General features: G+C 54.6%; 47 protein-coding genes and 1 CRISPR repeat array (1 of these 48 running past the window's edge). Of the genes, 31 read left to right on the top strand and 16 right to left on the bottom strand.

From position 1 onward, the window contains the following. From ACMHXI_RS01325 to cas2e, 13 genes are all read left to right on the top strand, one after another. Positions 1 to 1,441 carry the 3' portion of a TonB-dependent receptor plug domain-containing protein gene (locus tag ACMHXI_RS01325; RefSeq protein ID WP_144131752.1) on the top strand. Its footprint begins 1,022 nt before the window's first position, so the window shows 1,441 of its 2,463 coding nt (coding positions 1,023-2,463); the start codon falls outside the window, past its left edge; its stop codon occupies positions 1,439 to 1,441. Between the two features lie 58 nt (positions 1,442 to 1,499). Further along, on the top strand, positions 1,500 to 3,266 hold the full coding sequence (locus ACMHXI_RS01320) for an ABC transporter ATP-binding protein/permease (protein ID WP_345874325.1): 1,767 nt from the start codon (positions 1,500 to 1,502) through the stop codon (positions 3,264 to 3,266). A gap of 1 nt (position 3,267) precedes the next feature. Then, on the top strand, positions 3,268 to 5,124 hold the full coding sequence (locus ACMHXI_RS01315; protein ID WP_413733810.1) for a M16 family metallopeptidase: 1,857 nt from the start codon (positions 3,268 to 3,270) through the stop codon (positions 5,122 to 5,124). A gap of 26 nt (positions 5,125 to 5,150) precedes the next feature. Next, positions 5,151 to 6,035: an insulinase family protein gene (locus ACMHXI_RS01310; protein ID WP_413733809.1), complete on the top strand. Its 885-nt coding sequence runs from the start codon at positions 5,151 to 5,153 to the stop codon at positions 6,033 to 6,035. A gap of 214 nt (positions 6,036 to 6,249) precedes the next feature. Beyond that, a complete protein-coding gene (locus tag ACMHXI_RS01305) occupies positions 6,250 to 7,086 on the top strand; it encodes a WYL domain-containing protein (RefSeq protein WP_208125181.1) in 837 nt (278 codons plus the stop codon). A gap of 116 nt (positions 7,087 to 7,202) precedes the next feature. Further along, a complete protein-coding gene (cas3, locus tag ACMHXI_RS01300) occupies positions 7,203 to 9,902 on the top strand; it encodes a CRISPR-associated helicase Cas3' (RefSeq protein WP_208143209.1) in 2,700 nt (899 codons plus the stop codon). After that, complete coding sequence (casA, locus tag ACMHXI_RS01295) at positions 9,899 to 11,485, top strand: type I-E CRISPR-associated protein Cse1/CasA (RefSeq protein ID WP_109247147.1); 1,587 nt, start codon at positions 9,899 to 9,901, stop codon at positions 11,483 to 11,485. Before cas3 ends, casA begins: the two co-directional genes overlap by 4 nt. Further along, positions 11,485 to 12,012, top strand: a complete 528-nt coding sequence (gene casB, locus ACMHXI_RS01290) for a type I-E CRISPR-associated protein Cse2/CasB (RefSeq protein WP_037467993.1) — start codon at positions 11,485 to 11,487, stop codon at positions 12,010 to 12,012. The genes casA and casB overlap by 1 nt, the downstream gene beginning before the upstream one ends. A gap of 35 nt (positions 12,013 to 12,047) precedes the next feature. Beyond that, positions 12,048 to 13,127, top strand: coding sequence for a type I-E CRISPR-associated protein Cas7/Cse4/CasC (gene cas7e, locus ACMHXI_RS01285; RefSeq protein ID WP_187575259.1), 1,080 nt, complete (start codon positions 12,048 to 12,050; stop codon positions 13,125 to 13,127). Between the two features lie 10 nt (positions 13,128 to 13,137). After that, positions 13,138 to 13,869, top strand: coding sequence for a type I-E CRISPR-associated protein Cas5/CasD (cas5e, locus tag ACMHXI_RS01280; protein WP_101054633.1), 732 nt, complete (start codon positions 13,138 to 13,140; stop codon positions 13,867 to 13,869). Next, positions 13,869 to 14,750: a type I-E CRISPR-associated protein Cas6/Cse3/CasE gene (cas6e, locus tag ACMHXI_RS01275; RefSeq protein ID WP_413733805.1), complete on the top strand. Its 882-nt coding sequence runs from the start codon at positions 13,869 to 13,871 to the stop codon at positions 14,748 to 14,750. Before cas5e ends, cas6e begins: the two co-directional genes overlap by 1 nt. A 19-nt stretch (positions 14,751 to 14,769) precedes the next feature. Beyond that, complete coding sequence (gene cas1e, locus ACMHXI_RS01270; protein ID WP_101054639.1) at positions 14,770 to 15,687, top strand: type I-E CRISPR-associated endonuclease Cas1e; 918 nt, start codon at positions 14,770 to 14,772, stop codon at positions 15,685 to 15,687. 2 nt (positions 15,688 to 15,689) lie between these two features. Next, positions 15,690 to 15,980 carry a type I-E CRISPR-associated endoribonuclease Cas2e gene (gene cas2e, locus ACMHXI_RS01265; RefSeq protein WP_039034047.1) on the top strand — a complete coding sequence of 97 codons (291 nt, stop codon included), beginning with the start codon at positions 15,690 to 15,692 and terminating at the stop codon, positions 15,978 to 15,980. 96 nt (positions 15,981 to 16,076) lie between these two features. Beyond that, positions 16,077 to 18,425: direct repeats of the CRISPR family, unit length 29 nt; unit sequence GTGTTCCCCGCACCCACGGGGATAAACCG. 95 nt (positions 18,426 to 18,520) lie between these two features. Here the strand turns inward: cas2e and pbpC are convergent. The 5 genes from pbpC to prmA all read right to left on the bottom strand — a co-directional run bounded on the left by pbpC (position 18,521) and on the right by prmA (position 29,070). Beyond that, positions 18,521 to 20,806 (bottom strand): penicillin-binding protein 1C, encoded by a 2,286-nt coding sequence (pbpC, locus tag ACMHXI_RS01260; RefSeq protein ID WP_144164051.1) that lies wholly within the window; start codon positions 20,804 to 20,806, stop codon positions 18,521 to 18,523. After that, complete coding sequence (locus ACMHXI_RS01255; protein ID WP_413733801.1) at positions 20,803 to 26,457, bottom strand: MG2 domain-containing protein; 5,655 nt, start codon at positions 26,455 to 26,457, stop codon at positions 20,803 to 20,805. Before ACMHXI_RS01255 ends, pbpC begins: the two co-directional genes overlap by 4 nt. Positions 26,458 to 26,744: 287 nt before the next feature. After that, positions 26,745 to 27,050 (bottom strand): DNA-binding transcriptional regulator Fis, encoded by a 306-nt coding sequence (gene fis, locus ACMHXI_RS01250; protein WP_025011339.1) that lies wholly within the window; start codon positions 27,048 to 27,050, stop codon positions 26,745 to 26,747. Between the two features lie 14 nt (positions 27,051 to 27,064). Continuing rightward, positions 27,065 to 28,036 carry a tRNA dihydrouridine synthase DusB gene (gene dusB, locus ACMHXI_RS01245; RefSeq protein WP_025011338.1) on the bottom strand — a complete coding sequence of 324 codons (972 nt, stop codon included), beginning with the start codon at positions 28,034 to 28,036 and terminating at the stop codon, positions 27,065 to 27,067. Positions 28,037 to 28,188: 152 nt separating this feature from the next. Further along, positions 28,189 to 29,070, bottom strand: coding sequence for a 50S ribosomal protein L11 methyltransferase (gene prmA, locus ACMHXI_RS01240; RefSeq protein ID WP_025011337.1), 882 nt, complete (start codon positions 29,068 to 29,070; stop codon positions 28,189 to 28,191). Between the two features lie 351 nt (positions 29,071 to 29,421). On the opposite strand from prmA, the gene ACMHXI_RS01235 reads away from it, so the two are divergent. From ACMHXI_RS01235 to ACMHXI_RS01220, 4 genes are all read left to right on the top strand, one after another. Continuing rightward, positions 29,422 to 30,147 (top strand): fumarate reductase cytochrome b subunit, encoded by a 726-nt coding sequence (locus ACMHXI_RS01235; protein WP_025011336.1) that lies wholly within the window; start codon positions 29,422 to 29,424, stop codon positions 30,145 to 30,147. A gap of 130 nt (positions 30,148 to 30,277) precedes the next feature. Beyond that, entirely contained in the window at positions 30,278 to 30,943 is a 666-nt protein-coding gene (locus ACMHXI_RS01230; RefSeq protein ID WP_145839096.1) for a fumarate reductase cytochrome b subunit, read from the top strand. A 65-nt stretch (positions 30,944 to 31,008) separates the two neighbouring features. Next, complete coding sequence (locus ACMHXI_RS01225; RefSeq protein WP_413733799.1) at positions 31,009 to 33,036, top strand: fumarate reductase flavoprotein subunit; 2,028 nt, start codon at positions 31,009 to 31,011, stop codon at positions 33,034 to 33,036. Then, entirely contained in the window at positions 33,033 to 33,761 is a 729-nt protein-coding gene (locus ACMHXI_RS01220) for a fumarate reductase iron-sulfur subunit (protein ID WP_413733797.1), read from the top strand. Before ACMHXI_RS01225 ends, ACMHXI_RS01220 begins: the two co-directional genes overlap by 4 nt. Before the next feature lie 137 nt (positions 33,762 to 33,898). On the opposite strand, the gene purD is transcribed toward ACMHXI_RS01220, so the two are convergent. Next, complete coding sequence (purD, locus tag ACMHXI_RS01215) at positions 33,899 to 35,194, bottom strand: phosphoribosylamine--glycine ligase (protein ID WP_208224503.1); 1,296 nt, start codon at positions 35,192 to 35,194, stop codon at positions 33,899 to 33,901. Positions 35,195 to 35,328: 134 nt separating this feature from the next. Next, positions 35,329 to 36,918, bottom strand: a complete 1,590-nt coding sequence (gene purH, locus ACMHXI_RS01210) for a bifunctional phosphoribosylaminoimidazolecarboxamide formyltransferase/IMP cyclohydrolase (RefSeq protein WP_028781381.1) — start codon at positions 36,916 to 36,918, stop codon at positions 35,329 to 35,331. A gap of 276 nt (positions 36,919 to 37,194) precedes the next feature. Here purH and zntR point away from each other — a divergent pair, with 276 nt between their 5' ends. Both zntR and ACMHXI_RS01200 read left to right on the top strand, forming a co-directional pair. Continuing rightward, positions 37,195 to 37,686, top strand: coding sequence for a Zn(2+)-responsive transcriptional regulator (gene zntR, locus ACMHXI_RS01205; RefSeq protein ID WP_413733795.1), 492 nt, complete (start codon positions 37,195 to 37,197; stop codon positions 37,684 to 37,686). Then, entirely contained in the window at positions 37,680 to 39,014 is a 1,335-nt protein-coding gene (locus ACMHXI_RS01200) for an SO_0444 family Cu/Zn efflux transporter (RefSeq protein ID WP_413733793.1), read from the top strand. Before zntR ends, ACMHXI_RS01200 begins: the two co-directional genes overlap by 7 nt. Positions 39,015 to 39,097: 83 nt before the next feature. Here ACMHXI_RS01200 and ACMHXI_RS01195 read toward each other — a convergent pair whose 3' ends face one another. Together ACMHXI_RS01195 and ACMHXI_RS01190 are read right to left on the bottom strand one after the other, a co-directional pair. Beyond that, positions 39,098 to 39,229, bottom strand: a complete 132-nt coding sequence (locus ACMHXI_RS01195; protein WP_256873029.1) for a hypothetical protein — start codon at positions 39,227 to 39,229, stop codon at positions 39,098 to 39,100. Positions 39,230 to 39,657: 428 nt separating this feature from the next. Beyond that, a complete protein-coding gene (locus ACMHXI_RS01190) occupies positions 39,658 to 40,545 on the bottom strand; it encodes a DMT family transporter (RefSeq protein ID WP_243756802.1) in 888 nt (295 codons plus the stop codon). A gap of 137 nt (positions 40,546 to 40,682) precedes the next feature. Here ACMHXI_RS01190 and ACMHXI_RS01185 point away from each other — a divergent pair, with 137 nt between their 5' ends. Next, positions 40,683 to 41,486, top strand: a complete 804-nt coding sequence (locus ACMHXI_RS01185; RefSeq protein ID WP_208143191.1) for an AraC family transcriptional regulator — start codon at positions 40,683 to 40,685, stop codon at positions 41,484 to 41,486. 632 nt (positions 41,487 to 42,118) lie between these two features. Here ACMHXI_RS01185 and ACMHXI_RS01180 read toward each other — a convergent pair. Continuing rightward, the gene (locus ACMHXI_RS01180) at positions 42,119 to 42,496 is read right to left on the bottom strand and encodes a GreA/GreB family elongation factor (RefSeq protein ID WP_028781376.1); all 378 of its coding nucleotides are present in this window, start codon (positions 42,494 to 42,496) and stop codon (positions 42,119 to 42,121) included. Between the two features lie 243 nt (positions 42,497 to 42,739). Then, complete coding sequence (locus ACMHXI_RS01175) at positions 42,740 to 43,714, bottom strand: LysR family transcriptional regulator (protein ID WP_208128944.1); 975 nt, start codon at positions 43,712 to 43,714, stop codon at positions 42,740 to 42,742. A 100-nt stretch (positions 43,715 to 43,814) separates the two neighbouring features. On the opposite strand from ACMHXI_RS01175, the gene ACMHXI_RS01170 reads away from it, so the two are divergent. The 4 genes from ACMHXI_RS01170 (at position 43,815) to ACMHXI_RS01155 (ending at position 47,354) form a co-directional block, all read left to right on the top strand. Beyond that, complete coding sequence (locus ACMHXI_RS01170; RefSeq protein ID WP_109247134.1) at positions 43,815 to 44,864, top strand: HlyD family secretion protein; 1,050 nt, start codon at positions 43,815 to 43,817, stop codon at positions 44,862 to 44,864. A gap of 13 nt (positions 44,865 to 44,877) precedes the next feature. Then, positions 44,878 to 46,458: a DHA2 family efflux MFS transporter permease subunit gene (locus tag ACMHXI_RS01165; protein ID WP_101058368.1), complete on the top strand. Its 1,581-nt coding sequence runs from the start codon at positions 44,878 to 44,880 to the stop codon at positions 46,456 to 46,458. A 110-nt stretch (positions 46,459 to 46,568) separates the two neighbouring features. Further along, complete coding sequence (locus tag ACMHXI_RS01160) at positions 46,569 to 47,036, top strand: GNAT family N-acetyltransferase (RefSeq protein ID WP_025011548.1); 468 nt, start codon at positions 46,569 to 46,571, stop codon at positions 47,034 to 47,036. Then, positions 47,037 to 47,354 (top strand): putative quinol monooxygenase, encoded by a 318-nt coding sequence (locus ACMHXI_RS01155; protein WP_025889955.1) that lies wholly within the window; start codon positions 47,037 to 47,039, stop codon positions 47,352 to 47,354. It abuts the gene before it with no gap. Positions 47,355 to 47,412: 58 nt separating this feature from the next. Here the strand turns inward: ACMHXI_RS01155 and ACMHXI_RS01150 are convergent, their stop codons facing one another. Continuing rightward, positions 47,413 to 47,664 (bottom strand): hypothetical protein, encoded by a 252-nt coding sequence (locus ACMHXI_RS01150; protein WP_025888228.1) that lies wholly within the window; start codon positions 47,662 to 47,664, stop codon positions 47,413 to 47,415. A gap of 206 nt (positions 47,665 to 47,870) precedes the next feature. Between ACMHXI_RS01150 and ACMHXI_RS01145 the strand changes: the two genes are divergently transcribed. Continuing rightward, positions 47,871 to 48,749 (top strand): radical SAM protein, encoded by an 879-nt coding sequence (locus ACMHXI_RS01145; protein ID WP_144224417.1) that lies wholly within the window; start codon positions 47,871 to 47,873, stop codon positions 48,747 to 48,749. Here the strand turns inward: ACMHXI_RS01145 and ACMHXI_RS01140 are convergent, their stop codons facing one another. Beyond that, entirely contained in the window at positions 48,750 to 49,595 is an 846-nt protein-coding gene (locus ACMHXI_RS01140; RefSeq protein WP_096141147.1) for a mechanosensitive ion channel family protein, read from the bottom strand. 123 nt (positions 49,596 to 49,718) lie between these two features. Here ACMHXI_RS01140 and ACMHXI_RS01135 point away from each other — a divergent pair, with 123 nt between their 5' ends. Continuing rightward, on the top strand, positions 49,719 to 50,210 hold the full coding sequence (locus tag ACMHXI_RS01135) for a hypothetical protein (RefSeq protein ID WP_144224415.1): 492 nt from the start codon (positions 49,719 to 49,721) through the stop codon (positions 50,208 to 50,210). Between the two features lie 19 nt (positions 50,211 to 50,229). Here ACMHXI_RS01135 and ygiD read toward each other — a convergent pair whose 3' ends face one another. Next, on the bottom strand, positions 50,230 to 51,009 hold the full coding sequence (gene ygiD, locus ACMHXI_RS01130) for a 4,5-DOPA dioxygenase extradiol (protein WP_413733786.1): 780 nt from the start codon (positions 51,007 to 51,009) through the stop codon (positions 50,230 to 50,232). Positions 51,010 to 51,437: 428 nt separating this feature from the next. On the opposite strand from ygiD, the gene ACMHXI_RS01125 reads away from it, so the two are divergent. Further along, on the top strand, positions 51,438 to 52,613 hold the full coding sequence (locus tag ACMHXI_RS01125) for a type III PLP-dependent enzyme (RefSeq protein WP_025888233.1): 1,176 nt from the start codon (positions 51,438 to 51,440) through the stop codon (positions 52,611 to 52,613). 73 nt (positions 52,614 to 52,686) lie between these two features. Here ACMHXI_RS01125 and ACMHXI_RS01120 read toward each other — a convergent pair whose 3' ends face one another. After that, positions 52,687 to 52,899, bottom strand: coding sequence for a YdcH family protein (locus ACMHXI_RS01120; protein WP_044735317.1), 213 nt, complete (start codon positions 52,897 to 52,899; stop codon positions 52,687 to 52,689). Positions 52,900 to 53,206: 307 nt separating this feature from the next. Here ACMHXI_RS01120 and udp point away from each other — a divergent pair, with 307 nt between their 5' ends. Continuing rightward, positions 53,207 to 53,965 carry a uridine phosphorylase gene (gene udp, locus ACMHXI_RS01115; RefSeq protein WP_025011557.1) on the top strand — a complete coding sequence of 253 codons (759 nt, stop codon included), beginning with the start codon at positions 53,207 to 53,209 and terminating at the stop codon, positions 53,963 to 53,965. Between the two features lie 59 nt (positions 53,966 to 54,024). On the opposite strand, the gene ACMHXI_RS01110 is transcribed toward udp, so the two are convergent. After that, the gene (locus ACMHXI_RS01110) at positions 54,025 to 54,777 is read right to left on the bottom strand and encodes an outer membrane protein OmpK (protein WP_144224413.1); all 753 of its coding nucleotides are present in this window, start codon (positions 54,775 to 54,777) and stop codon (positions 54,025 to 54,027) included. Positions 54,778 to 55,188: 411 nt separating this feature from the next. On the opposite strand from ACMHXI_RS01110, the gene ACMHXI_RS01105 reads away from it, so the two are divergent. The 3 genes from ACMHXI_RS01105 to ACMHXI_RS01095 are packed head-to-tail and all read left to right on the top strand — an operon-like array spanning position 55,189 to position 57,543. Beyond that, a complete protein-coding gene (locus tag ACMHXI_RS01105) occupies positions 55,189 to 55,650 on the top strand; it encodes an NfeD family protein (RefSeq protein ID WP_093981954.1) in 462 nt (153 codons plus the stop codon). Between the two features lie 22 nt (positions 55,651 to 55,672). After that, positions 55,673 to 56,599 carry an SPFH domain-containing protein gene (locus tag ACMHXI_RS01100; protein WP_025011560.1) on the top strand — a complete coding sequence of 309 codons (927 nt, stop codon included), beginning with the start codon at positions 55,673 to 55,675 and terminating at the stop codon, positions 56,597 to 56,599. Then, a complete protein-coding gene (locus tag ACMHXI_RS01095; protein WP_044735315.1) occupies positions 56,596 to 57,543 on the top strand; it encodes an SPFH domain-containing protein in 948 nt (315 codons plus the stop codon). The genes ACMHXI_RS01100 and ACMHXI_RS01095 overlap by 4 nt, the downstream gene beginning before the upstream one ends. Positions 57,544 to 57,671 lie beyond the last annotated feature (128 nt).

The raw sequence follows: 57,671 nt of genomic DNA, 5'->3' as shown, positions 1-57,671 counted from the left end.
GGAGTTGTCGCTCAACTATAACCGCATGACAGACAAGCGTGCCGGCGAGCAGACTTACTGGGTGCAATTGATGGACTGGCAGAGCAATCGTTCCTACTCCTCCGGAGGCCCGGGCGATCTGGACTCGACCCAGGAAACCAGTACCGCCAAGTTGAAGTGGAAATGGGATCCCCTCAAATGGGCCGGTATGAGCCACACCTTTACCCTGGGGGGCGAAGCCAGTTACACCGACGCTGCATTCAACCGGGACAAGACTTACTACCGCAACAACTACGACGGCAGCCTGGAGATGATGGGCTGGTCACAACTGCGTCTCGATGCCTTCCTTGAAGGCCGATACAAGAGCACTCACAGCCAGTACGCCCTCTATGTTGAAGATGTGATCAACTGGGGCGATTTCAGCTTCAGGCCTGGTCTGCGGCTGGATCACGACGGCTTTGTCAATCGCAATAATCTGGCTCCGAGACTCAGCAGCAGCTGGAACCTGTTTGGCGACGGCAACACCCTGCTGACCGCCGGGGCCAACCGTTACTATGGTCGCTCCATGTTGACTTATGCTCTCTACAGCGGCCAAAACGGTGGCCTGGTGCATTGCTACTTTGACTGTAAACCCAACTCTGCCGACAACGACTGGATGCCGACCCGGGATTATGAGGGGATGGAAGACCTGCAAACGCCCTATAACGACGAGTTTACTGCCGGTGTTCAACAGATTTGGGGCAACAGCATCTGGAAGCTGAACTATGTGCACCGCAACGGCCGTGATGAAGTGCGCAGTCGTTACAAGTATCCCGGCACTGATGACTATGAGCAGCGCGCCATTCGAACCTTCGATAACAGCGGCAGCACCAGCCATGACAGCGTGATCTTCACTCTGATGAATCGGGAAACCCTTCAATTCTTGGGCGCAAACCACCAGGCCAAATTCTCGGTCGCCTGGCAGGAAACCAAGAGCAACACCCCAAAAGATCAGGGTTACAGCTATTTCGAATCCGGTCTCAATGTGGATGCCGACAAGGTTTGGTATGACGGCAAGGTCATTGCTGCGGCCGATTTACCGGCCACTGACTTCAATGCGCCCTGGAAGATAGATCTGGAGCTGACCCACGAGTTCGATGACTACGGCCTTACCTGGTATAACCTGCTGCATTGGACCTCCAGCCGTGAGCAGGCCAGTCGCGATCAGAACGGTTATTTCCGCGATCCCGAGACCGGCAAGGATCTGGTTAAGTATGCCAAAGTAGACTACGCCTCGACCTTCCGTTGGGATACCAAGTTGCAATGGCAGCCCGAGTTTGCCAAGGGCGCTTCTGTGTCGGTGGAGATCTACAACCTGCTCAACCGCAAAAATGCCAACGACTCCTTTGTTTACCAGGATCAGCTCTATTTCAACTATGAGCCGGGACGTCAGTTCTGGTTGCAGTTGAACTACGAATACTAAGCTGACTCTTCGGCGGGCGGCCCAGCGGCCGCCCGTTGCTATTGATGGATTTTCCGATATGAAACATCTGGCCATGTTCTGGCATTTGATAAAACCCTTTTGGTGTAATCGGCAACGGCTGCCGGCGTTGGCATTGCTGCTGGTGGTGTTGACCTTAAGCCTCTCTTCGGTCTGGTTCAGCGTGCAGCTCAACCAGTGGAACGGCGACTTCTTCAACGCGCTGCAGCAGTTGGATGGCAGCCTGATTTATCCCCTGTTGCAGCAGTTTATGCTGATCATAGTCGCCTTGGTGCTGGTGTTGGTGTACGCCGACTACCTAAAGAAAAAGCTCATCATACAGTGGCGTGAATGGATGACCCGGGATCTCTGTAGCCGCTGGCTGTCGCCGGACAGTCGCCATTACCGAATCCAGCTTGGGCAGCAGGAGCCTGACAACCCGGATCAACGTATTGCCGAGGACGTTTTCCTGCTGGTGGACACTTCGCTGGATCTGCTGTTGTCCTTCTTGCGTTCTGTACTCACCATAGGTTCTTTTGTGGTGATCCTCTGGACGCTGTCCGGCGAGATCAGCATTCCCTTGGGCGATGCCGAGTTGACGATACCCGGCTACATGGTGTGGGTCTGCCTGCTCTACACCCTGATAGGCACCCTGATCACCCACAAGGTGGGTAAGCCATTGCATCGGCTTAACTTTCAGCAGCAAAAGCGTGAGGCGGATTTCCGTATCGCCCTGGTGCAGCGCCGTAACCACAGTGAAGCCATTGCCGGTCAGCGAGGTGAGGACTGCGAGCAGCAGGCTCTGGCACAAAGCTTCTCCCGGGTAGCCGGTAACTGGTACGCCTTGATGTCCAAGGAGCGTAATCTGGCCTTCTTCACAACAGGTTACAGCCAGGTCACCATGCTGGCGCCGATATTCTTTGCTCTGCCCAAGTTTCTTGCCGGGGCAATTCAGCTCGGCGGTTTGATGCAGATAAAGATGGCCTTCACCCAGGTGGCCAGTGCCCTCAGCTGGTTTATCTACGCCTATAAAGACCTGGCGCGCTGGAGCGCTACGGTCGAGCGTCTGAGTCATTTTGAAGCCAGTCTGTTTGCCGATACGCCGCGGCCCGAGGCGGCAGTCGCCGCCAAGCCCTCAGCTGCAACCGATAGTGTCCCAGATAAAAGTGTCAATGTGCTTGAACCTCAGGCAGTGCCGCTGTTGCAGGCCAGTCTGGATCTCTTGTTGCCGGATGGTCGGCCGCTGCTGCAAAGACTGCGCCTTTCACTCACACCGGGAAAGCTGCTGGTACTGCACGGCCGCTCCGGTATCGGTAAAACCAGTTTACTGCGAACCCTGGCAGGCTTCTGGGATGGCTATTGCGGGGAGCTGGCGACTCGGGTCAGCCCCTGCTGGATATCCCAGCGCCTTTATCTGCCGGAGGGTTCACTCAAGTCGCTCATCTGTTATCCGGCTGCCACCCAGAGGTTTAGTGATGAGCGTTGCTGCCAAGTGTTGCAGCAGGTGGGGTTAGGGGAGCTGCAGAGCATGCTCGAACACACAGACAACTGGCTGCAGCGGCTATCGGGCGGCGAGCAGCAAAGAGTGATGTTTGCCCGGTTGCTGCTCAACGCCCCTGAGCTGATCCTGCTGGATGAAACCACCTCGGCACTGGACATAGCCGCCGCCACTTCGCTGCTGCAACTCTTGCGCGCCGAGTTGCCCAAGGCCTGCATAGTGTTGGTCAGCCATCAATTGCCACTGCATCAGCTGGCCGATGAGATTATTTCCCTGGAGCAGGATGAACAATGTCAACCTGCCAACATCACCCGCCTTATGGAGGCCTGAAATGAAACCCTTGATAGTATGTTTGCTGGCCGGGTTGCTGCTGGCTTGCCAAAGCACTACTGAGCCGAAACCAGAGTCACAACAACATTCAACGTCACAGCAACCACTCGCCGAGGGCAGCTTGCCACTGAGGCCGGATCTGCAAACTTATACCTTGGAAAACGGTTTGCAGGTGATGCTGCTGCCCAGGAAAGATCCGCGGCAAAATGTGGAACTCAGGCTGCTGGTCAAAGCCGGCTCGCTGCAGGAAACCGACGCCCAGCAGGGCTTGGCCCATTTCGTTGAACACATGGCGTTCAAGGGCACAGAGGCGTTTGCGGATCAGCAAAGCTTTAAACAATTGGAGCAGCAGGGGATCAGCCTTGGCAGCCATGTCAATGCGGTCACCAGCTTTGCTTCCACCGTCTATAAGTTGTCTTTACCCGCCGCCGATGAGCAGCAAGTGGCATTGGGGCTGAAAATCTTATCCCAGTGGGGTCATAAGCTGACATTCGATCCCCAGGCGTTTGAGCGCGAGCGGGAAGTGATCATCGAAGAGTGGCGTCTGTGTCAGGGGCTAGGGCAGAGGATCAACAGCGCCCTGGAGCAACTGCGTTATCAAGGCAGCGAACTGGCCGAGCGTAATCCCATAGGTCTGCCAGAGGTGATCCGCAATGCGCCTGTGACCCTGGCCAAGCAGTATTATCAGGACTGGTATCAACCGCAGAATATGGTGCTGATGATGGCCGGTGAGTTCGATGTCGAAGACGCTCGGCAGCATATCGAGCACTTCTTCGGGCCTATGGCGAAGGGCGACAGCAAAGTCTCCGCCGACTGGGGCCGTTTCGATTCCTCTGCTGCCGAGGTGCAACTGCAAACTGTGTTGGATCCCGAGCAATCGCAGCGTTTTATCCAACTCATGCTGCAACAGCCCTTGCCCGCGCCGCTCAATAGTGTCAACGGTCAATGGCGGGATCTGCTCGACAGGCTCTGGCAGGCGGTACTGAACCGTCGGCTTGGCCTGATGGTGGATGAACAGCTGTTTGCCAAGGCGCAGCTCGGCGATCAGAGTGCGGTGTTGTCGCCCTCGCGAATTCAGCATCTGGCGATTCTGCACCCGCTCGATGCCGACTATGGCACAGCGTTGCAGCGCTTTGCCACCGAGCTTAAACGTTTGGCGAGCCAAGGGGTGAGCCAAGCCGAGCTGGATGCCGTCAAGGCGCCCTTGCTGGCGCGCTTGCAACAGCAGGCGCTGAGCGAGTCGCGCTATGACAGCGGTTATCTGCTCGAGCAATTGACCAATGCCGTCAGTTTTCAAATGCCTATGCTGAACAAACAGCAAGAGTGGCAGATGACCCAGACCTTCCTCGCCGAGGTCACGCCCGAGCATCTGCAGGCGGCGGTACAGTCTTTGCTGCAACAGGCCGAGGTCAAAATTGCCCTCATAGGGCCGGACACAGACGCCGAAAAGCTCAATAAAAATAGCCTGCTGACCGCCTGGCAACAGGGGCTGGCGAGCACGCCTGGCGCCTTTGCGCTCAAACCCAGGCAACTGATACTGGACTTAACGCCGCCTGCGATGAATAAGGTCGTGGATAGAGCATCACTGCCGGCGCTTGGCGCCTTGCCCAAGGTTCGCAGCGAGCGCTGGCAACTGGCCAATGGCCTGACCTTGCTGCTGCACAGCGATCCTATGCTGACCGATAACATTCAGCTGGATCTACGCCTTCCCGGTGGCCGCTCTCTGGAGAACCACAACACCAAGGGCTATGTCAGCCAAGCGCTTTACCTGCCATCCTCCTGCTGCATCATGGCCTGCGTGGTCAAGCATCCGCCGATACCCTGGCGCCGCTGCTCAAGCTATTTGCCCTGCGTTTGACTCAGCCAAAGTATTGCCAGGAGGCCTTGAGCAGGCAGCTTGAGGCCATTCAGCAACAGCGGAATCATATGCCCGCCGAGCGGCGCTTTATGGACGCCATCACACAAGCCGCATTCGAGAACGGAGAGCTGCTCTTGATGCAGGGCAGTGAACCTGCATCAGAGCTGGCAAGGCTTGAGCAATTAGATAGGCAACTGCTGGGTGATCCGGGCGCCATGGTGCTGAGCATCAGCGGCAATCTGCCGCTCAAGCAATTGGGCGAGCAGGCCAACCTCTGGCTCGGTCATCTTGCCAAACAGGATGGCAAAATGGCGCAGAGCTGGGCTGATCGCAACATTCGCCCCAAGGCCGAGTCCATGGAGCGCCGTTACCCCTGGAGCCGCAGCCCGAAAACCATGGTGCAGATCCAATACAGCCAGGATGCGAAGTGGAGTGCGGCAAACAGTATGGCGATGCAACTGATAGAACAGGTGCTGAACCAAAGGCTGCGGCAGAAACTGCGCATCGAGGCTTCCGGTGTCTATGTGATCCAGATGTCGCAGCTATTGGCGCGTGACCCGGCAGCTTATTATCTGGGACGGCTCAACTTCACCGCGGCACCTGAGCGGGCCGAGGCGCTGGCCGCAGACGCCGATGCCGTAGTGCAGCATCTGGTGCGCGAAGGCATGAGTGTGGCCGAGTTCAAACAGGCCAAACAAACCCTGGCCGTGTTGCAGCGTCAACAGCGCCAAAGCGCCGCCTTTTGGAGCGCCGCTCTGGCACAGACCATGGCCGATGAAGGGCGACTTCAGGAGCTGGCCGAGACTGATAACACGCTGAATAAGCTGACGCTGGAACAGACCAATCAGTTGCTGCAACAACTCTTGGGACAGCATAAGAAGATCTTTATGTTGGAGCCGGCAGAGGTTTAATACCCAAGAGCCGAGGTATCTAACAAGACGGCCAGTCGGCCGTCTTGTTTTTACTAAACAATATCTTGTGGCTATTTGTCATGGCTACCTGTTGTCGAATTATATGTATGAGGTGTGTCGAATATTTCGCCATCAGGTCTACTCGTTGACATGGGGCTATGGCAGACTGAATTTATGTTCAGGTGACGACAGCTAAATGTCCATGGAGGGGAAGGTGAGCAATTGTAAGTTGCCGATAGAGCGATTTGCTTTTCTCGAGATGTTGGCCTTTTGGAAAGGGAGAGTCCGCAATAAAGATATAGAACACCAATTTACCATTACCCGTCAGCAAGCCCACAAAGATTTGGCCAAATATCGGGAACTGCACCCCGGCGCCCTGATAAAGCTTGATAAGGCCTGCTTCGGGTTTGCGGAGCACGCCAGTCTCAGCTACTCATCTGCTTCCCTAGATGATTTTTTCCTCTGGTACGAGACAGGTTACTTTGCTCAGCCCCGCCCCTTGAATGGCTCCTGTGCCACCCGAATGGCATTGCCGGAACGCAACATTTGCCGCCATGTCCTCGCCGGTTTGATTAATGCCATCGAGCAAAACCTCAGGCTTGAGGTGGAATATGTCTCTCTGTCCAATCCCGAAGATGAAGGCCGAATTTTTACCCCTCACACCTTAGTCAAAGCCGGCAGCCGCTACCATGTTCGGGGCTACTGCGAAAAGTCAGCGGCTTTCCGCGATCTTGTTCTGAGCCGCTTTCGGGGAATTCCTGTTGTGGAGGGCATCGCCCATCAAACTGTAAAAGAAGACTCTGCCTGGCAGACCATGCTGGCGGTAATTCTGGCTCCGGATCCCCGCCTGACAGCACAGCAACAACAAGTGCTGGCCAAGGATTATCAGATGGAAGGGGGACAACTCATTATTCAGTGCCGGGCAGCCTTGGTGGATTACCTGCTCAGGGAGATGCAGGTCAATACCAAGTATCTGGATGGCACTCCTGAGGCTCAGCAGTTGGTGCTGGTAAACCGAAATGACATCAAGCAGTGGTTATTCAATAGCTAGGACCGGCATGGTTTGAGCCAAGGTAAACTCAGTTAACCTGTAAGAATTTACAGGATTGTCAGTGTGTTGGGTTTAGTCAAAGCTAAGCCCAAGAGTAGGGAACGGACACGAATGGCATGACAGAATACTATTACCGTTATTGGGGCAAGGCACAAAAAGGTGTCGATCGCTCCGGAGATGAGTACCATTTGTTGGCTTATCACGCCTTGGATGTAGCCGCTTGTGGTTGGTGCCTGATGTCTGAAAAATATGACTTTGGCAAACGCCTCGCAAAGCAGTTGCAAATATCTCAGCAACAGTTACAACGCTTGTTTGCTTTTTTACTTAGTATTCATGATCTCGGTAAATTCGCCCGGGCTTTTCAAAACCTGGTTCCCCATCTGTCTGAACAGTTAACCGAGTCGCTATTCGATTATCAGTATACAGAGCGGCATGATTCCTTGGGCTTTTGGTTGGTAAGAGGCGCTGATGACATTATTGAGGCATTTGCCAATCAAGCCGAACTCCCGGCGCGAAAAGTAGCTATTAGCACTACATTCAGCTGTTGGTTGCAGATAGTGATGGGTCACCATGGACAGCCACCGAAAGCGCGGCCTAAATCACTGCCGCAGTTTTTTAGCACAGATGATATTGCCGCCGCCGCTAGTTTTGTAAAAGAGATGCTGGCCTTTTGGCTTACTCCGGACGAGGTCGGGCTGCTGTTTGATAAGGGATTGCGCGCTCGGTTGCAGCAGTGTTCCTGGCAATTGGCGGGACTGGCCGTTTTGGCAGACTGGCAGGGGTCAAATCAGCATTTCTTTCCTTATCAGAGTCGTGTTATCTCCCTGAGTGACTATTACCAACAGGCCCGAAAGCAGGCTGCTGAAGCAATAGCACAGGCGCAGTTAGCGCCCCTGGCTGCCAATCCATTCAATTCGATTCAGCAACTGTTCCCCTTTATTCAAACTCCCACTCCCTTGCAGCAATATGCTGTCGACCAAGCGCTCAGTGATTCCCCGCAGCTGTTCATCCTGGAAGATGTCACCGGTGCCGGTAAGACAGAAGCTGCGCTCACCTTGGTACACAGAATGTTGACCCAAGGTTTGGCATCTGGCTTGTACGTTGGTTTACCGACTATGGCGACTGCCAATGCCTTGTATCAAAGGTTGGCGGCTTGCTATCAGGCGTTGTTTAATCCCGATAGTCGCCCTTCGCTGGTGCTGTCCCATGGGGCCCGTCACCTATCGAGCCTGTTTCGTCAATCGGTTATGTTACCGGAACAGCCCAAGGACCTCAGTTACCAAAACCAGGAACTCTCGGCATCGGCCTATTGCAACCAGTGGTTGGCCGATAGCCGCAAGAAGGCCTTGTTGGCCAATGTTGGGGTGGGCACGCTGGATCAAGCATTGATGAGTGTCTTACCCGCCCGTCATCAGTCACTGCGTTTACTGGGACTGTCCGGCAAGGTGTTGTTGGTGGATGAAGTCCATGCTTACGATGCCTATATGCAAACCTTGCTGGCAAGACTCCTAAAACTGCATGCCAGCCAGGGGGGCAGCGCAATCTTATTATCGGCAACCTTGCCCCAGGCGATGAAAACCACCTTGCTCAAGGCTTATGCCGAAGGTTTGGCGCAACCGTCTCTGGAGTTAACGTGCAGTGACTATCCTCTTGCGACCCAGTTTCCAGCCGTTTCCTGCCATGAATACCCCTTGGCTACTCGTGCCCAAGTGTGCCGCACCGTGAATGTCTCCAGGTTGGCAGATGATCAGCAGGCATTGACACTGATAAAACAAAGTTGTGCCAGGCAAGAGTGTGTCTGCTGGGTGCGTAATACCGTAGATGAAGCCCGCGCGGCTTATGAAATGTTGCACAACTGCGGCTTTGACGCGGAACGGCTGACTTTATTTCATAGTCGCTTTGCCATGGTGGACAGGCAAAGGATTGAACAGCAAGTACTCGCCGCCTTTGGCAAGGAAAGCAATGCGGCGACTCGAGCCGGACGAGTGTTAATCGCCACTCAGGTGGTTGAGCAGAGCCTGGATCTGGATTTTGATCTGATGATATCCGACCTGGCTCCAATCGATTTAATGCTGCAGCGAGCCGGGCGCTTACATCGGCATCGTCGCCTTGCCAATGGCGACCCCATTACAGATGCCTCTGCTGATCGGCGTGGTACACCTTGCCTCTACGTGGTCAGCCCGGAGCCGACTCTGGATGCCGAAGCGGATTGGCTGCCCAAGCGCAGCGGCAGTCGCGCCGTATACCAAGATTTGGCTTTGTTGTGGCGTTCTGCTTATTTGCTGTTTGGCAAACCGGCTTATTGCATGCCTGAAGATGCCCGTGACTTGATTGAGACCGCCTATGACATGGATACCCCTCTCGATGCTCCAGAAGCCTTACTCGACAGTAGTTATCAAGCCTTGGGGGAGCATAAGGCTGCCATCAGCATTGCCAATGCCAACTTGTTGAACATAGAGCAAGGGTACAGTCAGTCGAGTAACGAGACAGGTTGGGGGGAAGAGCTCAATGTGCCCACCCGCCTCAGCGATAAGACCCTATCAGTGGTATTAGTGGGCAAAGATGAGCAGGGCCAATGGCAACCGTATGCTCAAGAGCATGAATTTGCTTGGGATCTTAGTCAATTAACCCTGAGAGAAAAGCAATGGGTCGAAGCCGATGCGGCCCTCTCGGCTGATATTAAGGCGCAACTGCAAGCCCTGCAGGCCGCAACCCCGGCCTTGAAGTGGCATCAGTTGTTCCCGCTGGCTCAGCAGTGGCAAACATTTTATTCCGCCAAGCTGGGCTGGGTGGGGCAAAAAGGAGAAGCTATATGAATCTAATCAATGACGCCTGGATCCCGGCGATTCGGGCCGATGGCTCAACCTGCCAAATTGCACCTTGGCAGCTAGCCGAAACGGATAATCCCGTGGTGGAACTCGCCGCAGTGCGGCCAGATTTTCAAGGCGCACTCTATCAATTCTTGATTGGTTTGCTGCAGACAGTGGTGGCCCCGCAAGATGCGGAAGACTGGAGTGATAGGTACGAAGGTGCGCCGGATGCTGAGCAGTTAAAGGCTCGTTTTAGTCAGCTGGCGCCGGCGTTTGAGCTTTTCAGTGAAACCGCTCAAGCGGCCTTCTTGCAGGACTTGGGTCTGGCAGAAGGCGAAGCGAAGGAGATTGCCGGGCTGTTAATCGAGGCTCCGGGCGGTAAAACCATTAAAGACAATCTCGACTTCTTTGTTAAAGGCGGCCTAATCAAGCAGCTTTGTCCTGCCTGTGCGGCCCAGGCATTGTTTACCCTGCAAACCAATGCCCCTTCCGGCGGGGTTGGCCATAGGGTTGGGTTGCGGGGCGGCGGGCCATTGACTACGCTGCTGCGTCCGGTTGGGCCATCGAGTCTGTGGCAAAAGCTATGGTTGAATGTGCTGGATACTTCAACCGGGTTTAAGCCGCCGCTTGAGCCGTTATCCGCCGATATTTTCCCTTGGTTGGGGCCAACCCGGCTTTCGGACAAGGGCGGCACGGCGACTTTTCCGCAGGACGTGCACGCCTTGCAAATGTATTGGGGCATGCCGCGTCGTATTCGCCTGCGACCAACCGAGATGGCCTGCCAGTGCGATCTTTGTGGCCAGAATAGCCAGATTGGTGTCACTCAGTTTATCACCCGTAACTATGGGGTGAACTATGATGGGGCTTGGATGCATCCATTGACGCCCTATCGAGTCGACCCCAAGAAGGAAAAAATCCCCTTATCATTAAAGGGGCAAAAAGGGGGCTTGGGTTATCGCCACTGGCTGGGGCTGACGCTGGCCGACAGTGACAACGGCGATCAGGCAGCCAAAGTGGTGCAGGACTTCTATGAACACAAAACCTATGCCCTGAGTAGCAAGCAGCAACTGCAACTGTGGTGCTTTGGCTATGATATGGACAACATGAAAGCCCGCTGTTGGTACGAACAGACGATGCCGGTATTGCAGTTGGCGAGCGAGCACACCACTCAGATGCAGGAGTTGGTGCAATACCTGGTCAATGCTGCCCGCGAATCTGCCAAGCTGTTACGTCATCATGTTAAGCAAGCCTGGTATCGGCGTCCCCAGGATGTATCCGGTGACATTAGCTTTATCGATGCCGAGTTTTATCACAGCACATCCGCTCACTTTTACAACTTGTTGAATGATTGCCTCGTTGCGGTTCAGGGGCAAAGTCTTCAACGCTCCGAGATTTTTCATGTCTGGCATCAACAGCTGCAGCGCACGCTGGCAAGGGTGTTTGATCAATTTACCTTGAATGCCACCCCGGAAGATCTCGACCTGAAACGGGTTATGCAGGCGAGGGCATCCCTCTTTAAAAGTTTTAATACCAATAAGCAAATTAAAGTCATTAAACCGAGCAAATCCACAACCAAGGAGGCCGTCTGATGAGCGAAAACTATGGGTTGCAGGAACATGGGTTACAAGGGGCGGATGGCACGGCGCTTAGGCGCTGGCATACCTCTCTCGATGAACAACGTGGCATGCGGGCGCAATTGCGCCGAGTCGATAAACCGGAAGAAGTGTTGATGACAGAGGCTTTCGCCCACTTTTTGCAACGAGTACCGGCCTCCTGGCGCACAGAGCAACAGCTGATGGCGAGTGCTCTGGTTGCTGCCATTCTGCCTTGGGTTAAAACAGATGACGTTGGCCGCAGTTTTGCCCGCCAACTGAAAGGCCACGAAGAACGCCCGCTTATGAGTGAAATGCGCTTCAAACAGTTGCTGAAAAGCCGTACTCCCGAGGAGTTTTATCGGCGCTTGCTGCGCGCTGTTCGTCTGCTCGATGGCAAGGTGAATTTATTGTCGCTGACAGCGGATATTTTGCAGTGGTATAGGGAGTTTTATCAGGGGCCTGAACGTAACCCGGTTAATCGTTTGGCCGTTAAATGGGCGCGGGATTATTACGCCGCTTAACCTTCAATTTTATGGTGAATTTTAAGGAAAAAATGATGAGTCGTTTTATTCAGGTACACATGTTGACCAGCTATCCACCCGCTAACTTAAATCGTGATGACCAAGGCAGACCCAAGACCGCCAAAATGGGTGGGGTCGAGCGTTTACGAGTGTCGTCCCAGAGTTTGAAGCGCCACTGGCGTACCTCAGAGTTATTCCAGAGTGCCCTGGCGGGGCATCTTGGGGTTCGCACCAAAATGCTGGGCGCCAAGGTTTTTGATAAGTTGCTGGCTGCTGGCGTGAAAGAAAAAAGTGCTATCGAATGGAGCTGCGCTATTGCCGAAGTGTTTGGCAAATTGAAAAAGGCCAATAAAGACAAGCCATTGATAGAACTGGAAATTGAACAGCTGGTGCATGTCAGCGGTGACGAGTTGGCAGCGATAGATGCCTTGGTGGAAACTTTGATTGCCGAGCAACGTGCGCCGCTCAAAGAAGAACTGGCATTGCTGCGTCATAATACCAGTGCTGTGGATATCGCTATGTTTGGCCGCATGTTGGCGTCTAAACCCGAGTTTAATATTGAAGCCGCTTGTCAGGTGGCCCATGCCTTAAGCGTTCACCCTGTGGTGATTGAAGATGATTACTTCACCGCGGTGGACGACCTCAACGATGGCCGCGAAGATTCGGGTTCATCCCATATAGGTGAAACCGGTTTTGCCGCTGGATTGTTTTACAGCTATATCTGCATTAATCGTGAACAGCTGGCCGACAACCTTGGCGGTGATGCTGCGCTTGCTGATAAGGCGGTGGCGGCATTGATAGAAGCTGCCGTAAAAGTGGCTCCTTCCGGTAAACAAAACAGCTTTGCCCAGCAGAGCTACGCCAGCTATGTGTTAACCGAAATCGGCGAGCAGCAGCCGAGATCTTTAGCCAGTGCCTTTCTCAAGCCCATAGAGATAAGGGGGTGGAAAGATGCTGACTATCTCGAAGAGGCCACTTCACGCATTCAAACCCAATATCAACTGTTTGACAAAGCCTATGGAGCCTGTGCCGCCAAGCGCTACGAGCTGAATGTGAATGCCGAACAGGGCACATTCGCCGAGTTGCTCGCATTTGTTGCCGGGGCAGATAAGTAACGGAGGCGGCATGGAATATTTAGTCATGCGCCTCTATGGGCCAATGGCCAGTTGGGGGGATATTGCCATCGGCGAATCCCGTCACAGCCACTATGGCCCAACCAAGGCGGCAATAATGGGGTTGGTGGCTGCAACATTGGGGCTCAAGCGGGAGCAGGAAGCGCAACACTTAGCCCTGAATCGTGGTTACCAACTGGCGACAGAGGTGCAGGCTGGTCAGCTGTTGCGGGATTATCATACAGTGCAGGCACCGGATAAGGTGGGGAAGTTTCAATATCGAACCCGCCGCGACGAGTTAATCTTGGGGAGAGACAGGCTGGGCACAGTGCTTTCAACAAGGGAATATCGTACCGATGCCTGTGCGTTAGTGGCACTCAAAGCTAATGACAATGCACCCTATAGCCTGCAACAACTGATGGATGCCATTACTCGGCCGGTATTTGTGCCTTATCTTGGGCGTAAAGCCTGTGTGCTTGCGGCGCCTATGGAGCCTCAGCTCATTCAAGCAAAGGGTTTTGCCGACGCATTTCGTCAGTATCAGCCCCTGGTTGCATTGAATTTGCCTCGTGACACTCACGCTAGAGATTACTTTTGGGAAGGTAAGCTGCAGGACTATGCCGCCGAGGGCGACTGGGAGTCTCAAGTGATGCAATTGGTATTGCACGATCAGTTGCGCTGTCGTCAACGCTGGCAGTTTGAACCGCGCTGCGTGTATCACCTACATCTATCGGAGGAGAGCTGATGTTCTTATCTAAAGTGACTTTCCGTCCGGATATTTTACATAATTCGCAGTTGGTGAAGGTATTGGCTGGCAACAGCTATGGTTATCACCAGTTGCTTTGGGATCTCTTTGAGCAATCCCAACGGGATTTTCTGTATCGGACGGAACTCGCCAAGCAGCAAAATAGCCCAGATATGGCGTTGGAAGATGGGCCGCTGTTTTTTATCCTGTCGCAAACCCAACCTAAACTGGACTCACCACTCTTTTCAGTGGTGAGCAAACCCTTTGCACCTACTTTGGTAGAGGGCACGCGCTTGGCTTTTCGGCTGCGGGCCAATCCCGTGGTGACCCAAAAAGGCAAACGGCACGACTTGGTGATGGATGAGCAAATTGCTTTTTATCAGCGTATCGCCAAGGAACTGGGCTTAACACCTGCGGCGAGTAAAGGGGCGTTGTTGCAACAGCTAAAACCAGCAGCCATACGACCACAGTTAAATGATTGGCTCTTGAGCTATTTGAGCCAAACTCGTTACTTTGCCGCAGTGAGAGGTTTGGCCTGCGAGTCGTTGCTGACGCTGGCGCTGCAAGAGGCTGTCTCAGTCCGTCTGCAGCATTGGCTTACGGATAATCCGTCCCGCCAAGGCATTATGTCGCTGGTGTCCTACCCGGTGGAAGATGAACAAAGCGATGAGCTGGTTGAAGCTAGCCAGTTTCAATGGCAAGCCTATCAGGCGCATCCTATTCCTGAAAAAGGTAAGCAAGCGCAATTTCGCAGTGTTGATCTGCAAGGCGAGTTAATTGTGCACGAGCCACAACAATTCTTGCAATTGCTGGCGCAAGGCATAGGCCCCGCCAAGGGCTTTGGATGTGGGCTTATGTTAATTAAACCTGTCATCTCATAACTCATAACAAGGAGACGTTATGCCGTTTATTCCACTGCAGCCCATCCCCATGAAAGACAGAGTCTCGATGATCTTTTTGCAATATGGGCAGATTGATGTAATTGATGGTGCTTTTGTGCTGGTGGATAAAAACGGCATTCGTACCCATATCCCAGTGGGCTCAGTGGCTTGCATCATGCTGGAGCCGGGCACCCGCGTTTCTCATGCGGCTGCTAAGCTTGCTGCTGCGGTAGGCACTCTGTTGGTGTGGGTGGGCGAAGCCGGTGTCAGGCTATACGCCAGTGGCCAACCCGGAGGAGCGCGTTCCGATAAGCTGCTTTATCAGGCCAAATTGGCCCTGGATGAAGAGTTACGTTTAAAAGTGGTACGCAAGATGTTTGAACTGCGTTTTGGCGAACCGGCACCCAGCCGCCGCTCAGTGGAACAGTTGCGCGGTATTGAGGGCGGGCGGGTAAAGGCTACCTATAAAATGCTGGCGCAACAGTATGGTGTACCTTGGCACGGCCGCCGTTATGATCCTAAAGACTGGAACCGCGGTGATAAGGTCAATCAATGTATCAGTGCAGCAACCTCCTGCCTGTATGGTATTACCGAGGCCGCGATTTTGGCGGCTGGATATGCACCGGCAATCGGATTTATTCACAGTGGTAAACCACTTTCATTTGTTTACGACATAGCCGATATCATCAAGTTTGACAGCGTAGTGCCTAAAGCCTTTGCCATTGCCAAGCAAAATCCGCGCGAGCCAGAGCGGCAGGTGCGCATCGCCTGCCGGGAAATTTTTCGTAACGATAAGGTGCTTAACCGTTTGATCCCCCTTATCGAGGAGGTACTGGCAGCCGGTGAAATTGAGCCGCCTCCAACTCCAAAGGATGCCCAGCCCATTGCTATACCAGAGCCGAAACCGTTGGGAGAACAAGGACACAGGAGCCAGTAACTATGAGTCTGTTGGTTGTGGTGACCGAAAATGTACCGCCTCGCTTACGTGGTCGTTTGGCCATCTGGTTACTGGAGGTGCGTGCCGGGGTTTATGTGGGAGACACCTCCCGCAAGGTGAGGGAAATGATTTGGTATCAAATCAGTGAATTGGCAGAGGAAGGCAATGTGGTGATGGCCTGGGCCACCAATACAGAATCAGGATTTGAATTTCAAACCTTGGGTGAGAATCGTCGTATGCCGGTGGATTTGGATGGTCTGCGACTGGTCTCATTTTATCCAACTGAAAAATAACAAAATATTGCTCTTTAACAACTTGGAATAATAGCCTAAAAAGTTGGTGAATATTTTTAAGTGAAAAATCGCTTAAAAAACAATAGTATTTACCAAGAGTTCCCCGCACCCACGGGGATAAACCGGAAATGTTGACCCAGTTTCCGCTGCCAATCTGGAGTTCCCCGCACCCACGGGGATAAACCGGTATGTAGAGAACAGACGAGGAGATTGTCTATGAGTTCCCCGCACCCACGGGGATAAACCGTGGTACAACTGACACCGCTGAAAGCTCACAGGGAGTTCCCCGCACCCACGGGGATAAACCGCAAAAATCGTTTGCTTGCTATGATTCGACTCGCGAGTTCCCCGCACCCACGGGGATAAACCGATAAAGAATTGATTGGTCAACGCATTAAAGCGGTGTTCCCCGCACCCACGGGGATAAACCGAGAGCGCACGAGAGACGGCCATCAGATATGACGTGTTCCCCGCACCCACGGGGATAAACCGAACGGGCCTCCAGGCATCAACTAACCGTGCAGGTGTTCCCCGCACCCACGGGGATAAACCGTGAAATGATAGCAATATGCTTGCCTGGTTAGAGTGTTCCCCGCACCCACGGGGATAAACCGTTAGTATTTTTATGGGGTGTTTTTTTGCTGTTGTGTTCCCCGCACCCACGGGGATAAACCGGAGATAAACAGTATTCGATAACAGGCAAAGAGGTGTTCCCCGCACCCACGGGGATAAACCGACTCATATATTCAGTGACACTTTTCGGGGTGGGTGTTCCCCGCACCCACGGGGATAAACCGACACCACCCAACGCACCGAGTACAATACGGAAGTGTTCCCCGCACCCACGGGGATAAACCGCGTATCAAATCAAACCAGGTAACAATCCAGCCGTGTTCCCCGCACCCACGGGGATAAACCGCAGATTGGTTCAGTCAGTTTAGCGCGCCTGTTGTGTTCCCCGCACCCACGGGGATAAACCGGCCGGTGGTGTAGAGTTCCGCTATCCATTCAGGTGTTCCCCGCACCCACGGGGATAAACCGCGTATACAGTGGGCTATGAAATCCTGACTAAGGTGTTCCCCGCACCCACGGGGATAAACCGTTTCCTACTTGTCCTCTCGGTTATTTCAAGTGGTGTTCCCCGCACCCACGGGGATAAACCGCGCTATACCTCCGGAGACTCAGTATTTTCTGGCGTGTTCCCCGTACCCACGGGGATAAACCGTGCTGCTTCTCCGGCTTTTATTCATCCAAAATGTGTTCCCCGCACCCACGGGGATAAACCGCCCCTGGTAGGATTAAAGCGAGGGTCTTGTGAGTGTTCCCCGCACCCACGGGGATAAACCGCCGTGTTTGCCCTGCGCAATAACGGCATACAGGTGTTCCCCGCACCCACGGGGATAAACCGGTTTACGTTTTAGGTAGCACGTTGATTGAATGGAGTTCCCCGCACCCACGGGGATAAACCGCCGCTATCCACCATGCCAGCGCCCTGGCTGAAGAGTTCCCCGCACCCACGGGGATAAACCGCCATGGTGGACTACAACGCCAAGCTAGGCGATGAGTTCCCCGCACCCACGGGGATAAACCGCTGCGCCTCACCAACTCGGCCGACAATGTGATGAGTTCCCCGCACCCACGGGGATAAACCGATTCATATGTTCCACCTAATAAATGGCCTGCAGAGTTCCCCGCACCCACGGGGATAAACCGCTCATTGGCTTTTCGGGTGAGTGCAGACACTCGAGTTCCCCGCACCCACGGGGATAAACCGTTTTTCGATACCGTGGTAGGTAACATGCAGCTGAGTTCCCCGCACCCACGGGGATAAACCGCGCCTCAGCTCTATCCATGAACACGCCATACTGAGTTCCCCGCACCTACGGGGATAAACCGTTTATCCACATCGACATTGACGACTCGCTGCCGAGTTCCCCGCACCTACGGGGATAAATCGGAATAGCGAACCATTTGAGGATGTTGTCGCAAGAGTTCCCCGCACCTACGGGGATAAACCGGTTAGATTGTTGAATGATGGTGGTTATATTGGGAGTTCCCCGCACCTACGGGGATAAACCGTCGGCCAGCTCTCTCGCTTCATCTGTTTGGAAGAGTTCCCCGCACCTACGGGGATAAACCGCGTTGACAGAATAAATGAGTTTCGTGGTTATGGAGTTCCCCGCACCCACGGGGATAAACCGACGGAGAGTAACAACGTGGAATTTGATTACGAGTGTTCCCCGCACCCACGGGGATAAACCGTATTACGGCCGTAACACTGCTGTAGGTGTGCTGTGTTCCCCGCACCCACGGGGATAAACCGTTACCGAAGAAGAGTTCAGAGCAGGGTTTTATGAGTTCCCCACACCCACGGGGATAAACCGACTTTTAGGAAAGCCGAGGAATGTTGGTTCCTGTGTTCCCCGCACCCACGGGGATAAAGTGTATTTCTTTACTGTACAACCCCAGCAAAATCCGAACGTCCTGCATTTGTGGGGCTGAAGAGGCCGAAACTGAGGAGATCTAAATAGCGGCCCGCCTCAAGGCAGCATATCTACTCGAAGTAGTCTGCTGGCGCTGCGGCCTTTGTCGTCGCTGACCGATAACTGGAAGCGTCCGGCTCTGGGCGGGCGCCACTCCAGGGTTTGGCCCGGCAGGCTCTGGCCGAGCAGGCTGTTACCGGCAAACCAGTAGAGTATTTGGCTGTCGGAGGCGGCGTCGGCCTTGAGGGCGATGTGTTCATTGGCCATGCTTTGGCGCAGGCTGTAGGTGACGCCTTTCAAGGGGGAGCGGATAAGCGGGGCAGTGTAGCTAACCGCGACTCTTTGGCTGCAGGCGGCCGGAAGCTCCGGCGGCCTCCTGCGGGGTAAACCTGCCTGCTCGAACAGGGCCGCCAAGTCTGACGGCCAGAAGGCAAACACCTCCTGGTGGTGAATTGCCGGATCGTAGGGCGGGCAGACGGCGGCGCCGGTTTTGTTATCCAGCCACACGGGGCGATGCAAGTTGGAGACCTTGATGGGGGAAACTCCCGGGATATACCAGCCATCGACCAATTTGGGGCACCAAGGGTTGGGCAGCTCGCCGGAGGCGGCGCAGAAGGCCACCTTTTTCACCGTATCCGGCGGCGTGTTGGCCATGTCGGCCGTGCCGGGCAGCGCGCCCTGCAAGGCATCGCTGAGGGCGAAGAACAATGGCCCGGCGGTACGGACGCCGACAAAGGCCGGGTTGGGGGTGGCGTCGAAGTTGCCCACCCAGACCACCAACACATAGGGGCCTGTGATACCGGCGCTCCAGGCATCGCGATATCCCCAGGAGGTGCCTGTTTTCCAGGCCACTGTCCAGTTGCTGCCGGGCAGGCCGTCGGCGCGGGGGTTGTCCTTGAGTATGTCCCGCACCATAAAGGCAGCGGCCGGGCTCAGCAACCTCTTTCCTTGCGGGTTGATGGGCTGGCTTTGTTGATCCCGCAGCGGGTAGTCATGGCCCTGGCTCGCCAGCATCAGGTACAGCCGCGCCAGCTCCGCCATGGTCAGCTCACCGCCGCCCAGCGCCAGGGATAAACCATAATGACTTTCACCCCTGAGCCCCTGAATACCGGCCTGGCGCAGGAAGCCGTAGAGATTGGGTTGGTTCACTTGTCCTGCTAGCCACACGGCCGGCAGATTGCGGCTCTTGACCAGGGCGTCGTGGGCGCTGATGGGGCCGGTAAATCTGTGGTCAAAGTTCTCCGGTTGGAAACTGCCAAAGGCGGTGGGCGCATCCTTGAGTATGCTCAGCGGATGTATGAGCCCCTGATCTATGCCCAGGCCAAACAGAAATGGCTTCAGGGTTGAACCCGGCGAGCGGCGGGCGGTGACGCCGTCCACCTGGCCTTGGATATCGGTATCGAAGAAGTCTGCCGAGCCTATCCAGGCTTTGATGCTCTGATCGCGGCTGTCCACCAGGATTGCGGCGGCATTCTTGACCCCCAGATGGCGCTGGCTTTCGATATACAGCCCAAGGCGCCGCTCCAGCAAGCTCTGCAAGCCGACGTCCAGGGTGCTGTGAATTTGGGTGTCACTATTATCCCGCAGCAGGCGGCGGCTGAAGTGCGGCGCCAGAAATGGCAGCTCAGTGCGATCATGGCCGATGGCGGTGAGGGTCAACAGGCCGTTGTTGCGGGGATCGTCGCGATAGCTTTGCTGCCAGAGCAACGCCAGACGGTCGCGGGCATCCTGAAAGTCGGCACCGAAACGGGCGCGGCGCGCCGGGCTTTGCGGCATGACCGCCAGGCTGAGGGCTTCACTGAGTGAAAGTTGACCGGCGTCTTTATGAAAGTAGATGCGGCTGGCAGCGCCAACACCTTCAATATTGCCGCCCATGGGCGCCAGATTGAGATAGGCCTCGAGAATATCATGCTTGGAGTAACGCAGCTCCAGCCAGAGCGCCGCCAGCATCTGCTGCAATTTCCCGGCAACCTGGCGGCTGTTGATGTTGTAAACCCGCCGGGCCAGCTGCATGGTCAGGGTCGAAGCGCCCTGGCGATCATCCTTAAGATAGGTAGCGACTATCGCCCTGGCGGTGGCCGCCGGGTTGATGCCGGGGTGGAAGTAAAAATAGCGGTCTTCCTTGAGCAAGATGGTTTGCACCATGTTGTCTGAAACCCCTTCCAGGGGTTGCCAGAGCCGATACTGGCCATCACTGGCCAGCGTCAGCCGCAGCAGACTGCCATCGGCGGCCAACACCATGCGGGAACTGGGCGCCAGCTTTGAAAAAGGTTGTGCCGGCCAGAGTCTCAGCCCCAGCAGCAAGGCTGCCAGGGCCAGCAGGCACAAATAGCGGCGTTTCATGGCGCTTCGATCACCAACTCACCACTTGGGCCCTGAGCCTGAACCAGGGGATCATACAGCCCCTCGGCGTAGGCGGGCGGCACCTGGAACTGGCCGACATTGGTGGCCCTAACCTTGTAGACAAAGGTTTTGGCATCGCGCCAGGCGGTACCGTAGAGCACCAGGCGGTCTTCGCGTACATTGAGCCACTGTGGCGACCAGTCGCTGTGCTGAGCCATACCCACAGGCGGCTGCCAGCCGTCGAAGCTGTCATCCTTGTCACGATAAACCGGCTCCACGCCGCCGGGCAGCAGATCTATTACGACCACCTGCCGCAAATTGTCCATATCTGTGGCGCGCAGCCGCAGCCTGACCAGGAATTCATCCCCGACCTTGACCTTGCCAAGAGGTTGCTGCTCCAGGGTCAGATAGTCGCGGCTCACCTCCAGCCCCTGGCTGAAAGGCTTGGCCGGGCTTTGGTCAAATCCCTGCTGACTGAGAAGATAGAAGGCAGGGTTGCTACCGGTTTTCTGGTATTTCACCTCTTCACTGCCGAGGGGCAGCTTAGCCTTGGGTAGACTCAGTGCCTGCCAGGCCTTATCGACCAGGGCTTGCATGGCCAGCCCCTGATCACCGCGGGAGTTATCCAGAGCGGTCAGCGCCCGCACCAGAGTTCCGGCAGACAGCGAGCTGTAACGCTGCTCGCTGAGCCATTGGCCCATGCGCGGCAGCAACTGTTCCGGCAGGTCATCCAGGCGCTGTGGCGCCTGACGGGCGATGAGTGTCAGCAGCTGGGCATCGTGCACCATGGGATCAAGGTAGAGGCCGAGGCGCTGGGGCTTATCCTCAAGCAGCTGCCACTTCTGCGCCTGCCACAGCGGCTCGGCCAACTGTTGCTGCTGCATCAGGGTAAAGCTGGCGGCCAGCCAGGCACTGGCGATGTCCGCTTGCCAATCCTTGGGATAGTAGCGCTGCAAACGCTCGCGGATGTCGGCCAGGGCACCGCTCACCTGCACGCCCTGGCGGGCCAGCAGATACGCGCCATAGGCACGCTCGCGCAGCTCATCCAGGCCGCTGCTGGGGCCGGAGCTCACGCTCGACAGATAGCTGTTGGCCTTGTCCAGTAGATCCTGGGGCACGGGGTAACCCTGGGCCTTGGCGTCCAGCAGCATGTCTACCACATACAAGGCCACCATAGGCTCGACTATCGGGTTGGCGGCCCAGAGACCGAAGCCGCCGCTGCTGTTCTGGCGGCTACGCAACTGGCCAATGAGTTGGTTAAAGTCATTGAGATTATCCTGGGGCTTGCCCAGCAGCAGTGCCGGTACGGCTTTGGATACCAACTGCTCGGTACAGGCGTGAGGATAGTTGTCCAGATAGTGGCTCAGCCCCTGAGCCCACACCAGCGGACTGTTGCCGAGGGCCGCTTCCACCTTGCTGAACGGCGTAAACAGCTGACGGTCAAGCTTGAGCTTGGCTTCGGCGCGGTCGAGCACAGCCGTGGCAAGGGTTAAACGGTGGGGCGTTAACGGCCGTACCGAGATGCTCTCGCTGATCTTGAGCTCGCCTTCGCTGGTGTCCAGCTTCCAGTGGAGCTCCCCTTGACCCAGATTCTCGCCTGCCTTGACGGCAAAGTGCGCCGTGGCTTCACGGCCCGGTTCGATATGGAATTGCTGCGGTTGCAAGTCGCTGCGAAGGGCGCCGCTCAGGCTGAGGGTCAGGGTAACATCCTGCGCCTCGGCTTCTGTGTTATAGAGTCCCACAGTCACATCGGCGCTGTCGCCGGGTGCCAGGAAAGCCGGCACATTGGGGCTCATCACCACAGGCGCCTTGACCGCGACACTGGCCTCGCTGGTGCCTATGCCGCTTTCGGTGGCACTGACGGCAAAGAAGCGGATACTGCCGTTGAAGCTGTCGGGCACAGTATATTGCAGCCGCTGCTCTCCGGCGGCCAACTCACGAATACCCGACCAGTAGACCACAGGCTTGGCGCGTTTGCGCTTGAAGGGGTTGAGGTTAGCTGCCAGCAGCGCGGCGGCGTCACCTCCGGGGGCGGCCTGGCGCATCAGCACCTTGAGATCCGGCAGCAGCAGGTCGAGAATTTGGCTCGAATCTACGCTGAGAGCCTTCTTGTCGAAGAAGTGCGCCAGTGGATCCGGCGCTTCATAGCGGGCCACCTGCAAAATACCGGCATCAACCCCGAATACCACGACTCTGGCTTTGCTTGGCAGCTTGAGGTCGATATCCAGCTGCGTCCCGGGTTTTACCTTTTCCGGCAGGCTCATGGCGATGGCCTGACGCCGCTCACCGAGATCCACCTTAAAGGGTTTCACGGCATAGGACAGCGGGCTCATAAAGACTTCTTCCGAGTCCGGTGCCCGCAGGAACTGCACATTGATATAGGCATTGCCCTCAATGCCTTGCGGCAGGGTAATGCTCTGCAACGAACGGGTGCTGTCGGCCTTGAACCATTTGAAGGCGTAGACCTTGTCTCTCTCTATGGTGATGAGTCCGGCGCCGCTGTAAGGGGCCTGAATCGCCACCTGAATGCTTTCACCCGGCAGATATTCTGCCTTGTTTAGCGTCAGTTCCAGCTCGGCGTTGCGCTCCAGCGTGCGACTGGCGTTGCCGCTGCCGGCAACGCTGTAATCTATTTGGTTCAACTGGCGGCCGTTTTCATCCAGCAGTCGCAGGCGGTAGTCACCCGGCTCCCTGGTGTCGAGTTCCAATTGGCCACCGCTTGCGGCCAGACTCAGGGCTGTACTGCCCAGCAGTTTGTCTTTGCGGCGCGATTCATAGCGGTAGGTGCCGTCATTCTGCTTCACCAACACAGACACCCAGCGCCGGGCGATACGCTCGACTTTGAGCTCAGTAGCCACACCTTGAAGGTCCTGGCCAACGGCTTGCAGGTTCAGCACACGCTTGCCGTCTTTGTTGATGAAGTCCAGATCGCCATCGCTCTTGTAGCCCAGTAACCAGTCGGCATCGGATACCAGTAGCTGGTTTTGGGCGCTGACACCGTGGCCTGAGCCGGCTTCAAATACCCGAGCCAGCAAGTGCAGCTTGTAAGTGCTGCCGGCAAAGCGGTCCAGCGCCAAGTCCAGGCTGGCCTTGCCTTCGCCGTCTGTGGTGGTTTCGCTCAAGTCTTCGCGGAACGATTCCTTGAGCTTGCCCAATACCCCAAAGCGATAGCCGGGCCAGGCTTTGAAGCTGATATCGGTTGGTGACAGCACCATTTCGCCGCTAACTCGGCGATCGCTCGCCGGGCCGCCGAAGAGTTGCTCGGCCAAGACCTCGGCCTTGAGTTGCTGCGGCTTGCGCCAGCCTTCAAACTGCTTGTCGGTGCCCAAGTCGGTGCCCAAATAGACTCGCACCTTAATGCGATCCGGCTCGAAGTCGCGCACCTTGAAGGTGACATCACCAAGACGCGTGAGGCGGTATCTGTCTTTGATGAGGGACAAAGTGGCGAGATAGTCACCGGCAACCGCGGTTTCGCCGGCGCTGAAGTCCAGGCTGTCAAAGCCGCTGCCATCGAGTTTGAAGGTGCGATCCAGCACGGTTACACCGCGGGGGTCGGTGATCTGCATTTTCACCGGCAGGCCACCCAGGGCGGTACTCCAGTCCTGACCCCGCACCAAACTGGCGATATGGGCCGTCTCACCGGGGCGATACAGCCCGCGGTCGGTGAAGAGGTAGGCTCTCAGGGCGCCGGGATCGTCGCTCTCGTAGCTGCCGCCGGTATCGAAACGGGACAGATTGAGCTGGCGACGCCAATCAGCCAGCGGCAAGAAGGAGAGATCGCCATCCTTTTCGACCCGATAGTAGAGCGGGGTCTTTTCCCGGCGCAGATCGCCAAGCTTGGCAAAGCTTGCATGACCGCGTTCATCGGTCAAAGCCTCGGCTACCGGCAAACCGTTGCGGCCGATGACGGCCACCCGGGCGCCGGCCACCGGAGTCCCCTTGCCGAGGGATTGCACGAACAGATCCTGGCTGCCATCACGGCTACGTTTGGCGAGTATGCCCAGATCTGTTACGACCACAAAGCGCAGATCGTGGGCTTCGGTTTGGTAATAGTCGAAGGTTTGGCTGTCTCTTTCATCGGCCGGAGTCAGCTTGACCACAAAGATGCCGCGCTTGTCCTTGAAGAAGGGCTTGAGGTCGACGCTGCCGTAGAGCGTCTTGCTGGGATCGCGCCCGGCAAGCTGTTGCTTGAACACCTGACGAGTGACCAAACGGTCGAAATCTGTGTTGTTGAGGTAGGGCTCGGCAAAGCTGCCCGAGCTTTGATCTATCAGGGCATTAAGCTGGTCCGGCAGTAGCTGGGCGACCTCAATTTGCACCTTTTGCACACCACGGGCCAGATAGCCGAGGCGTTGATCTTCGTCCAGAGTCAGCAAGGAGCCTTCGCCGAGGAAGTTGAGCGCCTTGGGGTATTGCGGCATTCGCAGCACAGTCAGCACGGCATCGCGGGACAGATAACCCCCTTGGCCTTCGACTTCCTTATCCACCATTACCGCCAAGTAGCGATCGACCGGAGCTTTCAGCTTGAAGCTGTGTAATTGGTTGAGGCCTTCGGCACCGGGGATCTGGGTCAAGGTCAGTTTGTCGGCCTTGGCCAGTACCTGTTCGGTGACATTTTCCTGATACCAGTGTCGGCTTCCCTTGGGATTTTTCACCGGCAGCAACCAGGCATGTACCTTGCCTTGAAGCGCTTCGTCGTTGACCGGACGTGAGCTTTCCATCGTCAGCACCGGCTCGGGTTCATCCTTGTCGTTGTAGGCGAAGTTGACCTGAGCCTGTTTAAAGCTCAGCTGATAACGGCCGGGAACCTCTACTTGCCATTGGCTCTTGCCTGCCTTGTTGCCGCCGCTGGCCGCCTGGATCCCTTTGCTGACTTCCAGGGTTACAGTGCTCTGCTCCAGTGGTGTGGCGAGCGCAGGAGAATGTATGTAAGCGAACAGATGCTTGTCATCGAAGGTGACTTCGGTATCGCCATTGCCGCTGTAGGTCAAGCCGGGGCTCAGCAATATCGCCAGTTGGGGTTTTACCGAGGCCGTATCCACCGGGTGGCTGAAGGCCAGGGTGGCGACCAGCTTTTGAATACTCGGCTGGGCCGGATCCTGGTACAGGCGCCCCTCAGAGATGGTGGCCGTGAAGGCGGCTGTGCTGAATTCGCTCTGGTATTTATCCAGTAAGATATGGTCTGCCAGCAGCTGTTTCTTATCCAGGCTGACTGCGAACTTTTCCGCAATCGGCCAGTCGTTATCCGGAGTAAATTGCAGATGCTTGTCACTGGCCCAGCGCCACTGCCCGGCGAGTTGGGGGCTGAGGCTGACGCCTTTGGAGACTGGTTTGCCTATGACATCCAAAGGTGCGACCGAACCACTGAAGGTCAGGGTCAAGGGAGCGACCTGAGGTTTGGCCTGGTGGTAATCGGTCAGCCGCGGCGCCTTGAGCGTATAGTGCAGGGTATAGGGCTTGGGTAAATGCTGATACCAATACCAGCCGCCCCAGCAAAGCACAGTCAATACAGATAGCAGCAGTAAACTTCCCAAGGCTTTAAAGGGATGCTTTATGCACCAATGCATCCAGGGCGGAGCCTGCCAGTGACCAAAAACGGCAGCGAGAACTCGCCAAACTACCGAGAAGAAATTTCCTATAAGCTGTCTCATCAGTCCATGTCCTTGCTGTGTCTCGTAGCGCTATCGCCAAGTTGGGTGACGTTTTAAAGATGTCAGTCGCCGATGTCAATCAGACCGGGCCGATGCTGTGATGCCTTATTCGATATCGCCTCTGCAACTGAGACTCCATGGTACAACAATCGGGCTGATTTTTATCCGTGTTACTTTGATAAGTCGGTGGCGATCAACAATATAGTGTCTTTATGGAGGGTAAAACAAAAAAGGCTTACCGTTTTATGGGTAAACCTTTTTAGTTACAGCATCTAGCGAACTGGTTATCAGTTCATGCCGTATTTTTTCAGCTTCTTGCGCAGTGTGCCGCGGTTGATGCCCAGCATGTTGGCGGCGCGGGTCTGGTTGCCACGAGTGTGCTGCATAATGATATCAAGCAGAGGTGCTTCAACTTCGCATAGCACCATTTCATAAACTTCCTGAGCTTCTTGACCGTCCAACTGAGCGAAGAAGTTGCTGACAGCGCGCTTTACAGCGTCGCGTAGTAACTGGGGCTTGATGGTGCCGTTAGCGGTTTCGATTTTGCCTACGGTAAGCTGATGAGCTTCTGTGTGAGTTGTCTGATCAAACATTCGTATTCTGCTCTTTATTTATCTAGTACACATTCATCAAAAAAACGTTCCACCATGGAACATTGTTCTGCAGCGGTTTCCAGCCGGTTAAAGTCGGCACGGAACTGGCGCTGTTCTTCCTGGTCCAGGTACCATCCCATATGTTTTCTGGCGAAGCGGACGCCCTTTACTTCCCCATATAAATCATACAGTTTGGTTAGGTGTTCCAGCATCACTTGACGCTGCTCTGCCATCCCTATGGGCGCTAGCTTGCTACCTGTGTCCAGGTAATGCTGGATCTCTCTGAAAATCCAAGGCCTTCCCTGGGCACCCCGTCCTATCATCAGGGCATCGACACCTGTGTAATCCAGCACGAAACGCGCCTTCTCCGGACTATCGATGTCCCCGTTGGCGACAACAGGAATCGAGACATTCTGTTTGATTGCCTTGATGGTGTCGTACTCGGCATGACCCTTGTACATGCATTGGCGGGTGCGGCCATGAACCGCGAGCGCCGTAATGCCACTCTCTTCGGCAATCCGGGCGATTTGAACACCATTTCTGTGTTCTGGGGCCCAGCCCGTGCGAATCTTCAGCGTTACCGGCACATCCACTGCGGCAACCACGGCATCCAGTATTTTCTTTACCAGTTCCGGCGATTGCAGCAGGGCAGAACCCGCGAGCTTTTTATTCACTTTTTTTGCCGGACAACCCATGTTGATATCTATGATTTGGGCGCCTTGCTCCACATTGTAGCGGGCGGCCCAAGCCATATTATCGGGGTCAGCCCCGGCGATTTGTACTGAGCGTATGCCTTCTTCACCCGAGTGCGTCATTCTCTGGCGGCTCTTGTCCGTGTCCCAAAGGTCGGGATTGGACGAAAGCATCTCTGACACTGCCATGGCAGCACCATAACGGATACAGAGATTGCGGAAGGCCTGATCGGTGACACCTGCCATTGGTGCCACGATCAGCTGATTCTTCAGTTGATAGGGTCCAATCTGCATTTTGCTGTTTCACCTTGCTCTTCAAAGGGGCGCTATAGTACGCCTTTTTGGCAGCGGTGAAAAGGTCAATAAATGACCTGAGCAAAACTTTTTTACTTGACTTTTGATTGGTGGGAAGTCAGCGCCAGTGCGCTCTGGCGCCGCCTTTACCGCTATTTGCGTACTCCTGTCAAGCGGCTCCAATCTTCTTTGTGAACGGCTTCGTCCATCTCGAACCATTGAGCGTAAAATTCGCGGATCTCTTCGGCTTGTTCCTGTAATAAGCCGGACAGCGCCAGTTTGCCACCCGGACGAACCAACTCGGCGATCAGGGGGGCCAGTTCCCGTAGCGGTCCGGCCAGAATATTGGCAACCAACACATCGGCCTGAATACCTTTGGGTTGATCTTCAGGCAGATAGAGGCTGAGTCTGTCATCCACGCCGTTGCGCTTGGCATTGTCGCGGGAGGCGTCTATCGCCTGGTAGTCTATGTCTATGCCTATGGCGTTGGTTGCGCCCAGCTTGAGACCAGCGACCGCCAGAATGCCGGAACCGCAGCCGAAGTCGACCAGCTGTTTACCTTGCAGATCCAGGCCATCGAGCCACTCCAGGCACAGGGCCGTTGTGGGATGAGTGCCTGTGCCAAAGGCCAGGCCGGGATCCAGGATCACGTTGACAGCTTCAGGCTCCGGGATTTCACGCCAGCTGGGACAGATCCACAGACGCTTGCCGAACTGAATGGGGTGGAAGCTGTCCATCCATTCGCGTACCCAGTCTTTATCTTCTATCTGCTCTATCTTGTAGTTCAGCTTGCCTTCGAGGAAGGGCAGTTGCTTGAGCATCTCGACTGTGGGAGTCAGATCTGTGCCGGCATCGAACAGAGCGACCACCACAGTGTCGGCCCAAAGTGGGGTTTCTCCCAGTTTGGGCTCAAAAATCGGCGTATCTTTACCATCTTCAAAGGTGATGGACACGCTGCCTTCCTCCAGCAACAGGTCGCTGAGTGTCTCGGCGTGCTCGCTGCTGCTGTGGATACGTAACTGGATCCAGGGCATGGAATCTTCTCTCGTGGGGGACAATAAAGCGCTATTGTAAGCCATAGGCTGCCGGCCTTGCCAGCACACCGGGGTAAAGAGGGCGGAGTGAAACCCGGTTTCAGGTTTGTTCGGTCAGCGGTTGGATTTACGGTAATTTGCTGTCTTTTTTGTTTTAAAGTTTCAAATAAACGTTTGATTTGTAGTGGATAATTGGTATTACCTCTGTTTTGCTGAAAGTGGTTTATTTGTGAGCGTGATCAGATAATCCCCCACTTTCGATTGAGGCAGGTCACATTCAGACTCCTTGGGCATTGGCGCAGTTTGGCTGTGAGTTATGTTGTAGATCCCAAGGATCTGTACCCAAAAAACATGCTGACAAAATATCACATCCCCGAGCGCTGGCTCGGTCATGCCAACAGCCACCACTGGTCGGCCAGAGCCGATCGCCTGCAGAGTGCCAGCGGCATTTTGCTGGGCATGTTTCTGTTGGCGCATCTTCACTTCGAATCCAGCATCATGCTGGGTAAAGAGGCTTTCTATAAGGTAGTGCAGGTGCTGGAAGGCGGTTGGTTCAGTGCCAGTGGCCACGGTTACCCACTGCTGACGCAACTCTTCTCTGTGTTTATTCTGCTGGTGGTGATACTGCATGCCGCCATGGCGCTCAGGCGCTTTCCGGCGCAGCTCGGCCAATGGCGGGCGCTGCGCAGCCATCTGCATCTGATCAAACACCGCGACAGCCACGCCTGGTTCTGGCAGTTGGCTACCGGCTTTATCCTATTCTTCCTGGTGCCCATGCACCTGGTCACCATGATAGCCAATCCGGAAATCGGCCCCAATATGTCGGCCTACCGAGTCTGGCACGACAACACCTGGCTGCTGTATATCCTGCTGCTGCCTGCGGTGGTGATCCACGCCATGATAGGCCTGTATCGGGTGGCGGTGAAATGGGGCCTCAGCTTTAACCGCACTGGCCTGAGAAAAATAGCCAAGCTATTGATTGTATACCTTATTTTGCTTGGTTTGGGCAGTTTGGTGACCTATATGCTGCTAGGTAATGAGCTGAGCCTGCCGCTGCAGCCGTTCGTTCCCGGTTAACTCAATATCAGTTAAAGGTAAATTAACCGGCAGAAATTTGATCTGCCTCAGGGTTCGTTCGCCCTTTGTGATCCACATTGGTTTTACTATCTTTAAGCGGTTAAGCCATTGGATGACAGGGAGAATACGGATGATACGACTGAGTGAGCGCTGGGGCGGCTGGTTGGATCTGGGGCAGAGTGCTTCAGGCGTGTTGTTGGCGCTGTTTTTGTGGACTCACCTGTTGCTGGTGTCTTCAATATTGCTGGGGGCGCCGGCAATGGAATGGGTGGCCTGCAACATGGAGCTGAGTTTTCTCAGTGACGATGGCAACGGCTATCCCTGGGTGGTGAGCCTGATAGCCATAGCCGTTGCCGGGTTGGCGTTGTTGCATGTGTTGGTGGCCTTGCACAAGTTGCCTCTGTCGCTCAGGCAGCAAAAGGCTCTGAAACAGCAACTAGTGCAAATTGATCATGGCGATACCCGCTTGTGGGTGTGGCAGGCTGCTACCGGAGTGGTGATTTTGCTGTTGCTTCCTGTGCATCTTTGGTTGGTGGGTTCGGCCCCGGAAACCATAGGGCCACAGGGCTCGGCCGACAGGATTTGGAACCAGTATGCCTGGGCCTTGTACCTGCCACTGCTGCTGACAGTGGAGTTACATGCCGCCATAGGACTGTACCGGGTGGCATTGAAATGGGGCGCGGCGCGGGATCTCAACAGCCGGGCGCGCCTTAGAAAAATTAAAACCATACTCAGTGTGGCGTTTGTCGCCGTAGGTCTGGCGTCCTTGCTGGCTTTTTGGCCCCACGCGAGCTGAGTATCGATAACCCAAACAAATAGCTTTAGGGCAAACGGCATTGGGCCGTCCCATAAGGAGTGTGCGTGAAACTCATCTATACGGATTCGTTGGTTGTCGGCGCCGGATTGGCGGGTCTGCGGGTAGCCATCGCTTCCAAAGAGCGTGGCCTGGATACCCTGGTACTGTCGCTGATCCCTGCCAAGCGTTCCCACTCGGCCGCGGCCCAGGGCGGCATGCAGGCCAGTCTCGGCAATACCGTCAAGGGCATGGGCGACAGCGAAGATGTGCATTTTCAGGACACGGTCAAAGGCTCAGACTGGGGCTGCGATCAGCAGGTGGCACGAATGTTCGCCCACTGTGCTCCCAAGGCGGTGCGTGAGCTGGCCAACTGGGGCGTACCCTGGACCAGGGTGACTGCCGGGCCGCGTCAAGTAGTGGTCAATGCCGAAAAAGTAACTCTGGAAGAAGCCGCCGAGGCTCACGGGCTGATCAACGCCCGCGACTTTGGCGGCACCAAGAAATGGCGCACCTGTTACACCGCCGATGGTACCGGCCACTCGCTGCTGTATGCGGTGGACAATAAGGCGATCTCCATGGAGATCCCAGTGCATGAGCGGGTCGAGGCGCTGAAACTCATTCACGACGGCAGCCGCTGCCATGGGGTCATTGCCCGCTGTTTGATCACAGGTGAACTCAGGGCCTATATCGCCCGGGCCACCACCATAGCCACAGGCGGCTATGGCCGTATCTATGAGGTGTCCACCAATGCGGTGATCTGTGAGGGTATCGGCCAGGCGCTGGCGCTGGAAACCGGGGTCGCGACCCTTGGCAATATGGAAGCCGTACAGTTCCACCCCACGGCCATAGTGCCCGTGGGCATTCTGACCACAGAGGGCTGCCGCGGAGACGGTGGCTTGCTGCGGGATAAAGACGGCTACCGCTTTATGCCCGACTATGAGCCGGAAAAGAAAGAGCTGGCCTCGCGTGACGTGGTATCACGGCGTATGACAGAACATATGCGTAAGGGCAAGGGAGTCGATAGCCCCTATGGCCCTCACCTGTGGCTGGATATCACCCTGCTGGGGCGCAAGCATGTGGAAACCAACCTGCGGGAAGTCAAAGAGATCTGCGAGAACTTCCTCGGCATAGATCCGGCCGAAGAGTGGATCCCGGTGCGGCCGACCCAACACTATTCCATGGGCGGTATTCGCACCAATCACACAGGAGAGAGCCAGCAGCTCAAGGGGCTGTTCAGTGTCGGTGAGGCAGCCTGTTGGGACATGCATGGCTTTAACCGTCTGGGCGGGAATTCGCTGGCGGAAACCGTGGTCGGCGGCATGATCATAGGTAAATATGTGGCCGACTTCTGCGAGCAGGAGGAGCTGGTGCTGGATACGGCGCTGGTGCAGCGTTTCCGTGATGAGCTCAACCAGGAGATAGACGAGCTGCTGGCTCGGGAGCAGGGCGAGAGCCCGTTTGAGCTCAAGCGCCTGATGCAAAGAGTGATGATGGACTATGTCGGCATCTTCCGTAACGGCCCAGAGCTGGAAAAGGCGGTGGCCGAACTCAAGGATTTGCTGGCTCGCTCGCGCAATATTGTGGTCACCTGCAAGAAGCGCCACGCCAACCCCGAGTTGGTCGAGGCCCTACGGGTCAGGCGTATGCTTAAGGTGGCGCTGACTGTGGCCTGCGGCGCCCTGGCGCGTACCGAGAGTCGTGGCGCCCATGCCCGCGAGGATTACCCGCAGCGTAACGACAAAGACTGGCTCAGCCGTACCCTGGCCAGCTGGCCGGACGCCGATGCGCTGGAGCCTGTGCTCAGCTACGAGGCGCTGGATGTGATGCAGATGGAACTGCCGCCCGGTTATCGCGGCTATGGTGCCGACAATGCCATTGCCCATCCGGATACCGCCAAACGCGAGCAGGAGATTGCCGCCATTCTCGCGACTTTGGGGCCGGATGCCGGCGCTGAAGACAAGCAGCGGGCACTGATGCCGTTCGAACTGCCGGAAAGCCTGCGCCCCGGCAACGAGCGCCTGAGCGACCGTCTGGCTTGCCCACAGACTTCAACCCCTTCTCAGCCTAACCCTGCCGGAGATGACAACGCATGAGTGGCCGCACTTTAACCTTCAGGATCTTCCGTTACGACCCACAGCAAGCGGGAGACAAGCCACAAATGGTGGACTATCAGCTGCAAGAAACCCCGGGGATGACGGTATTTATCGCCCTCAATCGCCTCAGGGAGGAGCAGGACCCATCGCTGCAGTTCGACTTTGTCTGTCGCGCCGGGATTTGCGGCAGCTGCGCCATGGTGATCAACGGCTTTCCTACCTTGGCTTGCCGCACCTTGACCGCCAAATATCCAGATGGACTGATCACCCTGATGCCGCTGCCAGGCTTTGAGCTGATAGGGGATCTGTCGGTCAATACAGGCAAGTTTATGCGTGAGCTGGCTGAAAGGCTCAAGCTGTGGCTGCACCCCAAGCCGGAACAGCAGGATATCCACCATCTGGAAGCCCCAATGGACCCGGAGGAAGCCGCCAGACTCTATGAACTGGAGCGCTGTGTAGAGTGCGGTGTCTGTGTCTCGGCCTGCGCCACCAAGCAGATGCGCGACACCTTTGTTGGCGCCGTCGGCATGATGAAAATCGCCCGCTTCGAGCTGGATAGCCGTGATGCCCGCAGCGCCGAGGACTTCTACCATGTGATAGGCAATCAGGATGGGGTATTCGGTTGTATGACCCTGCTGGGATGTCAGGATAATTGTCCTAAAGACTTGCCCCATATGCAGCAGATAGCCTACCTGCGCCGCAAGATGGCCAGTACCTTGCTTTAAAGTGACTAAGCCTTCAGAGAAATATGCCTTCAGAGAACTAAGCCCTTAAAGAGCTAAGCTGAGGTTCAAACAGAAAAGCCCGGAAAATTCCGGGCTTTTTTGTTGACTGTTGAGTCTGGCTAACTGAGTGAAAGCCGTTATGCCTGCTCGCGGGCGATGGCGCGATAGCCTATGTCGGTTCTGAAATAGACATCGTCCCAATGGACTTCATCCACCAAGGCATAAGCGGCCTGCTGGGCCTCGGTCACTGTGTTGCCCAAAGCCGTGGCGCACAATACCCGGCCGCCATTGGTGACTACATGGCCATCGACCATCTTGGTACCGGCGTGGAACACCTTGGCTTCATTATTGCCGAGTGACAGCCCTTCGATAACATCACCCTTGCGGTAATCATCCGGATAGCCCCCGGCGGCCATGACCACACCGACGGCGGCACGCTGATCATATTCGGCGCTGACCTTGTCCAGCTCACCACGGCAGGCGGCTAGGCAGAGCTCCACCAGATCCGACTTGAGGCGCATCATGATAGGTTGAGTCTCGGGGTCGCCAAAGCGGCAGTTGTATTCCAGCACCTTGGCGCTGCCATCGGCGGCAACCATCAAGCCGGCATAGAGGAAGCCGGTGTAGACATTGCCTTCGGCGGCCATGCCGTCAACCGTTGGCCGGATAACATTGGCCATGACCCAATCATGCACTGTTTGGGTGACGACCGGCGCCGGGGAGTAAGCACCCATGCCGCCTGTGTTGGGGCCGTTGTCGGCGTTGTCACGGGCCTTGTGATCCTGGCTGGTGGCCATAGGCAGAATATTGTTGCCGTCGACCATCACGATAAAGCTGGCTTCTTCGCCGCGGAGAAACTCCTCAACGACCACTCTGGAGCCGGCTTCGCCGAACTTGTTGCCTGCCAGCATATCGTCGATGGCGGCATCGGCCTCGGTTTGATCCTGGGCGATGATCACCCCTTTACCTGCGGCCAGACCATCGGCCTTGATCACCACAGGGAAACCTGTGCGACCGGCAAGCTCGGTAACATAGGCCTTGGCCGGGGCAATTTCAGTAAAGTTCTGGTAGTCGGCGGTTGGGATCCGGTGGCGGGCAAGAAAGTCTTTGGTAAAGGCCTTGGAGCCTTCCAGTTGCGCTGCCGCTTCGGTGGGGCCAAAGATATTCAGGCCTTCGGCGCGGAAGGCATCGACCACTCCCAGTACCAGAGGGGCCTCTGGGCCGACTATGGTAAGGGCTATCTGTTGTTGCTTGGCAAAGGCCAGTAGCGCCGGGATATCCGTGGCTTCTATCGCCAGGTTTTCCAGCTTGGGCTCCAGCGCCGTGCCGGCATTCCCCGGAGCAACAAATACGGTTTCCACGGCGGGAGATTGCGCTGCCTTCCAGGCCAGGGCATGTTCACGACCACCACCACCAATCACGAGTACTTGCATCTTCTTATCCTTTTTCGCTTAACGCCTTGCGGGCAGGTTCAGGCCGGGCAGGGCTTTGTTACGGCGAATCGCCGGAGGTTATTCCGGCGATAAGTTCATTGCATCAGTGCAGGCCGGTTTGGGCCTGCTGACTATCAGTGACGGAAGTGGCGCATATTGGTAAATACCATGGCCATTCCATGCTCGTCTGCAGCGGCAATCACCTCTTCATCGCGGATGGAGCCACCGGGTTGAATGATGCAGCTGATACCGGCAGCAGCAGCGGCATCGATACCGTCACGGAAGGGGAAGAAGGCATCGGATGCCATCACTGAACCTTCCACGACCAAGCCTTCATCGGCGGCCTTGATACCGGCGATTTTGGCGCTGTAGACCCGGCTCATTTGACCTGCGCCCACCCCTATGGTCATGCCGTCTTTGGCATAAACAATGGCGTTGGACTTAACGAATTTGGCGACCTTCCAACAGAACAGCAGATCTTTGATTTCTTCGGCAGTAGGTTGACGCTTGCTGACCACCTTGAGGTCGGCTTCGGTCACCATGCCCTGATCTCTGTCCTGGATCAGCAGACCACCGTTGACCCGCTTGTAATCCAGGCCCTTGGTGCGGCCTTGCCACTGACCACATTCAAGCAGACGGACATTGGCTTTCTTGGCAACCAGCTCGCGGGCTTGCTCGCTGACTTTAGGAGCGATGATCACTTCAACAAACTGACGCTCGACAATGGCCGCCGCGGTGGCGCCGTCCAGCTCACGGTTGAAGGCGATGATGCCGCCGAAGGCTGAGGTAGGGTCTGTCTTGAAGGCGCGGTTGTAAGCGTCCAGTAGATCGCTGCCCAGGGCGACACCACAGGGGTTGGCGTGCTTGACGATAACGCAGGCGGGTTGCTCAAATTCCTTGACGCATTCCAGCGCGGCGTCGGTGTCGGCGATATTGTTGTAAGACAGCGCCTTACCCTGCAGTTGCACGGCAGTGGCGACCGAGGCTTCGTCTGTGTTGAGGTCAACATAGAAGGCGGCACTCTGGTGGCTGTTCTCGCCGTAACGCAGATCTTGCTTCTTCAGCAACTGAGTGTTGAAGGTGCGCGGGAACTTGGAATCCTGGTGACACTCGTCCTTGCTGTGGGCCGGAACCTGAGTGCCGAAGTAGTTGGCTATCATGCCATCATAGGCGGCCGTATGTTCAAAGGCGGCAATGGCCAGATCAAAACGGGTCGCCAGAGTGGTTGAACCCTGGTGGGCCGCCATTTCTGCCAGTACGCGTTGATAGTCAGAGGCGTTAACTACTATGGTGACGTCTTTATGGTTCTTGGCCGCGGCGCGCACCATGGTCGGGCCGCCGATATCGATATTCTCGATGGCGTCTTCCAGGGTACAACCCGGCTTGGCAACGGTTTCGGCGAAGGGGTAGAGGTTAACGGCCACCAGGTCAATTGGACCTATGCCGTTGGCTTCCATGACGGCTTCGTCCTGGCCACGACGGGCGAGAATACCGCCATGCACTTTGGGATGCAGTGTCTTGACCCGGCCATCCATGATCTCTGGGTGACCTGTGTAGTCTGAAACTTCAATGACAGGTACAGCGTTATCCGCCAGCAAGCGGGCGGTGCCTCCGGTGGACAGCAGTTCAACGCCCTGGGCATGCAGCGCCTTGGCGAACTCCAGGATTCCGGTCTTATCAGATACGCTCAAGAGCGCGCGACGTATGGGTCTGGCATTATTCATTTGGGTACAGTATTCCACTTTTTTATATTCAAGGATCTTTCGGAAAACCAGGCAGTGCTGATTTGCATTGTTTTCCAAAAGTCCCTCGAATGGTCCGGGAACCCTCAAGGCGCGCCGTATTTTAACGTAAAACGATTTGCCGCGGTGTTTTTTCTACGCGTTTCACAATATTGCTCTGCGAACAAGCCAAAACCCCGAAGCGGGATAAAAAACACTTGACCTTGGATTAAGCTCTAAGCTTTATACTTGAATAGGAATTATTAGCAGGAACTGCATATGTACAGGATAGGTGAACTGGCCAAGCGCTTTGATATCAAGGCCGATACCCTGAGGTTTTACGAGAAACACGGCCTGCTGGCACCCTCTATGCGCACCGAATCCGGTTACCGGGTCTACAGCGACAGGGATGCCGAGCGGCTGAAGTTTATTCTCAGGGCCAAGGCGGTAGGTTTTACCCTGGGGGAGATAGCCGAGCTTTTGTCCATTGAACTGGATAAGTCCAACCGTGCCTGCAGCGATGTCAAAGGCATGGTGGACGACAAGTTGGATAAGGTGCAGCAGAAAATTGCCGAGCTTAATCAGTTCCGCCAGTCTTTGCAGTTACTGTCTGATACCTGCTGTGGCGGCCCTGAAAGTGCCGAGCATTGTTCGATTTTGGAGGCGTTGGAGTCCTGTGACGATGAGCTGTCCCCCAGAGTCGAAACCGGCAAGGGTCACAAGCACAGTCATGCCAATAGCCGTGTAAGTAGGGGCGCAAAATCATGTTGATGGATAATTTTATTGAGCTGTTTCTCGAGTCGGCCCCCTGGCTGCTATTGGGGCTGGTGCTGGCGGGGCTGCTAAAGGTTTTTGTTCCCATGAGCTGGATGCAAAAACAATTGGGGGGCCATGGCCTCAAGACCACTGTCAAGGCGGCCCTGCTGGGCGCGCCTTTGCCGCTGTGTTCCTGCGGCGTTATCCCGGCCGCCGTTGGCCTGAGACGCAGTGGCGCCTCCAAGGCGGCCACCACCTCTTTTCTGGTATCGACCCCTGAAACCGGTGTCGATTCGGTCACTGTGTCCTATGTTCTGCTCGGCCCCTTTATGGCGATTGTCAGACCTATTGCCGCGGTATGCAGTGCCATAGTGGCGGGTTTGCTGGTTGGCCGCGATGATGAGCCGGTTTTGCCCTCTGAGGTAGTGAAGAAGAGCGAGCCGGAGAAGGCTCAAGCCAAAACAGTGGCTCAGTTCAAGCCGGCAGCCGCCGAGACCTACAGTTCTCTCAAGGCCACGCCGACACAAGCTCAGAGTTCCTGCTATGCCCCGGCCAAGGTGCAAGAGGCAGACTGCTGCAGTACGGTTAAGATCAGTACCGCTAAGGCCAGCACCGTCGGCGGGTCTTGTTGCTCTTCGCTCAAGGAAGAAGCCACTCAGTCCTGCTGCTCTCAACCTAAGGTAGAGGCGGCTTCATGTTGTTCATCATCGCAATCGGCCTCGAACTGCTGCGACAGTGACGATATGGCAGCTGAACTCAAGTCGAAGTCTGTCTTGCATAGAGTGCTGGCCGGTCTCAAGTATGCTGCCACGGATCTGGTGCGTGACACCGCCATCTGGTTGCTGGTGGGGTTGTTCTTTGCCGCACTGGTACAGACCTATGTGCCGGGAGACTTCCTGGCCCAATGGGGCGGCGGTATTCTGGCCATGTTGGTGATGGTTCTCATCTCCATCCCCATGTATATCTGTGCCACAGCTTCGACGCCGATAGCCGCCGGCTTGTTGCTGGCCGGGGTTTCCCCGGGCGCCGTATTGGTGTTTATGCTGGCGGGACCTGCCACCAACATAGCCTCCCTAGGCGTAGTCGCCAAAGAGATGGGTAAACGGGCGCTTTACGGCTATCTTGGCGGGGTACTCGGGGTGGCACTGCTGGCCGGAATGCTGGTGAACTTGCTGGTGGCGAACTTTGGTTTTGAAGTGATGCCGCAGATAGGGGAAGAGCACCAGTTACTGCCACAGGCTGTGGTCAACTGGTCGGGGATTATTCTGGCGCTGCTGATGGCCAAGGTGATTTACGACAAGATCCCCAGGCGTTGGCTGCGGCGGGATTGCTGCTCCGGCTGACGCTCCACTGCACAAGGGAAAGGCGCTCGATTGAGCGCCTTTCGTTTTATCTATTGCCAAACAGGGGCTGTGAAGGGAGAGGGTCATTTGCCTTGTTTGATATTCTCCACAGGATTGAGTTTGGCCTGTTTCTTGGCTATTTTGGCGGCCCGCTTCTCCTTGGCAGAGTGCATGGGTTTCTTCTTTTGCTCTTTGCTGTTTCTGTGCTCTTTCATGGTGTTTATTCCATTGATAGCGGAAGCCTGGCTGGGGTTTATCTCCCCGCTTCCTGCAATTTAAGATCCACTTACAGCTGGCATACCGGTCAGTCAGACACCGGCGTGATTCAACCAGTTGGTCGGCCTGGGCCGACTCGGATATTTTACGCCTGTTGCCGAAATACTGCTGTCGGCTTCAATAGAATATTTGAGAATAAGTTTTTGTTTTTGAGATGGTATTTGACTAAGGAGCGCGAACAAGTTTTATCTGTGCTCTGTGTCGGCTTGCATACCTGGACGCAAGGCGCGGTTCGCAGCCAATAGCCCTGGCCCTTTGCGAGAATTTCCCAAGAGTATTTCACTACAAAGTGGCCAGGGCCGTGCGAAAGATTGTGTGAGAGAGTGAGTGAAAGCCTGGGCAAATCAGTCGCTGCTACAACCCTTCTTTAAAGTGCTTCCGCCTTGAGCATGGCTCTTGGGCGTCTGGCACGATACTGCACCAGACTGACCCCGGTCAGCACCAAGGCACCGCCGACATAGTGAGGGACCCCCAACTGCTCACCCAGTAACGTGGATGCCAGCACGGCGGTGAAGATTGGCATCAGGTTCATAAAGATGGCGGTTCTCTCTGTGCCCAGCAGGGCAATCGCCTTGATCCAGGCCCAGGGCGCCAGAATCGAGGCACAGATAGCGGCATAGGCTATCAAGGGCAGTGAAGCCTGGGTGATGCTGATACTGCTGGCAAAGAGCAGCAGGGGTGACAGCATGAACACGGCGAACAGTATCTGCATATACAGCAGGTCCCAGGTCGGCAGTTGCAGCGACCAGCGTTTTAACAGCACGCCATAGAGGGCGTAGACCACGGCGGCCAGCAACAACAAGAGATCGCCGGGTACCACAGAGGTTGACAGCCGGGCCAAGTCGCCTTGGCTGAGCATAAACAGCAAACCGCTGAAAGAGATAAAGGCGCCAAGCAGTGCCAATTTGGAAAGTCTCACTCCGAGCAAAGGCACCGCCAGTAGCAGGCTGAGAACCGGCACCAGAGAAGTGATCAATGCCATATTAGTGGCGCTGGTGGTCGCGGCGGCAAAATACGCCAGGCTTTGGTTCAGCACCATTCCCAGGCTTGCCAGCACGGCGAGTTTGCCAAGATGGGGACGGATCATGGCGCGGCGGCGCCAAACCCCAGGGAGCAGCACTGGGGTCAAGAGCAAAAGTGCAAAAGCCCAACGGTAGAAAGAGATGGCTTCCGGCGCTATGACACCGGCGGAAAGTTTATTGACCAGACTATTGCCGGCCCAGATGGCTACGGCCAACAAGGGAAACAGATACAAAACAGGGCTCCTCAGAACTACGAGCAAGGCTCAACAGACAAACCTGGGTTGGATAATACGGGGCAGATAATTCCACGTCTTATGTGATATACATATCTGTTATCAGACAAAGTCAACCCGCCTTCGGACATTTGCATATGGCCAATATCTATCATCCACCTGAACAGCATCCCGGTGACGGTTTGCAGGTATTCTTCTACTACCAGCAATTTTCACCCGATACGCTGACGCCCATGCACAGTCATGTCTGGGGGCAACTGCAACTGAGCCGCGGCGGTTTGATGGAGCTGGTGGCTCAAGGACGGCGCTTTATGTCGTTGTCGCAGTGCGGTATCTGGATCCCGGCCGGAGTAAAGCATGAGAGCTACATGCGCCGCTGCGTGCAGTACAGTTCAATGAATGTGCCACTGGAACTGGCTGCCAGGTTGCCCAAGCATATCTGCCTGCTGGAGTTGAGCCCGATAGCGGAAGCTATTTTGATGGACTTGAACTCAAGAGGTGTCGAGCTGGCACATACACCTGAGGATCAAAGACTGCTTAAGGTGCTGTTGGATCAGCTGAGTCAGGCCAGGGAAGTACAACCCTTTTTACCGGTAACCGACCATCCCATGTTGCAGGCCATAGCTGCCGAGCTGGAAGCCGAGCCTGAGGGCGGACGCAGTTTTGCCGCCTGGGCCGATACCTTAGGTACCACAGAACGTACTTTGGCGCGCTTGTGCCAGGCAAGGCTTGGAATGAACTATACCGAGTGGCGGCAACGCTATCGCTTTATCCACAGTTTGCAGCTGCTGCGACAAGCGATTTCAGTGAAGGAGGTGGCACTGACGTTGGGTTACCACCAGACTTCGCCCTTTATCAGCCTGTTTCGCAAGTACGCAGGTTGTACACCGCAGGCCTACAGGCAACAGCTGGCCCAAGGAAGTGCGCTTGTCTTGCCTTGAAAAAAGGGGCGCCCTAAGGCGCCCAAAAGGTGGCTCGAAACTAAGGAAGGTGCGAACAAGTCCTCGTGGCGCTCTCTTTTGTAGAGAGTGGCTTACACAGCAATTGGCGTTCAAGGCATCTGACTGAAGGCATGCCGGGGCCTGTCGAAGTCGGATAACGCAGAGAGCCCGTTGCAGTGAAAGCCCCGAAGGGCGTGGCTTACAAGCCTGCCTGCTGTGTTGTGTTTCTTGCAAAGGACTAGGGCCATTTGCTGCGAACCACGCCTTGCATTCAGGCCTGTAAGCCGACGCAGAGCACACATGGGACTTATTTGCACCTTCCCTAAGGAGTAGTTTGGGATTACTCCTGATCTGCGCGTTTTTCGCGTTTTTCCCGTCGTTTTTCTTTCAGGGATTTAGTCGGTTTTTTCTTTGCTTTTTCTTTACTCATGAGCGTATCTCCTCTTCAATGACCTCTCTCTACGCCGCCGCTTTGCCAGAGAGAGGGCTGTTTCCCCTTCGACCGACCGGGAAAGAGGCGGTGGCCGTCGAGGATTAAGCCAAACCCCGGATCATCCTGTCCGGGCCATTCACGGCTGAGTTAAACACTTCAAGGCACTGTCTCCTCTTGTTAAGCGTCAATAAGCATGCAATCAGGCCGGCAGGCAGGGCCTTGGCTGGTTCAGGGACAGGATCTGAAACAGCACAGGGCCACCCGGTACATCCACTTCAATCAGATCATCCAGCGTACATCCGAGCAGGGCCTCACCCAGATCGGACAATACAGAGTAGCGGCCGGAGTCGGGATCATGTTGTTGTGGATAAACCAACTCCACCTCCAGAAACTCGCCGGTTTTCAGGTTTTGCAGACGCGCCTTGGTTCCCGGGTGCACCACACCGCCGCCGGGACAGGGCTGTGCCAGCCTGGCGATCACCGATGCCAGGGTCAGTGGCCTCAAAGACACATTGAACGAGTTTTGCAGATAGAGCTGCGATGTTTTGAATGAAAATAGATCTGCCAGTGCAGACAAAGATTTATACACCACCACAACCTCACAGGCTGAAACGGAAAATGAATAGAAAACTTTGCTACTGCCGGATGCGTGGCCGCACCCGGCTTACACTGGAAATGTCAGTGAAGTGCTCTTGAGAGGTAAAGTGTGACTGTACATAATGAGACTCCGCAACATCAATGCAAGTGCAAGCACTTAAAAATAAGGGAAAAAATCTAACTGGCCCTCACCATAGCCCAAGGAGATCGGAAAAGCAAACCCTCATTGGTCACAGCAGATATTGGCCGGGGTCATCTGGGCCAAATTCTCCGGGGGAATGACATAGGGAGGGATGTCCAGTACCAGGTTGCCCCAACGTTGGAACAAGGCCTGGTAGAAATATTCGACAAAGGTACGGCACTTTCTCGGTAGATAGGCGCGTTTGGGGTAGATGAGATTAACAGTGACATGTTCCATGGGAAAATCCTGCAGTATCGGCAACAAGTCTCCCCGCTGCAGCGCATCATGGGCGATCATCATAGGTAGGCTGGCGATTCCAAGGCCATCTATGGCGGCTTCTCTGGCCAGGGTGATATTGTTGACCTGCAAGCGACAGTTGGGGATTATCTCTTGCCACTGCTTGCCATCAAAAATCCGCCAATTGCCATCTATGTAAGGCGATGCCAGGCGTATTCCTCTGTGGTTAAGCAGTTCATCGGGTGTCGTTGGCGTGCCAAACCTCTCTAGATATTCCGGGCTGGCCATCAACACCTTGTGGGCATGTACCAGGCGAAAGTGTTCCAGTCTGGGGTCATCCAATCCCTGGACATGAAACATCACATCGACACCTTCTTCGACCATATCCACCTTGCGGTTGGTCAGCTCGGCTTCTATCTGCATTTGCGGATAGTCTTCCAGAAACCTGGCGATCACAGGACCGAGTGCCTGTTGGCCAAACTCTATCGGGCAAACGATACGCAAATTACCACGGATTGTCTGTTGGCTGGCGCTGAGTTGATCTTCGGCGCTGCGTAAATCTGTGAGTATTTTATTGACTTTGTTGAAGTAAATTGAACCTGCCTCAGTCAGTTTCAGGCTACGTGTGGTGCGCAACAACAGCTGTACCCCTGTGCTGTGCTCCAACTCGGCTATCTTACGGCTGACGGTCGCTTTGGTGATGCCCATCGCCTTGGCTGCGGCAGTAAAGCTTCCTTTATCAACAACTTGCGCAAAAATCTGTACCCGATTGAGATCCATATTATTGTTACACCTGTGAAACAGTGGGTTGAGTGTATGGCATCTAATAAATCTGCTGAGACAGTTGTAAAATACCACTCCAAAATTCAGGAGTCTAATTATGTTGAAGCCCAAGATGCTGATTGGGGGATCTGTGCTACTGGTGGCCATCTTGGGCGGCGGTTGGTACTGGTATCAGCAACTCAGATTTATCGAAACTACAGACAACGCTTATGTTGAAACCGACATTTCTCACCTGAGTGTAAAGGTGCCGGGTTATGTGGTTAAAACCGATATTACAGACAACCAGCACGTAGAAGCAGGGCAGTTGCTGGCACAACTGGAAGACAGTCAGTATCAGGCCAAGTTGTCGCAGGAGCAGGCGGCACTGGACAGTGCCAAAGCCGAATTGACCACTTTGGCTGCCAAGGTCGATCTGCAACAGGCATTGATCACTCAGGCCAAGGCTGGAGTGGTCGCCGCCGAGTCAGATTTGCATCGTGCCCGTCAGCAATTGGAGCGCTCCGAAAAACTCAGACAGAAAAATTACAGTTCCCAGGATGATGTGGATCAACTGACGGCCGCTGCCGATTCTGCCGCGGCTCGTCTGGATGAAGCCAAAGCCGCACTCAATGCCAAAGAGCGGGAACTGGCAGTATTTAATGCCCAATTAACCCAGGCCGAGGCCAAGAGTCAGGAAGCGGGTGCCAGTTTGGAACTGGCTAAAATTCAACTGGCAGATACTCAGGTGCGGGCTCCATTTTCTGGAGTTGTGGGCAAACGCGGCGCCATGGTGGGGCAATACGTCCAGCCGGGGCAGTCGCTGTTCAGTTTGGTGCCGGATGGGGCCGTATGGATCACGGCGAACTTCAAAGAGACCCAGATCCAGCATATGCAGCCCGGTCAGCCGGTGCAGGTAAAGCTCGATGCGTTTCCCGACAAAACCTTTACTGGTGTTATCGATAGCCTGTCACCGGCCTCCGGCGCCAAATTCAGTCTGTTACCGGCGGAAAATGCCACGGGTAACTTTACCAAGATAGTTCAGAGGATCCCGGTAAGGATCCGCCTGCAGTTGGCAGAAGAAGATGCCAGAGTGATGCCCGGACTCAGTGCCGTCGTCAGTGTTGATACTGAGACCGGCGGCACCCTTGATGCCATCGCCCGCCGCTGAAGCCTGAACTCAGATGACTCAAGTTGCAATCACAGCAGCCACTGCCGCGCCGCAGGATGACAGCTATGGACCCGGCTCACGCCGCGCCTGGATAGCCGTATTCGGCGGCCTGATTGGCGCCTTTATGGCGATTCTGGATATTCAGATCACCAATGCGTCGATGAAGGAGATCCAGGGTAGTCTGGGGGCCACGTTGGAAGAGGGATCCTGGATCTCGACCGCCTATCTGGTGGCCGAGATGATAGCCATTCCCCTGTCCGGCTGGTTGAGCACAGGTCTGTCGGTGCGGCGCTATCTGCTTTGGAACGCGCTGGCCTTTATTGTGGCTTCGCTGCTCTGTTCATTTGCCTGGAATTTGGAGGCGATGATCGCCTTTCGGGCACTGCAGGGCTTCTTTGGTGGCGCCCTTATTCCCCTGGCGTTTCGCTTGATTCTCGAATGCTTGCCCACTGAAAAACGCGCCGTCGGTATGGCACTGTTTGGGGTAACGGCAACTTTTGCGCCTTCCATAGGCCCCACTCTGGGCGGCTGGTTGACCGAACACCTCAGTTGGCACTATCTGTTTTACATTAATCTTCCTCCTGGCTTGGTGGTGATGGCCATGTTGGCCTACGGTTTGGAGAAGAAGCCGATTCTCTGGGACAAACTCAGCAACGCCGACTATTCAGGGATAGTGACTATGGCGCTGGGGATGGGATGCCTGGAAGTGGTGTTGGAGGAGGGTAATCGCAAGGATTGGTTTGGCTCGGATCTGATCCGTAATCTGGCCATCATAGCGGCAATCAATATCTGCCTGTTTATCTGGATTCAGCTGCGCAAGTCTGCACCTTTGGTGAATTTAAGGCTTCTTGGGCAGAGAGACTTTGCTATTTCTACCTTAGCCTATTTCCTATTGGGGGCGGCGCTGTTTGGTGCCATCTATATGATCCCGCTGTTTCTGTCGCAGCTACATGACTACAGCCCGTTGGAAATCGGTGAGGTCATTATGTGGATGGGATTTCCACAGCTCCTGGTGTTGCCTCTGGTGCCGAGACTAATGCAGAAAGTTGACGGCCGTTACCTGGCGGCGTTCGGTTTTGCCATGTTGGCGCTCAGCTATTACATGAACAGCCATATGACCATGGATTATGCCGGACCGCAAATGATAGCGTCGCAGGTAGTTAGAGCCTTGGGACAGCCCTTTATCATGGTGCCGATTGGGATCCTGGCGACCATGCATCTCAAGCCTGAGCAAACGCCATCTGCGTCGACCGTGCTCAATGTCGTGCGCAACCTGGGCGGCGCCTTTGGGATTGCGCTGGTGGCGACTCTGACAGACAACCTTTCCAGAATGCATCTGGCGCATATCAAGGAAACCGTGCCCGCAGTGAGTGCCGGAGCCTATGAGGCGCTCAACGCCAACGCGGCGCTGTTGCAGGCAGCCGGCTCAGATCCGGTCACGGCTTCGGCACAAGCCAAGGCCTTATTGGCGCAGACCATGACCCAACAAGCCTATGTACAGGCCTACAACGATGTGTTTTTTATCATGGGCTGCCTGTTGGTTCTTGCCGTGGTGGCCGTGCTGTCTATCCGTAAGGCGGCACCTCAGGCGTAATCCGAAACATTTTCTTCATACCCTTTGGCCCGCCCCGTTGCGGGCATTTTTTTGCGCCGGATTTCAGACTGGTGTAGGCTGAGTTCCCGATAAATAACAGAGTACTATCCGTGCAGTGGCAATTATTACCCTTTGCTGAGTTAACCTTGGACACCCTCTATGAATTGATGAAACTCAGGGTGGATATCTTTGTGGTAGAGCAAAATTGTCCCTACCCAGAGTTGGATGAAAAAGACAGAGCGGCTGGGGCCATGCACCTGCTTGGCCGCAGCAGTTCCGGGGAGCTGTTGGCCTATGCCAGGCTGCTGCCTGCCGGGGTCAGTTATTCCCAGGTCAGTATCGGCCGGGTGGCCGTTGCGGCCAAGGCCCGAGGTGGTGGCCGTGCCAGACAGCTGATGCAGGAAGCGATTGGCGGCTGCCATAAGCTGTGGCCCGCTGAAGATATCAAGATTGGTGCGCAGGAGTATCTGCGGGCGTTTTATCAGAGTTTGGGGTTTGAAGCGGTTTCAGAGGTCTATCTGGAAGATGGCATTCCCCATCTGGATATGTTGTTGCACTCTCAAAAGAAGGACACTTGAATGTCGTTATATCGTATAAACCAGCGTCAAATCGTTTGTGTGGCCAGCTTTCTGGCCAAGCCGGGTAAAGAGCAGGCCTTGATTGAGGCTCTGGGAGCGCTGATCCCGGACACCCGCAAGGAGGATGGCTGCATTCGCTACGAATTGAACCAGAGCCGCGACGAGCCGCGCAGGATCACTTTCATTGAGAAGTTTGTCGACATCGAATCTTTCGACCAGCACTGCGCCAAAGACGCCATCCAGCACTATTTCCATCAGCAGATGCCTGAGCTGGTAGAGTCCCATCACGTAGAGACTTATCAGGAAATCATCGTCTGATATTTCTGGTATGAGTTGAAAACAGCTGCAACTAAAAATGCCCCGTTAGGGGCATTTTTCAGGCTCGGAGGCGAATATCCGGTTGCAAGTCCAGCTCACCTGCCGAGGAGATGGTCGCCAGCTGCGCATGCTGAGCTATGATGGCCAAGGGGCCACTGAGCAGGTTACGTACAAACAGCAAGCGATAACCATATCCCTGTAAGCGATAGAAGGCGAGTTGTTGCTCGGCAGTCATGGCATGCCAATGAATGCTATTGCTGACCTGCTCAGCATCCGGCTTTCGTCTGTCAGGTACTTGTGTGGCAATCATAGTGATTCTTACCCCAGGTTGGCACTCGCGGACTATAAGGCGCTGCAGTTGTTACGTATTCGGCTAATATAACAGGCTTGCACGGGGTAAAATATGACTTTGGGCAAAAAATATGCAAATTAGTGCTTCGGGATTAGCATCAGGGCTTAAGCCTGCCGCCTCCGGTAACAGGGGCAAAATCGATTGAGTCATAAACAAGGAGCAGCATGTTGTCATATATTGAACCTGTGTTTCGGCCGCCATCGGAGTGGAAATCTCTCATACTGCAGGTGACCAATGGTTGCAGCTGGAATCGCTGCGCCTTTTGCGACATGTATACCCAGGAGCAGAAGCGCTTCAGGGCGTTCAAGTTGGAAAAGGTGGAAGCAGACCTGCGCCGGGTAGCGGCTTCCGGCGCCGAGGTGAACCGGGTGTTTCTGGCCGATGGTGATGCCATGACGTTGCCGTTTGCCAGGCTGGAACAGATTTGTGAGCTTATTCATCACTACTTGCCCAATGTCAGTCGCATCAGCAGCTATTGTTTGCCGCGCAACCTAGACAACAAGAGTGTGGAGCAGCTACTGCGGTTGCGGCAACTCAAGTTGTCCTTGCTGTATGTCGGTTGCGAGAGTGGTGATGATCAGGTGCTGACCCGTATCGGCAAGGGTGAGAGTTACGCCTCCTCGCTGGCGGCACTGGAGAAAATTCGTGCCTCCGGAATAAAGTCATCTGTGATGATACTCAATGGTCTGGGTGGCGTGGCTTTATCAAAGCAACACGCACTTAATTCGGCGCGACTGATGAATGCCGCGCAGCCGGATTATCTCAGCACCCTGGTGGTGACCCTGCCACTTGGCAAGGAAAGAATGGATAGTGCGTTTGATGGCGACTTTCAAATGCCGGACCAAAGACAACTGTTGCAGGAGATGCGTTATTTACTGCAGGCGCTGGAGTTAGATCAGACCATTTTCCGCTCGGATCATGCTTCCAATTATTTGGTGTTGAAAGGCATACTTGGGCGGGATAAGGCCAGGTTGTTGGCGACGGTTGAGGAGGCGCTCGCAGGACGCTTCGCCCTGCGAGCGGAGTGGCAAAGAGGCTTGTGATCAGTCTTCTTGCCGCTCAGTGATCCTTATGTCCCGTGCCGGACAGGGGATCTGGATCCCTGCTTGTTGCAACCCTTGCCAGATTTGCAGGTTTATTTGGTATTTGTCCTGGAAATAGCTGGCAGTTGGAACCCAATAGCGCACACCTATATCTATGCCTGTGCTGTTGAAACCATTGATACCCACCTGTGATGGGGAGTTGGCATCGACACTGGGATGGCTGCCGAGCACCGCCTGGGCTACGGCTATCGCCTGCTGGGGATCGGCTTTATAGTCGATATTGAAGTGGGTTTCTACCAATTTGTTGGCAAAGGAGTTGTGCAGTATCTCGCCGATAATGTGTTTGTTGGGAATACTGATCTGCTCGCCCTCCTCGTTGGTGAGTATGGTCAGCCCCAGGCGAATATCCTTGACAAGGCCTGTGACGCCTTTGACCGTAATGGTATTGCCCACGATAAAGGGACGGGTGACAATAATGGTCACCCCGGCGGCATAGTTGGACAACATGCCCTGAATCGCCAAACCGGCGCCCAGTGACGCGGCACCTATGGCTGCCACCATGGGGGTGACGCTGATCCCCAGTTTGCCCAAGGCGATGATGGCAATCATTATGATGATCAGTATCCGCACCAAATGAGTGACAAAAGTGGCCAGAGTGACGTCGACATTGTGTTTTTCCAACTGGCGGCTGACTGTGTTGGCTACCTTGGCGGCCAGCCACAGTCCCAGCAGAAAGATGATCAGTGCTCCCAAGAGTTGGAAGCTGTATTTCACTAAAAACTCGGTTATCAGATCATAGACATTTTGCAGCTGTGCCAACTCCAGCTCCAACCCGGTATTCTTCATTGCTTGGCTCCTTTCCTGAAATGCCGCAAGATATGGAAACAATATTCCTGAGTCATGTCACTCACTTGTATTCAATAACAGGGTATTCTGCCTCTTTGTTGTGGCAAATTAAAAGGGAACTATATGAGGTCTTTTGCAATACTGCTCTCTCTGTGTCTGACCATGCTGGCCAGCCCTATGATCCAGGCTTCCGAATATGCCGTGGGTGACACGCTGAAACCGATTTCACTGCAGGATCAACATGAAGCCGCCATGGTGTTGGACACTTCAGCCAAGTATCTATTGTTTGGCCGCAGCATGAAAGGTGGTGAGATCATCAAAACCGCACTCGAAGGCCGCGATAATCAGGCGTTGCAGCAGGCGGGTATCTTTTATCTGGCGGATATCAGCGGTATGCCATCCTTGATTGCCAAATTTGTTGCCATCCCACAGATGCGGGATCTGAGTTTCAGTATTGCCCTGGACAAAGAGGGGGAGATCAGCAAATTACTGCCCGCCGCCAATGATGCCGCCAGCCTGATCTCTCTGGACCAGTTGACCATCACCAAGCTGCAATACTTTGATGATGCCGAAGCCCTGAAGCAGGCTCTCAAAGACGCCGGGCTGCAAGACTGAGCCCTTCGCAGCTCGAGCTTCAGCCGAGCTGCAGACTCAACATACTGATAGCCCCCATCTCCAGGCTGTTGTTGAACAGCAGCCTGCGCTCTCCGGGGAAGGCACTTCCCAACAAGTAAAACAGTGGCTGCAGATGCTCATCTGTTGGATGACACAGCTCGGCCGTGTCGGCATCGACCAAAGTTTTGTAGTCCTGCAGCGCCTGATCTTCTTCAGCTATTAAACCCTCGGTAACCGCCTGGTTAAACCGGGATGCCCAAGGCAATGGTGGGCTGCCTGGTGCCAAGGCGCGCAGATTGTGGACCACATTGCCTGAACCTATGATCAGTACGCCTTGCTCGCGCCAGCGCCTTAACTCGCGTCCAACTTGGAACTGCTGCTGCGCTCTGAGGTTTTGATCCAGACTCAATTGAAATACCGGAATATCGGCCTCGGGGTAAAGGTGGACCAAGGCCGACCAACTGCCATGATCCAACCCTTGCGAGTCGATACGAGTGACAGGAATGCTCAGACTGGCAGCAATTTGCTCCGCCAACTCCGGCGCGCCGGCGGCCGGGTACTGCATGGCAAAGAGCTCGGCGGGAAAACCGCCGAAATCATGTATGGTTTGCGGCCGGCTTGCAGTGGAAATTGCGGTGCCCCGTGTCAGCCAATGGGCCGAAATTAACAATATCGCTCTGGGCCTGGGAAGTGTTTGTCCCAGCTCTTGCCACTGCTTTGTGGTGGTGTTGTTTTGCAAGGCGTTCATCGGGCTGCCATGGCCCAGAAACAGCGCCGGCATTATCTGTGTCGCGGACATAGAGTCTCCAAATCAGCGGTAGGATGCAGTATGCAGTTCCTGACATATCTGCATTCAGCTTACCCGGATGCTCGATTGAAAATAATCGCAAAATACTCGCCATACTCTTCCATTAAATCGAATATCCCGTGCTCTCTTGCTTGCCGCTATGCTTTAGGTACCAGATTCGTTTCCGGTAGCTGCTTGCACCAAGCGCTCTAAAGCGAGTAGCAATCATGGTGTATATTTGAGGGTGAAAGTAGTAATTGTATGATTCTTAATGCTTTTATTTTGTATTTGCTGTGGTTTGAATTTGCGGAATAAAAAATTGATTTTAATGTATAAAAATTCATTGCGTGAGAGGCGGAAATAGCGTTTACTGCGCTGGATTTTAACCCGCTTCGGCGAGGCTGTTCGCCGTACTTGAATGTCGAGGAGACACAGGGCCAATGAGCCAATTTCAATCTATTGATGTTGCTGATTACTATGACAATGAAACCTTTGAGCGTATCAAAGCTTTTGCCAGTGATAAGGTGACACCTTTTGTGGTGATAGATACCAAGATCATCGCGAAACAGTATGATGATATGGTGCAGAGCTTTCCCTTTGCCAGCGTTTATTATGCAGTGAAGGCCAACCCGGCACCTGAGATCCTCAGCTTGCTGCGAGATAAAGGGGCCAATTTTGACATAGCTTCCATCTATGAGCTGGATATGGTGATGGAGTTGGGTGTTTCCCCTGAGCGGATAAGCTATGGCAACACCATTAAAAAACGCAAGGATGTCAGAGCCTTCTACCAGCGTGGCGTGACTATGTTTGCCTCCGACTCAGAGGCCGATCTGCGGATGATTGCCGAAGAAGCCCCTGGGGCCAAGGTCTATGTGCGGATCCTTACCGAAGGTACAGAAACCGCCGATTGGCCGTTGTCGCGTAAGTTTGGCTGCCAGAACGAGATGGCCTACGAGCTTTTGGTACTCGCCAATGAGTTAGGGCTAAAGCCCTATGGCTTGTCGTTCCATGTGGGTTCACAGCAGCGGGACATAGGGGCTTGGGATGCGGCAATCGGCAAGGTTAAGGTGATCTTTGACAGGCTCAAAGAGGAGCACGGCATAGTGCTGGAGATGATCAATATGGGCGGCGGCTTTCCGGCCAACTATATCGACAGGACCAATAGTCTCACCACTTACGCCGAGCAGATCATTCACTTCCTCAAAGAGGATTTTGGTGAGCAGTTGCCCAAGATAGTTTTGGAACCCGGGCGCTCCTTGATTGCCAATGCCGGTGTGCTGGTCTCTGAGGTGGTATTGATCAGCCGCAAGTCCAACACGGCACTGGAGCGCTGGGTATTTACCGATGTCGGTAAGTTTTCCGGGTTGATTGAGACTATGGACGAAGCGATTAAGTTTCCGATTTACACTGAGGCTCAAGGGGAGCTGCAACCTTGCGTCATTGCCGGGCCTACCTGTGATAGCGCCGATATCATGTATGAACAGTACAGTTACGGTTTGCCAGAGGATCTGGCCATAGGTGACAGGCTCTATTGGTTGACCACAGGCGCTTATACCACCACATATTCGGCGGTGTGCTTCAATGGTTTCCCACCCTTGCAAGACTACTATTTGTAATCTCGGCCAAGAGTGAGGTTTTAGCTGAGATTGATTTCAACAGGGCGCCAAGTGGCGCCCTGTCTGTTTTGGATTAACCGTTGGCTTTGAGAATGTCGTACAGCTGTTCTTTCAGCTCCAGTTTGCGCTTTTTCATCTCTTTGACTTCTTGGGTATATTCACTGGAAAGCTGCTGCTCCTTATTCTTTATCTCTTTATCCAGCAGATTGTGTTCTTCAAAAAGCTTCTGAAAATGGCTATCGCTGCTCTTGAGACTGGTGATCAGATCGCGGTATTCCGGAAACATTGGCGCACTCCTGTTGGCTGGGGGATTATTGTTAACCCTAACCTGTTTGGGATGACGAATATGTGACCTTGATCAATGGAAAGATTAACCGTTTGGTGGAGGTGAGTGAGGCCTTTTACTGCTATGCTTTCGAACAATCTGTTGTAAAACCAGTCAGACAATCGTGGTTAACTTGGTAACTCTATTACGGCTGATTATTTAATTATTGCCGTAAAATCTGTGATCAAGTTAATCTTATCCGCTTCCATACTGGGATAGAGTCTCGGTAAGACGAATTTTATAATCAAAATTGAAAGGGGTTTTCACTATGGCTGATGTATTTCACTTGGGTTTGACCAAGCAGATGTTGGATGGCGCCACACTGGCTATCGTGCCTGGCGATCCTGAACGAGTTAAACGTATCGCTGAACTGATGGACAAGCCGACTTTCCTGGCCAGCCATCGTGAGTACACCAGCTATCTGGCTTATCTTGATGGTAAGCCGGTAGTGATTTGCTCTACCGGTATCGGTGGTCCTTCGACTTCCATCGCGGTGGAAGAATTGGCGCAACTGGGAGTTAATACTTTCCTGCGTGTCGGTACCACAGGTGCAATTCAGCCTCACGTGAATGTGGGTGATGTGATTGTGACTCAGGCTTCTGTGCGTCTCGATGGTGCCAGTTTGCACTTTGCGCCAATGGAGTTCCCTGCGGTGGCTAACTTTGAATGTACCACTGCCATGGTTGCCGCCTGTCGTGATGCCGGTATTGAACCACACATTGGGGTTACTGCCTCATCTGATACCTTCTACCCGGGTCAGGAACGCTATGATACCGTTAGTGGCCGGGTAACCCGCCGTTTTGCCGGTTCAATGAAAGAGTGGCAGGAAATGGGCGTACTCAATTATGAAATGGAGTCGGCGACTCTGTTCACCATGTGTGCCTCTCAAGGCTGGCGCGCCGCTTGTGTCGCCGGTGTGATTGTCAACCGTACCCAGCAAGAGATCCCCAATGAGGCAACCATGAAACAAACTGAAGTCAGTGCGGTTTCCATTGTGGTCAACGCCGCCAGAAAACTGCTGGCCTGATTAGGTAAAAAATGGAAAAGGCGCTCACTGAGCGCCTTTTTAATGAACCATGATCCGGCTCAGAAATGATATTGAGCTATCACCGAATAGGTGTTCTGGTCGACACCGTCCACACCATACTTGTTCTGCCAGTAATCATACTCGATACCTACCAGAAACTTATCCTTCTTGGCTTCGCCAAAAAGCACTGCGCCCAGGTCGTATTTGATCTGGGGGTTGATATGGATATTTTCTTTATAGCCGTCTTCATTGGCGGCAAATACCCAGTCGATAAAGCCATCGAAGACAATCTTGCTGTTGCCCACGGGAATGTCCATGCGGAACACAGGAGTCAACTGCCAGCCATCGCTGATATTGGCGCTGTTTTGGGCATCACGGCGATAGGTGTTCAGCTGGAAATAGGTGAAGTAGGGCAGCTTGAGGTCCATACCTATACCGTAGAGCAGTGTTTCCACCGGGCCTTCGCCCTCTTCGAGTGTCAGCGCCAGTGACAGATCCGTCACTGGGCCAAAGCCCACAGGTTTGCCGAGAATTTTACCGGCGCTGAAGCGAGTAGAAATCTCGCCATAGGTGGTGCTGTCCTTACCGCCATTGTGGCCGTTGAAATTGATAAAGTCTTGAAACACAAACCAATCGCCGTATTTCCAACCGCCGGCGGTTTCCAGGGTAAAAGTGGTTTGCTTATCCGATGGTGCCAGGTCGTAATCCTGGCCATAGAGCGCAGTGATATTGACATCCCACCATTGCACCAGAGGTTCGCTGAATGCTTGAGGTGAGAACAACAGAGCTGCGCACAGGCAGATTTTTTTCATCTTAGAGTATCCCTTTGGTAGAGTCAGAAGCAGTTTGCTGTTGTGCCGGCGGCTATCTGTTGGCAAAACGTTTTACCAAGGCTGAATTCTGTGATTCGATTGCCGGTCAAAAAGCCATGGCAATATAGGGAAAAACGGCGTCGGACTCAAAGCTTTTTTAACCTGTTGAAACGGTCGTTGAATAATGACATTTTTTGATTTAATTCAATTGATTGGAAAGGTAAATCAAATAATTTCCAACAGCTTTGACTCACAAAGATGTAAAGAAAAGTTGAATTTTGTGAGCTGAAAGTCATTTGGTCAGCGAATCCTGAAGGTATCAATTGATTCAAGTTGACATATTATGTCGCCAAGGGATGCAACTGCTGATATAGTGCCAAGATGGACACTTGATTTCTGGGGGAGGGATATATGGCGTCTTCGGATCCCATGCTTTATTGGGCCTTAATCGGTATAGTGCTGATGCTGGCTGAACTGATACTGCCTGGCGGGATAGTGGTATTTCTCGGTGCAGCCTGTTTATTGGTAGCCGGGGCTACCTGGGTGGGTTTGGTCGAGGGCTGGGCACAAAGCCTGACCCTGTGGTTTATCTCCTCAATCGTTTTGCTGTTGAGCTTCAGGCAACTGACTCAACGTTTGGTGGGAGGCGACTCTCACGTTGGCAATACCGACGAGGAGCTGGATCTGTTTAATCTGCCGGCCCGGGTCAAGGAAACCATTGGGCCGGGTGAAAAAACCGGTCGCATCGAATTTCAGGGGGCGGATTGGCCCGCACTGGGAGACGGCTCGGAGATCCCGGTCGGCACCAGAGTGAAGGTTATCTGTCGCGATAATATTGCTCTGGTAGTGGAACCACTCGACGACTCTGAATAATCAATCAAGCAGGAAGGACTCTATGTTTGCATTTACCATTTTTATACTTTTTGTTCTGTTCATTCTCTATAAGCTGATGTTGATTGTGCCCATGCGTGAGGTGCATGTCATTGAGCGTTTGGGGAAATTCCGTACTGTACTGCAGCCGGGCTTTCACTTTTTAATTCCCTTCTTCGATCGAGTCGCTTATCGACACGATACCCGTGAGCAGGTGCTTGATGTACCGCCGCAGAGCTGTATTTCCAAGGACAATATCCAGCTGGAAGTTGACGGCCTGGTTTATCTCAAGGTGATGGACGGCAAGCTGGCCAGCTATGGTATTGAAGATTATCGTCTGGCGGCGGTAAACCTGGCACAAACCACAATGCGTTCCGAGATAGGTAAACTGACTCTGAGCCAGACCTTTTCCGAGCGTGATGCGCTCAACGAGGCGATTGTCCGCGAAATCGACAAGGCGTCCGATCCTTGGGGGATCAAGATGCTCAGATATGAGATCAAAAATATCAGCCCATCCAGGCATGTGATCCACACCCTGGAGAAGCAGATGGAAGCCGAGCGTCGCAAGCGCGCCGAAATCACCCTGGCCAGCGCCGAGAAAGAGGCGATGATCAACCTGTCTCAGGGTGAGCGCCAGGAAGCGATTAACATCTCTGAGGGCCAGAAGCAGAAGCGCATCAACGAGGCTCAGGGTACGGCGCAGGAGATTGCGATTGTTGCCAACGCCCAGGCCGAGAGTATGGCCATGGTTGCCAAGGCGCTGGCGGTCAACGGCGGCAACGAGGCGATGAACATGCAGCTGAAGGAACAGTTTATCGAACAGGTCGGTGAGATATTGCAGAAGGCAGATATCTCTGTGGTTCCTACTGAACTGGCAAAGATGGAAGGTTTTTTCGAGGGTATTCAGCAAGTCAGCAATACTGCTGCCGGTAGCAAAGGAGCGCGCAAATGAATCTGGGACAGATAGATACCGACATGATAGTACTGGGGATCTGGGGGCTTATCTTCCTGATCTTTATCGTCAAGCTGTTTCAGTCGATTCGCTTGGTGCCAACTAAATCTGCCTATATCGTGGAGCGTTTGGGTAAATACCATATGACTCTGGATGCCGGCTTCCACGCTTTGTTGCCTTTTATCGATAAGGTCGCCTATATCCATGACCTGAAAGAAGAAACCATAGATGTGCCGCCTCAGGAGTGCTTCTCCAGCGACGAGGTGAATGTCGAGGTGGATGGGGTTATCTATATTTCTGTGGTGGACCCGGTCAAGGCCAGTTACGGGGTAACCGATTACCGTTATGCGGCCATTCAACTGGCGCAGACAACCACCCGCTCTGTGATAGGCACTCTGGAGCTGGACCGCACCTTTGAAGAGCGCGACTTGATTAGTGCCAAGGTGGTAGAGGTACTGGATCAGGCCGGTGCCACCTGGGGGATTCGGGTGCATAGATATGAGATCAAGAATATTACGCCGCCGGAAACCGTGAAAAATGCCATGGAGATGCAGGTCAATGCCGAGCGTGAACGCCGGGCATTGCTGGCCAAGAGTGAAGGTGATAAGCAGAGTAAGATCAATCGTTCCGAGGGTTTGAAGCAGGAGATGATCAACCACTCAGAGGGTGAGATGCAACGCCGAATCAACGAGGCCGAAGGTAAGGCCGAGGAGATACTGGCGATTGCCCGCGCTACTGCAGATTCGATAGAGAAGTTGGCCGAAGTTATCGCTGCGCCCGGTGGCAAAAACGCGCTGCGGATGCAACTGGGTGAGCAGTATCTGGCGCAGCTCAGCGGTCTGAGTAAGCCTGGCAGCAAGATAGTCCTGCCGGGGAATATGGTGGACTTTGAATCCTGGATGGCCTCAATTGGGCTGACGGAAGAGAAGGCCCCTGACGCTTGATAAGCTAGCTGGATCAAAAAAGCCGCTCTTGGAGTAATGCCGTTCACTTAGTGTGAACGGCATTTTTCTTAGGCTTAATGGGATACTTGTTTTTACTCATTTTTAACGCACGTGGATAGGCTCTATCC

Source organism: Shewanella sp. BJSY2023SW005, from assembly GCF_047314585.1.
In the GTDB taxonomy this organism is placed as follows: domain Bacteria; phylum Pseudomonadota; class Gammaproteobacteria; order Enterobacterales; family Shewanellaceae; genus Shewanella; species Shewanella algae.
Note: the sequence above shows the minus strand (reverse complement) of the source record. Positions and strands in the feature narration are given on the sequence as shown.

Bases quoted from the DNA above. Each gene is read 5' to 3' on its own strand.
- ACMHXI_RS01320 (WP_345874325.1), top strand. From the start codon at position 1,500: ATGAAACATCTGGCCATGTTCTGGCATTTGATAAAACCCTTTTGGTGT.
- ACMHXI_RS01315 (WP_413733810.1), top strand. From the start codon at position 3,268: ATGAAACCCTTGATAGTATGTTTGCTGGCCGGGTTGCTGCTGGCTTGC.
- cas3 (WP_208143209.1), top strand. From the start codon at position 7,203: ATGACAGAATACTATTACCGTTATTGGGGCAAGGCACAAAAAGGTGTC.
- casA (WP_109247147.1), top strand. From the start codon at position 9,899: ATGAATCTAATCAATGACGCCTGGATCCCGGCGATTCGGGCCGATGGC.
- casB (WP_037467993.1), top strand. From the start codon at position 11,485: ATGAGCGAAAACTATGGGTTGCAGGAACATGGGTTACAAGGGGCGGAT.
- cas7e (WP_187575259.1), top strand. From the start codon at position 12,048: ATGAGTCGTTTTATTCAGGTACACATGTTGACCAGCTATCCACCCGCT.
- cas5e (WP_101054633.1), top strand. From the start codon at position 13,138: ATGGAATATTTAGTCATGCGCCTCTATGGGCCAATGGCCAGTTGGGGG.
- cas6e (WP_413733805.1), top strand. From the start codon at position 13,869: ATGTTCTTATCTAAAGTGACTTTCCGTCCGGATATTTTACATAATTCG.
- cas1e (WP_101054639.1), top strand. From the start codon at position 14,770: ATGCCGTTTATTCCACTGCAGCCCATCCCCATGAAAGACAGAGTCTCG.
- cas2e (WP_039034047.1), top strand. From the start codon at position 15,690: ATGAGTCTGTTGGTTGTGGTGACCGAAAATGTACCGCCTCGCTTACGT.
- pbpC (WP_144164051.1), bottom strand. From the start codon at position 20,806: ATGAAACGCCGCTATTTGTGCCTGCTGGCCCTGGCAGCCTTGCTGCTG.
- ACMHXI_RS01255 (WP_413733801.1), bottom strand. From the start codon at position 26,457: ATGAGACAGCTTATAGGAAATTTCTTCTCGGTAGTTTGGCGAGTTCTC.
- fis (WP_025011339.1), bottom strand. From the start codon at position 27,050: ATGTTTGATCAGACAACTCACACAGAAGCTCATCAGCTTACCGTAGGC.
- dusB (WP_025011338.1), bottom strand. From the start codon at position 28,036: ATGCAGATTGGACCCTATCAACTGAAGAATCAGCTGATCGTGGCACCA.
- prmA (WP_025011337.1), bottom strand. From the start codon at position 29,070: ATGCCCTGGATCCAGTTACGTATCCACAGCAGCAGCGAGCACGCCGAG.
- ACMHXI_RS01235 (WP_025011336.1), top strand. From the start codon at position 29,422: ATGCTGACAAAATATCACATCCCCGAGCGCTGGCTCGGTCATGCCAAC.
- ACMHXI_RS01230 (WP_145839096.1), top strand. From the start codon at position 30,278: ATGATACGACTGAGTGAGCGCTGGGGCGGCTGGTTGGATCTGGGGCAG.
- ACMHXI_RS01220 (WP_413733797.1), top strand. From the start codon at position 33,033: ATGAGTGGCCGCACTTTAACCTTCAGGATCTTCCGTTACGACCCACAG.
- purD (WP_208224503.1), bottom strand. From the start codon at position 35,194: ATGCAAGTACTCGTGATTGGTGGTGGTGGTCGTGAACATGCCCTGGCC.
- purH (WP_028781381.1), bottom strand. From the start codon at position 36,918: ATGAATAATGCCAGACCCATACGTCGCGCGCTCTTGAGCGTATCTGAT.
- zntR (WP_413733795.1), top strand. From the start codon at position 37,195: ATGTACAGGATAGGTGAACTGGCCAAGCGCTTTGATATCAAGGCCGAT.
- ACMHXI_RS01200 (WP_413733793.1), top strand. From the start codon at position 37,680: ATGTTGATGGATAATTTTATTGAGCTGTTTCTCGAGTCGGCCCCCTGG.
- ACMHXI_RS01195 (WP_256873029.1), bottom strand. From the start codon at position 39,229: ATGAAAGAGCACAGAAACAGCAAAGAGCAAAAGAAGAAACCCATGCAC.
- ACMHXI_RS01185 (WP_208143191.1), top strand. From the start codon at position 40,683: ATGGCCAATATCTATCATCCACCTGAACAGCATCCCGGTGACGGTTTG.
- ACMHXI_RS01175 (WP_208128944.1), bottom strand. From the start codon at position 43,714: ATGGATCTCAATCGGGTACAGATTTTTGCGCAAGTTGTTGATAAAGGA.
- ACMHXI_RS01170 (WP_109247134.1), top strand. From the start codon at position 43,815: ATGTTGAAGCCCAAGATGCTGATTGGGGGATCTGTGCTACTGGTGGCC.
- ACMHXI_RS01165 (WP_101058368.1), top strand. From the start codon at position 44,878: ATGACTCAAGTTGCAATCACAGCAGCCACTGCCGCGCCGCAGGATGAC.
- ACMHXI_RS01155 (WP_025889955.1), top strand. From the start codon at position 47,037: ATGTCGTTATATCGTATAAACCAGCGTCAAATCGTTTGTGTGGCCAGC.
- ACMHXI_RS01150 (WP_025888228.1), bottom strand. From the start codon at position 47,664: ATGATTGCCACACAAGTACCTGACAGACGAAAGCCGGATGCTGAGCAG.
- ACMHXI_RS01145 (WP_144224417.1), top strand. From the start codon at position 47,871: ATGTTGTCATATATTGAACCTGTGTTTCGGCCGCCATCGGAGTGGAAA.
- ACMHXI_RS01140 (WP_096141147.1), bottom strand. From the start codon at position 49,595: ATGAAGAATACCGGGTTGGAGCTGGAGTTGGCACAGCTGCAAAATGTC.
- ACMHXI_RS01135 (WP_144224415.1), top strand. From the start codon at position 49,719: ATGAGGTCTTTTGCAATACTGCTCTCTCTGTGTCTGACCATGCTGGCC.
- ygiD (WP_413733786.1), bottom strand. From the start codon at position 51,009: ATGTCCGCGACACAGATAATGCCGGCGCTGTTTCTGGGCCATGGCAGC.
- ACMHXI_RS01125 (WP_025888233.1), top strand. From the start codon at position 51,438: ATGAGCCAATTTCAATCTATTGATGTTGCTGATTACTATGACAATGAA.
- ACMHXI_RS01120 (WP_044735317.1), bottom strand. From the start codon at position 52,899: ATGTTTCCGGAATACCGCGATCTGATCACCAGTCTCAAGAGCAGCGAT.
- udp (WP_025011557.1), top strand. From the start codon at position 53,207: ATGGCTGATGTATTTCACTTGGGTTTGACCAAGCAGATGTTGGATGGC.
- ACMHXI_RS01110 (WP_144224413.1), bottom strand. From the start codon at position 54,777: ATGAAAAAAATCTGCCTGTGCGCAGCTCTGTTGTTCTCACCTCAAGCA.
- ACMHXI_RS01105 (WP_093981954.1), top strand. From the start codon at position 55,189: ATGGCGTCTTCGGATCCCATGCTTTATTGGGCCTTAATCGGTATAGTG.
- ACMHXI_RS01100 (WP_025011560.1), top strand. From the start codon at position 55,673: ATGTTTGCATTTACCATTTTTATACTTTTTGTTCTGTTCATTCTCTAT.
- ACMHXI_RS01095 (WP_044735315.1), top strand. From the start codon at position 56,596: ATGAATCTGGGACAGATAGATACCGACATGATAGTACTGGGGATCTGG.